This window comes from Mesorhizobium sp. M7A.F.Ca.MR.176.00.0.0, assembly GCF_004023165.1.
Taxonomy (GTDB): domain Bacteria; phylum Pseudomonadota; class Alphaproteobacteria; order Rhizobiales; family Rhizobiaceae; genus Mesorhizobium.
In genome coordinates, this window is sequence record NZ_RZTC01000005.1 from 19,940 (window position 1) to 74,705 (window position 54,766).

At 61.7% G+C, this 54,766-nt stretch carries 56 protein-coding genes and 1 pseudogene; 38 read left to right on the top strand and 19 right to left on the bottom strand.

The window, feature by feature from the left end; genetic code table 11:
• From EOB59_RS35900 to EOB59_RS03090, 7 genes are all read left to right on the top strand, one after another.
• Positions 1 to 690: ATP-binding cassette domain-containing protein (locus tag EOB59_RS35900; protein ID WP_245486516.1), on the top strand; the 690-nt coding region annotated here is incomplete at its 5' end.
• Positions 687 to 1,784 (top strand): ABC transporter permease, encoded by a 1,098-nt coding sequence (locus tag EOB59_RS03065; protein WP_127322563.1) that lies wholly within the window; start codon positions 687 to 689, stop codon positions 1,782 to 1,784. The genes EOB59_RS35900 and EOB59_RS03065, both read left to right, overlap by 4 nt.
• A gap of 3 nt (positions 1,785 to 1,787) precedes the next feature.
• Complete coding sequence (locus EOB59_RS03070) at positions 1,788 to 2,723, top strand: ABC transporter permease (protein ID WP_127267958.1); 936 nt, start codon at positions 1,788 to 1,790, stop codon at positions 2,721 to 2,723.
• A 48-nt stretch (positions 2,724 to 2,771) separates the two neighbouring features.
• Complete coding sequence (locus EOB59_RS03075) at positions 2,772 to 3,578, top strand: 4-pyridoxolactonase (RefSeq protein WP_127809463.1); 807 nt, start codon at positions 2,772 to 2,774, stop codon at positions 3,576 to 3,578.
• A 24-nt stretch (positions 3,579 to 3,602) separates the two neighbouring features.
• Entirely contained in the window at positions 3,603 to 4,781 is a 1,179-nt protein-coding gene (locus EOB59_RS03080) for an alanine--glyoxylate aminotransferase family protein (RefSeq protein WP_127809464.1), read from the top strand.
• Between the two features lie 33 nt (positions 4,782 to 4,814).
• Positions 4,815 to 5,561 (top strand): SDR family NAD(P)-dependent oxidoreductase, encoded by a 747-nt coding sequence (locus tag EOB59_RS03085; protein WP_127326725.1) that lies wholly within the window; start codon positions 4,815 to 4,817, stop codon positions 5,559 to 5,561.
• A gap of 123 nt (positions 5,562 to 5,684) precedes the next feature.
• Positions 5,685 to 6,521 carry a sulfite exporter TauE/SafE family protein gene (locus EOB59_RS03090; RefSeq protein WP_128287613.1) on the top strand — a complete coding sequence of 279 codons (837 nt, stop codon included), beginning with the start codon at positions 5,685 to 5,687 and terminating at the stop codon, positions 6,519 to 6,521.
• A gap of 21 nt (positions 6,522 to 6,542) precedes the next feature.
• On the opposite strand, the gene EOB59_RS03095 is transcribed toward EOB59_RS03090, so the two are convergent.
• The 10 genes from EOB59_RS03095 to EOB59_RS03140 form a co-directional block, all read right to left on the bottom strand.
• Positions 6,543 to 7,892, bottom strand: a complete 1,350-nt coding sequence (locus EOB59_RS03095) for an HlyD family type I secretion periplasmic adaptor subunit (RefSeq protein WP_128287614.1) — start codon at positions 7,890 to 7,892, stop codon at positions 6,543 to 6,545.
• Positions 7,889 to 9,655: a type I secretion system permease/ATPase gene (locus EOB59_RS03100; protein ID WP_128287615.1), complete on the bottom strand. Its 1,767-nt coding sequence runs from the start codon at positions 9,653 to 9,655 to the stop codon at positions 7,889 to 7,891. The genes EOB59_RS03095 and EOB59_RS03100 overlap by 4 nt, the downstream gene beginning before the upstream one ends.
• A 149-nt stretch (positions 9,656 to 9,804) precedes the next feature.
• Entirely contained in the window at positions 9,805 to 13,452 is a 3,648-nt protein-coding gene (locus EOB59_RS03105; protein ID WP_128287616.1) for a DUF5801 repeats-in-toxin domain-containing protein, read from the bottom strand.
• Positions 13,453 to 13,768: 316 nt separating this feature from the next.
• Positions 13,769 to 14,443 carry a response regulator transcription factor gene (locus EOB59_RS03110; protein WP_245482695.1) on the bottom strand — a complete coding sequence of 225 codons (675 nt, stop codon included), beginning with the start codon at positions 14,441 to 14,443 and terminating at the stop codon, positions 13,769 to 13,771.
• 149 nt (positions 14,444 to 14,592) lie between these two features.
• A complete protein-coding gene (locus EOB59_RS03115) occupies positions 14,593 to 14,955 on the bottom strand; it encodes an AraC family ligand binding domain-containing protein (RefSeq protein WP_164895564.1) in 363 nt (120 codons plus the stop codon).
• A gap of 2 nt (positions 14,956 to 14,957) precedes the next feature.
• The gene (locus EOB59_RS03120; RefSeq protein WP_128287618.1) at positions 14,958 to 16,391 is read right to left on the bottom strand and encodes an FAD-binding oxidoreductase; all 1,434 of its coding nucleotides are present in this window, start codon (positions 16,389 to 16,391) and stop codon (positions 14,958 to 14,960) included.
• Entirely contained in the window at positions 16,391 to 17,569 is a 1,179-nt protein-coding gene (locus EOB59_RS03125) for an amidohydrolase (protein WP_128287619.1), read from the bottom strand. Before EOB59_RS03125 ends, EOB59_RS03120 begins: the two co-directional genes overlap by 1 nt.
• Positions 17,566 to 18,375, bottom strand: coding sequence for an ABC transporter permease (locus tag EOB59_RS03130; RefSeq protein WP_127809474.1), 810 nt, complete (start codon positions 18,373 to 18,375; stop codon positions 17,566 to 17,568). The genes EOB59_RS03125 and EOB59_RS03130 overlap by 4 nt, the downstream gene beginning before the upstream one ends.
• Positions 18,372 to 19,571, bottom strand: a complete 1,200-nt coding sequence (locus EOB59_RS03135) for an ABC transporter permease (RefSeq protein ID WP_164873800.1) — start codon at positions 19,569 to 19,571, stop codon at positions 18,372 to 18,374. The genes EOB59_RS03130 and EOB59_RS03135 overlap by 4 nt, the downstream gene beginning before the upstream one ends.
• Positions 19,572 to 19,602: 31 nt before the next feature.
• Complete coding sequence (locus EOB59_RS03140) at positions 19,603 to 20,658, bottom strand: ABC transporter substrate-binding protein (RefSeq protein WP_128287620.1); 1,056 nt, start codon at positions 20,656 to 20,658, stop codon at positions 19,603 to 19,605.
• A gap of 121 nt (positions 20,659 to 20,779) precedes the next feature.
• Between EOB59_RS03140 and EOB59_RS03145 the strand changes: the two genes are divergently transcribed.
• The 7 genes from EOB59_RS03145 to EOB59_RS03175 all read left to right on the top strand — a co-directional run bounded on the left by EOB59_RS03145 (position 20,780) and on the right by EOB59_RS03175 (position 27,792).
• Positions 20,780 to 22,114 (top strand): aminotransferase class III-fold pyridoxal phosphate-dependent enzyme, encoded by a 1,335-nt coding sequence (locus tag EOB59_RS03145; protein ID WP_128287621.1) that lies wholly within the window; start codon positions 20,780 to 20,782, stop codon positions 22,112 to 22,114.
• Positions 22,114 to 22,851, top strand: coding sequence for a GntR family transcriptional regulator (locus EOB59_RS03150; protein WP_127321023.1), 738 nt, complete (start codon positions 22,114 to 22,116; stop codon positions 22,849 to 22,851). Before EOB59_RS03145 ends, EOB59_RS03150 begins: the two co-directional genes overlap by 1 nt.
• Entirely contained in the window at positions 22,851 to 23,957 is a 1,107-nt protein-coding gene (locus tag EOB59_RS03155) for an ABC transporter ATP-binding protein (protein WP_128287622.1), read from the top strand. Before EOB59_RS03150 ends, EOB59_RS03155 begins: the two co-directional genes overlap by 1 nt.
• 31 nt (positions 23,958 to 23,988) lie before the next feature.
• A complete protein-coding gene (locus tag EOB59_RS03160; protein WP_127317813.1) occupies positions 23,989 to 24,924 on the top strand; it encodes a 3-keto-5-aminohexanoate cleavage protein in 936 nt (311 codons plus the stop codon).
• Positions 24,921 to 25,349, top strand: coding sequence for an acyl-CoA thioesterase (locus EOB59_RS03165; protein ID WP_127399093.1), 429 nt, complete (start codon positions 24,921 to 24,923; stop codon positions 25,347 to 25,349). Before EOB59_RS03160 ends, EOB59_RS03165 begins: the two co-directional genes overlap by 4 nt.
• Before the next feature lie 662 nt (positions 25,350 to 26,011).
• Positions 26,012 to 26,680 (top strand): HemK/PrmC family methyltransferase, encoded by a 669-nt coding sequence (locus tag EOB59_RS03170; RefSeq protein WP_245481877.1) that lies wholly within the window; start codon positions 26,012 to 26,014, stop codon positions 26,678 to 26,680.
• Positions 26,677 to 27,792 (top strand): hypothetical protein, encoded by a 1,116-nt coding sequence (locus EOB59_RS03175; RefSeq protein ID WP_127809479.1) that lies wholly within the window; start codon positions 26,677 to 26,679, stop codon positions 27,790 to 27,792. Before EOB59_RS03170 ends, EOB59_RS03175 begins: the two co-directional genes overlap by 4 nt.
• A 49-nt stretch (positions 27,793 to 27,841) precedes the next feature.
• Here EOB59_RS03175 and nadE read toward each other — a convergent pair whose 3' ends face one another.
• The 7 genes and pseudogenes from nadE to EOB59_RS03210 all read right to left on the bottom strand — a co-directional run bounded on the left by nadE (position 27,842) and on the right by EOB59_RS03210 (position 35,272).
• Complete coding sequence (nadE, locus tag EOB59_RS03180) at positions 27,842 to 28,849, bottom strand: NAD(+) synthase (RefSeq protein ID WP_128287623.1); 1,008 nt, start codon at positions 28,847 to 28,849, stop codon at positions 27,842 to 27,844.
• Positions 28,846 to 30,391, bottom strand: a pseudogene (locus EOB59_RS03185) (class I adenylate-forming enzyme family protein). The gene nadE and the pseudogene EOB59_RS03185 overlap by 4 nt, the downstream one beginning before the upstream one ends.
• A 26-nt stretch (positions 30,392 to 30,417) precedes the next feature.
• Positions 30,418 to 30,684, bottom strand: coding sequence for an acyl carrier protein (locus EOB59_RS03190; protein WP_127381822.1), 267 nt, complete (start codon positions 30,682 to 30,684; stop codon positions 30,418 to 30,420).
• A gap of 23 nt (positions 30,685 to 30,707) precedes the next feature.
• Positions 30,708 to 32,645 carry an asparagine synthase (glutamine-hydrolyzing) gene (gene asnB / locus EOB59_RS03195; RefSeq protein ID WP_128287624.1) on the bottom strand — a complete coding sequence of 646 codons (1,938 nt, stop codon included), beginning with the start codon at positions 32,643 to 32,645 and terminating at the stop codon, positions 30,708 to 30,710.
• A 77-nt stretch (positions 32,646 to 32,722) separates the two neighbouring features.
• The gene (locus tag EOB59_RS03200) at positions 32,723 to 33,115 is read right to left on the bottom strand and encodes an autotransporter-associated beta strand repeat-containing protein (RefSeq protein WP_164873801.1); all 393 of its coding nucleotides are present in this window, start codon (positions 33,113 to 33,115) and stop codon (positions 32,723 to 32,725) included.
• A 349-nt stretch (positions 33,116 to 33,464) separates the two neighbouring features.
• A complete protein-coding gene (locus EOB59_RS03205) occupies positions 33,465 to 34,703 on the bottom strand; it encodes a site-specific integrase (protein ID WP_128287626.1) in 1,239 nt (412 codons plus the stop codon).
• On the bottom strand, positions 34,703 to 35,272 hold the full coding sequence (locus EOB59_RS03210; RefSeq protein WP_128287627.1) for an Arc family DNA-binding protein: 570 nt from the start codon (positions 35,270 to 35,272) through the stop codon (positions 34,703 to 34,705). Before EOB59_RS03210 ends, EOB59_RS03205 begins: the two co-directional genes overlap by 1 nt.
• 117 nt (positions 35,273 to 35,389) lie before the next feature.
• Here EOB59_RS03210 and EOB59_RS03215 point away from each other — a divergent pair, with 117 nt between their 5' ends.
• The 7 genes from EOB59_RS03215 (at position 35,390) to EOB59_RS03245 (ending at position 38,438) form a co-directional block, all read left to right on the top strand.
• On the top strand, positions 35,390 to 35,581 hold the full coding sequence (locus EOB59_RS03215; protein WP_128287628.1) for a DNA-binding protein: 192 nt from the start codon (positions 35,390 to 35,392) through the stop codon (positions 35,579 to 35,581).
• Positions 35,578 to 35,772, top strand: a complete 195-nt coding sequence (locus EOB59_RS03220; protein WP_128287629.1) for a hypothetical protein — start codon at positions 35,578 to 35,580, stop codon at positions 35,770 to 35,772. The genes EOB59_RS03215 and EOB59_RS03220 overlap by 4 nt, the downstream gene beginning before the upstream one ends.
• Positions 35,772 to 36,305, top strand: a complete 534-nt coding sequence (locus EOB59_RS03225; protein WP_128287630.1) for a hypothetical protein — start codon at positions 35,772 to 35,774, stop codon at positions 36,303 to 36,305. The genes EOB59_RS03220 and EOB59_RS03225 overlap by 1 nt, the downstream gene beginning before the upstream one ends.
• Before the next feature lie 114 nt (positions 36,306 to 36,419).
• Positions 36,420 to 36,713 carry a DUF6074 family protein gene (locus tag EOB59_RS03230; RefSeq protein ID WP_128287631.1) on the top strand — a complete coding sequence of 98 codons (294 nt, stop codon included), beginning with the start codon at positions 36,420 to 36,422 and terminating at the stop codon, positions 36,711 to 36,713.
• Positions 36,710 to 37,198 (top strand): hypothetical protein, encoded by a 489-nt coding sequence (locus tag EOB59_RS03235; RefSeq protein WP_128287632.1) that lies wholly within the window; start codon positions 36,710 to 36,712, stop codon positions 37,196 to 37,198. Before EOB59_RS03230 ends, EOB59_RS03235 begins: the two co-directional genes overlap by 4 nt.
• Entirely contained in the window at positions 37,195 to 37,833 is a 639-nt protein-coding gene (locus EOB59_RS03240; RefSeq protein ID WP_128287633.1) for a ribonuclease H, read from the top strand. The genes EOB59_RS03235 and EOB59_RS03240 overlap by 4 nt, the downstream gene beginning before the upstream one ends.
• The gene (locus EOB59_RS03245) at positions 37,833 to 38,438 is read left to right on the top strand and encodes a hypothetical protein (RefSeq protein WP_128287634.1); all 606 of its coding nucleotides are present in this window, start codon (positions 37,833 to 37,835) and stop codon (positions 38,436 to 38,438) included. The genes EOB59_RS03240 and EOB59_RS03245 overlap by 1 nt, the downstream gene beginning before the upstream one ends.
• A 235-nt stretch (positions 38,439 to 38,673) precedes the next feature.
• On the opposite strand, the gene EOB59_RS03250 is transcribed toward EOB59_RS03245, so the two are convergent.
• On the bottom strand, positions 38,674 to 38,865 hold the full coding sequence (locus tag EOB59_RS03250; protein ID WP_128287635.1) for a hypothetical protein: 192 nt from the start codon (positions 38,863 to 38,865) through the stop codon (positions 38,674 to 38,676).
• Positions 38,866 to 39,028: 163 nt separating this feature from the next.
• On the opposite strand from EOB59_RS03250, the gene EOB59_RS03255 reads away from it, so the two are divergent.
• From EOB59_RS03255 to EOB59_RS03290, 8 genes are read left to right on the top strand one after another with little or no spacing between them, the layout of a single operon-like run.
• A complete protein-coding gene (locus EOB59_RS03255; protein WP_128287636.1) occupies positions 39,029 to 39,586 on the top strand; it encodes a terminase small subunit in 558 nt (185 codons plus the stop codon).
• Positions 39,561 to 41,090 (top strand): terminase family protein, encoded by a 1,530-nt coding sequence (locus EOB59_RS03260; RefSeq protein WP_164895565.1) that lies wholly within the window; start codon positions 39,561 to 39,563, stop codon positions 41,088 to 41,090. Before EOB59_RS03255 ends, EOB59_RS03260 begins: the two co-directional genes overlap by 26 nt.
• A complete protein-coding gene (locus EOB59_RS03265; RefSeq protein ID WP_128287637.1) occupies positions 41,087 to 41,287 on the top strand; it encodes a hypothetical protein in 201 nt (66 codons plus the stop codon). Before EOB59_RS03260 ends, EOB59_RS03265 begins: the two co-directional genes overlap by 4 nt.
• Positions 41,284 to 43,653 carry a hypothetical protein gene (locus EOB59_RS03270; protein ID WP_128287638.1) on the top strand — a complete coding sequence of 790 codons (2,370 nt, stop codon included), beginning with the start codon at positions 41,284 to 41,286 and terminating at the stop codon, positions 43,651 to 43,653. Before EOB59_RS03265 ends, EOB59_RS03270 begins: the two co-directional genes overlap by 4 nt.
• The gene (locus EOB59_RS03275; RefSeq protein ID WP_128287639.1) at positions 43,653 to 43,937 is read left to right on the top strand and encodes a hypothetical protein; all 285 of its coding nucleotides are present in this window, start codon (positions 43,653 to 43,655) and stop codon (positions 43,935 to 43,937) included. Before EOB59_RS03270 ends, EOB59_RS03275 begins: the two co-directional genes overlap by 1 nt.
• Positions 43,937 to 44,665, top strand: coding sequence for a hypothetical protein (locus EOB59_RS03280; RefSeq protein ID WP_128287640.1), 729 nt, complete (start codon positions 43,937 to 43,939; stop codon positions 44,663 to 44,665). Before EOB59_RS03275 ends, EOB59_RS03280 begins: the two co-directional genes overlap by 1 nt.
• On the top strand, positions 44,662 to 45,852 hold the full coding sequence (locus tag EOB59_RS03285; RefSeq protein ID WP_128287641.1) for a hypothetical protein: 1,191 nt from the start codon (positions 44,662 to 44,664) through the stop codon (positions 45,850 to 45,852). The genes EOB59_RS03280 and EOB59_RS03285 overlap by 4 nt, the downstream gene beginning before the upstream one ends.
• 1 nt (position 45,853) lies before the next feature.
• Positions 45,854 to 46,222, top strand: a complete 369-nt coding sequence (locus EOB59_RS03290; RefSeq protein WP_128287642.1) for a hypothetical protein — start codon at positions 45,854 to 45,856, stop codon at positions 46,220 to 46,222.
• A gap of 41 nt (positions 46,223 to 46,263) precedes the next feature.
• Here the strand turns inward: EOB59_RS03290 and EOB59_RS03295 are convergent, their stop codons facing one another.
• The gene (locus EOB59_RS03295; protein ID WP_128287643.1) at positions 46,264 to 46,452 is read right to left on the bottom strand and encodes a hypothetical protein; all 189 of its coding nucleotides are present in this window, start codon (positions 46,450 to 46,452) and stop codon (positions 46,264 to 46,266) included.
• A 76-nt stretch (positions 46,453 to 46,528) separates the two neighbouring features.
• Here EOB59_RS03295 and EOB59_RS03300 point away from each other — a divergent pair, with 76 nt between their 5' ends.
• From EOB59_RS03300 to EOB59_RS03340, 9 genes are all read left to right on the top strand, one after another.
• Complete coding sequence (locus EOB59_RS03300; protein WP_128287644.1) at positions 46,529 to 46,855, top strand: hypothetical protein; 327 nt, start codon at positions 46,529 to 46,531, stop codon at positions 46,853 to 46,855.
• Between the two features lie 34 nt (positions 46,856 to 46,889).
• A complete protein-coding gene (locus EOB59_RS03305) occupies positions 46,890 to 48,053 on the top strand; it encodes a hypothetical protein (RefSeq protein ID WP_128287645.1) in 1,164 nt (387 codons plus the stop codon).
• Positions 48,054 to 48,073: 20 nt separating this feature from the next.
• The gene (locus tag EOB59_RS03310) at positions 48,074 to 49,090 is read left to right on the top strand and encodes a phage major capsid protein (protein WP_128287646.1); all 1,017 of its coding nucleotides are present in this window, start codon (positions 48,074 to 48,076) and stop codon (positions 49,088 to 49,090) included.
• Positions 49,091 to 49,102: 12 nt separating this feature from the next.
• On the top strand, positions 49,103 to 49,618 hold the full coding sequence (locus EOB59_RS03315) for a hypothetical protein (protein WP_128287647.1): 516 nt from the start codon (positions 49,103 to 49,105) through the stop codon (positions 49,616 to 49,618).
• A gap of 81 nt (positions 49,619 to 49,699) precedes the next feature.
• The gene (locus EOB59_RS03320) at positions 49,700 to 50,500 is read left to right on the top strand and encodes a hypothetical protein (RefSeq protein ID WP_128287648.1); all 801 of its coding nucleotides are present in this window, start codon (positions 49,700 to 49,702) and stop codon (positions 50,498 to 50,500) included.
• Between the two features lie 6 nt (positions 50,501 to 50,506).
• Entirely contained in the window at positions 50,507 to 51,208 is a 702-nt protein-coding gene (locus tag EOB59_RS03325; protein WP_128287649.1) for a hypothetical protein, read from the top strand.
• Complete coding sequence (locus EOB59_RS03330) at positions 51,205 to 52,791, top strand: hypothetical protein (RefSeq protein ID WP_128287650.1); 1,587 nt, start codon at positions 51,205 to 51,207, stop codon at positions 52,789 to 52,791. Before EOB59_RS03325 ends, EOB59_RS03330 begins: the two co-directional genes overlap by 4 nt.
• The gene (locus tag EOB59_RS03335; RefSeq protein ID WP_245486517.1) at positions 52,788 to 53,243 is read left to right on the top strand and encodes a GNAT family protein; all 456 of its coding nucleotides are present in this window, start codon (positions 52,788 to 52,790) and stop codon (positions 53,241 to 53,243) included. The genes EOB59_RS03330 and EOB59_RS03335 overlap by 4 nt, the downstream gene beginning before the upstream one ends.
• The gene (locus tag EOB59_RS03340; protein ID WP_128287651.1) at positions 53,221 to 54,234 is read left to right on the top strand and encodes a hypothetical protein; all 1,014 of its coding nucleotides are present in this window, start codon (positions 53,221 to 53,223) and stop codon (positions 54,232 to 54,234) included. Before EOB59_RS03335 ends, EOB59_RS03340 begins: the two co-directional genes overlap by 23 nt.
• Positions 54,235 to 54,766: the final 532 nt, after the last annotated feature.

The window sequence follows — 54,766 nt, forward strand, 5'->3', positions numbered from 1 at the left end:
TCGTCGATCTCCTTCGACATCCGCCCGGGCGAGATCCTGGGCATTGCCGGCATCGACGGCAACGGCCAGAAGCAACTGGCGGAAGCGCTGGCCGGCCAGCGTACAGCTGCCGGCGGCTCGATACGGCTGGACGGCGCCGCCATCGAGACGCTGAGCGTCGGCGAGCGCCGCCGGCGCGGCCTTCGCTACCTGACCGACGACCGGCTGGGCGAGGGCACTGTCGGAACCTTCCCGGTCTCGATCAACTTCTTCCTCAAGCAGGTCGGCGCGGCCCCGTTCTGGCGCAACGGCGTCGAGCAGCGCGCGGAGATCGACAAGCGCGCCGCGCAGCTCGTGCGCGAATACGACGTGCGTACGCCGAGCCTGAAGACGCCCGTCGCGCGGCTGTCCGGCGGCAACATCCAGAAGGTGCTTCTGGCACGGGAACTGGCTGAAGGCGCCAAGGTGGTGATCTTCAACAAGCCGACCTACGGGCTCGATCTCGCCAACACTTTGGCGTCGCGCCAGCGCATCCGCGACACGGCGGCGCGTGGCCTTGCGGTGCTGCTGATCTCCACCGACCTCGAGGAATTGCTTGGTCTGTGCGACCGCATCGCCGTCATCGCCGATGGCGCTTTGGTCGGCACCGTCGAGAACGTAGACGACGCCCGCACCAAGGTCGGTCGCCTGATGATCGGACTTGCCGCATGAGCATCGACACCGCACCCACGGTCAGTGCTACCGCACTCGATGCCACGAGCGGGGCAACGACGCGTCGCGACATCGCGCATCGGTTGCTGATGACGCTCGGCCCGATCCTCGTCGCTCTCGTCATAGCCGGCTGTATCCTGCTTGCGGTCGGCGTCGACCCGCTCGCCTACTACGGCTTCGTGCTGGAGAAAGGACTGTTCTCGCCGCTCGGCATCCAGCAGACGCTGACGCGCATGGCGCCGCTGCTGTTTCTTGCCGCCGGCCTGATCGTGGCCTTTCGCGCCGGCATGTGGAATCTCGGCGGCGACGGCCAGTTCCTGCTCGGCGCGGTGACGGCGGCGGCCAGCGCTCCTATGTTCGTGCAGGTCATGCCAGCCTGGCTGGCGCTGGTCTGCTCGTTCCTCATCGCCATGGTGGTGGCGATGATCTGGTCGCTGGTGCCGGCCCTGCTGCGTGCCTATCAGGGCGTCAACGAGATCATCACCACGCTGATGATGACGTTCCTCGGCACCTCGCTCGCCAATGTGCTGGTCAAGCTGGCGTTTCGCGACCCCAACACGACCGTGCCGCAGACCCGTACGCTGCCGGTGGAAGACCGGTTGCCGCGCCTGTTCGAAACGACCATCACCAGCGGCTTGCTGCTTGGGCTGGCGGCGATCGTCATCGTGCATCTGGTGATGACGCGCACGGCGTTCGGGCTGAAGCTGAGGATCGTCGGCGCCAATCCACGCGCGGCGGTTCACTCGGGACTCGGTGTCCCCGGCCTGACCGTCGCCGTCTTCGCCATTTCGGCCGGGCTGGCCGGGCTTGCCGGCGCCGTCGACATCATCGGCGTCCAGGGCAATGTCCGCGCCGACTGGAATCCCGCCTACGGGCTTGCGGTGATACCCGCCGTGTTTCTCGCCCGCATGAACGGCTTTGCAGCCATCGGCTTCGTGTTCCTGCTTTCGGTGCTTTCGATCGGCGGTGAGAGCGCGGCGCGCCGGCTCGGCGTGCCCAATCATTTCACTCTGGTGCTGGTTTCCATCGTGCTGATCGTGCTCGCGCTCGCCGAATATTTCGATCACCGATACAACCAGTCGCGGAGGGCCTAGGGCATGACCGGGCTGTTCAGCGAAGTCTTTCTCAGCGCGCTCCTGTTCGGCGCCGTCACCGCGGCGATCCCGCTGCTGCTTGCCGGGCTCGGCGAGCAGATCTCCGAGAAGGCGGGCGTGCTCAATATCGGCATCGAAGGCATGATGCTGGCCGGCGCCTATCTCGGCTTTGTCGGCGCTTTCTATTCCGGGTCGCTGTGGCTGGGCTTTCTCACCGGTGCCGCCGGGGGTGCTGCGGTGGCGCTTGTCATGGCGCTGCTTTGCGTGCGCATCGGGCTGAACCAGATCGTCATCGGCATCGCGCTGACCTTGGGGCTCGAGGGCCTGACGGCACTGCTCCACCATTTCCAGTTCTCACGCAGCTACCCGCGCCTGCCCGCGGCGGATGCTACCGTCATCCCGCTGCTTTCGGACATCCCGGTCATCGGGCCTGCATTCTTCAAGCATCATCTGATCGTCTATCTGGCGGTCGCGCTGGTTTTCGGCATGAGCTACCTCTATCGGCGCACGCAACTCGGCCTCAATTTGCAGGCGGCAGGCGACAAGCCGGCCGCGCTCGATGTCGCCGGCATCGATGTCGTGCGGACCCGCACCATCGCCGTGTTGACGACCGGAGCGCTGGCTGGGCTCGGCGGCGCCTATCTCGCCAATGTCGGGGCTGGGCTATTCATTCCGTTCATCACCAATGGCGCGGGCTTTCTCGGCATCGTGCTGGCCATGCTGGCGCGCGGTCGCCCGATCTGGGTGCTGTTCGGTGCGTTGCTGTTCGGTGTCTGCCTGTCGCTGACGACGGCCATGCAGGTGGCCGGCATCAACATACCGACCGACATCATCCAGATGCTGCCGTTCCTGGCGGTGATGATCATGCTGGTGCTGTTCGGCCGGCGCGCGAGCCTGCCGGCGGCGCTCGGCATTCCATACGAGCGCGGCGCGCGCTGAGGACAATTCATGCGCGGATGGGACCCGCGCCAATAAAGGAGGCAAAGAATGTCGGATACCAAGGTATACCTGCTCGACGGCGGCTCGCTCGTTCTCGACGGCTATCATGTGTTCTGGAATCGCGGCCCTGGCGGCGAAGTGCGCTTCCCGGTCTATTCGATCCTGATCGAACATGCCGAGGGCCGGTTCCTCATCGACACCGGCTACGACTACGATCATGTGATGAAGGTGCTGCCATTCGAAAAGCCGATCCAGGAAAAGCACCAGACCATCCCCGGCGCCCTGGCGCTGCTCGGCCTCGAACCGAAGGACATCGACGTCGTCGTCAATTCGCATTTCCACTTCGATCATTGCGGCGGCAACAAGTATTTTCCGCATGCCAAGAAGATCTGCCACCGGACCGAGGTGCCGCAGGCGTGCAATCCCCAGCCTTTCGAACATCTCGGCTATTCCGATCTGAGTTTTTCGGCGGAGGCTGCCGAAGCGCGTGGCGCGACCGGGCAATTGCTTGCGGGAACGACACGGGCGAACTCGAGCTTCGAAGGCGTCGATGGCGACGTCGACCTTGCCAGGGGCGTCCGGCTGATCTCGACGCCCGGCCATTCGATCGGCCATTACAGCCTGCTGGTCGAGTTCCCCAAGCGCAAGCCGATCATGTTCACGATCGATGCGGCCTATACGCAGAAGAGCCTTGAAACGCTCTGCCAGGCGGCCTTCCACATCGATCCGGTGGCGGGCGTCAATTCGATGCGCAAGGTGAAGAAACTCGCCGAGGACCACGGCGCCGAGCTGATGTACTCGCACGACATGGACAACTTCAAGACCTACAGGACCGGCACGCAATTCTACGGCTGACCGCAGTCAGGAGGAGACAAGACGATGCGTTATCTCGAACATGCCGATCCGGTCATCACCCTGACCGCGGGGCCGGTGAACGCCTATGCCGAAGTGCTGCGCGGCCTCGGGCGCACGGTGCTCTACGACTACGACCCGGCGTTCCAGCTTTTCTACGAAGGTGTGGTCGACAAGGCGCAAAAGGCGATGCGGCTGTCGAACAAGCCGGTCATCCTGCATGGCGAGCCCGTGCTTGGCCTGGAGGCCGCCGCGGCCTCGCTGATCACGCCGGACGATGTCGTGCTCAACCTTGCCTCAGGCGTTTACGGCAAGGGGTTCGGCTATTGGGCGAAGCGCTATTCGCCACATCTGCTCGAGATCGAGGTGCCCTATAACGAGGCGATCGATCCGCAGGAGGTCGAGGCAATGCTGAAGGCGCATCCGGAGATCACCGTCGTTTCCGTCTGCCACCACGACACGCCGTCCGGCACCATCAATCCGATCGACGCCATCGGTGCGCTGGTTTCAGCGCATGGCGGCTATCTCATCGTCGATGCCGTCTCGTCCTTTGGCGGCATGAAGACGCATCCCGAGGATTGCAAGGCCGATATCTATGTCACCGGCCCGAACAAATGCCTGGGCGCGCCTCCCGGCCTCACGATGATGGGTGTCAGCGAGCGGGCCTGGGCCAAGATGAAGGCCAATCCCCTGGCGCCGCGCGCGTCGATGCTGAGCATCGTCGACTGGGAGCATGCGTGGTCGCGGGACAAGCCGTTTCCATTCACGCCGTCGGTTTCGGAGATCAACGGGCTCGATGTCGCGCTCGACCTCTATCTCAATGAGGGACCGGAGGCAGTGTGGGCGCGCCATGCACTCACCGCCAAGGCCATGCGCGCCGGCGTCGCAGCGATGGGCCTGTCGATCTGGGCCGCCAGCGACAGCATCGCGTCGCCGACCACGACCGCTGTCCGCACGCCCGAAGGTGTCGACGAGAAAGCGCTTCGCCAGGCCGCGCGCGCCCGTTACGGCGTCGTCTTCTCATCGGGCCGCGGCGAGACATTGGGGAAGCTGACGCGCATCGGCCACATGGGTCCGACCGCCCAGCCGATCTATGCGATCGCGGCGCTGACGGCACTGGGCGGCGCCATGAATGCGGCCGGCCAGAAACTGGCGATCGGCAGGGGCATCGACGCCGCGCTGGCCGTGATCGACGCCGACGCCTGAACAGACATCACCACGGATTGAGGGAGCATTTTCATGACTGAACGGCTTGCGGGAAAGACGGCCCTGGTTACAGGCGCCGCGCAGGGTATCGGCAGGGCGATCGCAGCGCGGCTTGCCGCCGACGGTGCGACCGTCATCGTCAGCGACATCAATGCCGAAGGCGCCGGGGCGGCGGCCGCGGCGATAGGCGGAAAGGCGAGGGCGATCGCCGCCGACATTTCCGATCCGGCATCCGTCAAGGCACTCTTCGCCGAAATCCAGGCCCTGACCGGGGGCATCGACATCCTGGTCAACAATGCCAGCATCGTGCCGTTCGTCGCCTGGGACGATGTCGATCTCGACCATTGGCGCAAGATCATCGACGTCAATTTGACCGGCACTTTTATCGTCAGCCGTGCCGGTACGGACCAGATGCGTGCGGCGGGGAAGGCCGGACGGGTAATCAGCATCGCATCCAACACCTTCTTTGCCGGCACGCCGAACATGGCTGCCTATGTCGCGGCCAAGGGTGGCGTCATCGGCTTCACCAGGGCGCTCGCCACCGAGCTTGGCAAATACAACATCACCGCCAATGCGGTGACGCCCGGCCTGATCGAGAGCGACGGCGTCAAGGCGAGCCCGCACAACGAGGCGTTCGGCTTCGTCGAGATGCTTCAGGCGATGAAAGGCAAAGGGCAGCCGGAACATATCGCCGACGTGGTTTCGTTTCTGGCCTCCGACGATGCGCGCTGGATCACTGGCCAGACGCTCAATGTCGACGCCGGGATGGTGCGCCACTAGCCAAAGCGCATCCCAAAAACGCTACGACCCTTCCGGGCGACCTGCATTTTGGGTCGCAACAGCGGATGAGCGCGGCCGTGTCCGCAAGGCCGTGCCGCAAATGGCCATCAAGGAAAAATCATAGTGGACTTCGGATTCGACACGTCGGTTTTCGACGGGCTGACGATTGCAATGCTGATCGCCGGCCTAGCCATGACCGGAATTGCCTCCGGCGTGCTCGCCGGTCTGCTGGGAGTCGGAGGCGGCATCGTCATCGTTCCGGTGCTGTTCTGGGTGCTTAGCCTGTTCCACTTTTCGCCTGCTGTGATCAGCCATCTGGCGGTCGCGACATCGCTTGCGGTCATTATCCCCACCTCGATCTCGTCGATGCGGTCACACAACAGGCGCGGCAATGTCGACCGGGCACTGCTCAATCTGTGGGGACCGGCGATTTTCGTCAGTGCGCTGATCGGCGGCATCATGTCGAAATTCATCCCGGGCGCCGGCTTGCGGCTGGTCTTCGGCGTCGTCGGCCTGCTGGTGGCCGTCAACATGGCGTTGCCGAAGCACCTCGTGATCTCCGATCACCTGCCGAAAAGCGGCTGGATCAACCGTGCGATAGCTGCTGTGATCGGCTTTGTCTCTTCGCTCATGGGAATTGGTGGCGGCACACTGTCGGTGCCGACGCTTTCCAGCTTCTCCTTTCCGGTGCACCGGGCCGTCGGCACATCGTCGGCGCTTGGCCTGCTTATCGCGCTTCCAGCGGTGGCCGGCTTCATCTGGTCGGGTCTCGCAATTGCAGGCAGGCCTCCGCTCAGCCTGGGTTACGTCAGCCTGCCGGCGGTTGCCATCATAGCGCCCGTGAGCTTTCTGTTCGCACCTCTGGGCGCAAGGCTCGCCCACGCGCTCAACCCGCGCTACCTGAAACTTGCCTTTGCGTTCTTCCTGGCGATCACGGCCGGGCGAATGCTGCTTTCCTGAATCCGGTTCAGCGGCCTACCGCTATTTTTCCCGCATGGCCCGGCGGAAGTTCTGCGTGATCGGCTCGGCGAGATAAGAGAGAACGGTGCGAGCCCCCGTCCGGATCATCGTCTCGCTCGACATGCCGGGCAGCAGCTTGCGACCCTCCAGCTTGCCGAGTTCGCTTTTGTCGATCACAACCGTCGCGGCGAAATACGGTGCGCCGCTGCGTTCCTCAACCATGCGGTCAGCCGACACGATCTCCACGACACCCTCGAGCGGCGGCAGGTTGTAGCGGGCGAAGGCCGGGAAGCTGACGCGCGCGGGCTGTCCGGGTGCGATCGTCTCGACATCCTCCGGCTTGACCATAGCCTCGACCACGAGTTGTTGTCCGAGCGGTACGATCGTCATCAATGTCTCACCGGGTTTCACGACACCGCCCGCCGTGTGGACCTTCAGCTCCATGACGATGCCGTCAACGGGCGCGACGACGTTGGTACGGCTAAGCACGTCCCTGGCGGAACGCTCCTGCTGTCCGAGGTCAAACAACTCCGCCTCGACCTTGCTCAACTCGTCGACGGCCTCGTTCAGACGCACTGTGTTGAGGTTCAGGATCTGCATGTCGATCTCGGCCATTGCGCTTCCGGCACGGGCGATTGTCGCGACATTGGTGGCGCGCTCGCCCTCGATCTCCCGCTGTTGGCGTCTGAGCAACAGGTTCCGTTCGCGGGTGGTCAGCCCTTTCTTGAGCAGCCCCTCAAGGTCTTTGCTTTCACCCTCGATTGCCTCGATCTGTTTGTCTTCGGTGACGATAAGCTGCTCCAGTCCCGTTATCTCTTCCTCGACCTGGTGACGGCGCTGACCGAGAATTTCCTGCTCGTCCTTCAGATTGTGGTGCTTCGCTGTAAACACGTCACGCTGTGCTGCCACCGCGTCCTTCACGGCGATCGCGGGGTTTGCGAGCAACGCCGGATTGAACTCGATCTCGGTCTTGCCGTCACGCTCGGTCCTGAGACGCGCGGCCAGCGCCTCACGCGTTGCTATCCGGTTCTGGATCAGGTCGAGCTGCGCCTTTGCCTGTGTGTCGTCGAGCCGGATGAGGACCTTGCCCGCCTTGACGATATCCCCGTTGGCGGCGTTCAACTCCGCGATGATGCCGCCCTCGAGGTGCTGGATGAGCTTGCGGTCGCCGGCGACCTTGATCACGCCCGGCGCCACCGCGGCGCTGTCCAGCGGCGCCAGGGCCGCCCATCCCCCGGCCACGCCGAAGAACAGGAACATGATCGCGAATCCGGTGCAGGTTACGCCGGTGAGACGGAGGGGTTGCGGCTCCAGGAGAGAGGGCGGCGCGAGGGGCAGCGGCACGACCTTCAATTCGGGGGGGCGGCTCATGCTTCCTTGACCTCTTTGATTTCCTTCACCACTTCAAGGGCTGGCAACTGGGCCACCTTGGGCAGATGGGCCACCTTGCCGACACGGCTGGCGAGTTCGTTGAAGACATGATCGCGCGGCCCGAAGAGATCTTGAGCGCCGTGATTGAGGACCAACACCTTGTCGACTTTGTCCAGGATGCTTGGCCGGTGCGAGATCAGGATCAGGGTCGTACCTGCCTCCTTGAGCCCACCGATGACCGTGGCGAGCGCCTGCTCGCCCTCGTGGTCGAGATTGGAGTTAGGCTCGTCAAGGATAAGGAACGCCGGGTCGCCGTAAAGCGCCCGCGCCAGTCCGATGCGCTGGCGTTGCCCTCCGGACAGTGCCGCGCCACCTTGGCCGATCTCGGTGGCGTAGCCCTTCGGCAGCCCCTTGATCAGTTCATGGACTCCCGCCAATTGCGCGGCCTTGACCACGTTGTTGAAAGTTGCGGGATTGAGCGACGCAAAACGGGCGATATTCTCGGAGACGGTGCCGGCGAAGAGCTCGATGTCCTGCGGCAGGTAGCCGACATGTCGACCCCGGTCCTCGGCCGCCCATTCGACAACGTTCATTCCGTCAAGCAACGCGCGGCCACCGGTCGGCCGCCAAGTGCCGGCCAACACGCGCGCAAGGCTCGTCTTACCGGCTGCGCTCGGGCCGACCAGCGCCATCGCTTCACCGGGCTTGAGCTGGAAGCTGATTCCTCGCAGGATTGGTTCGCCGCCCTGTCTGGCGAGCATAATATTCTCGGCCACAAACTTGCCTTTCGGGCGCGGCAGTGGCAGGGCCGGCGTGGCCTCCGGTCGCTGACCGGCCATTGCAACCAGGCGCTTGTAAGCAGCCCGTGCCCCAATCGTCGCCTTCCATGTACCGATCGCTTGCTCGACCGGGGCCAAGGCGCGGCCCATCAGGATCGAGGCGGCGATCATGATGCCGGGCGAAGCCTCGTTCTTCAGGACCAGATAGGCGCCGAGGCCGAGCACTGCCATCTGCAGGGCCAGCCGGAAGGAGCGCGCGAGGGCCGAGATGACGCTGGATCGGTTACTGGCGCGAGATTGCGCATCATTTGCCTCGTCCTGTTGCGCCTTCCAGCTCTCAAGCAGGGGATTCAACATGCCCATGGCCTGGACGACTTCCGCGTTGCGGATCGTTTGCTCGGCCTGCATGTAGGCTCGCGTCTGGGCGATCGCGGCTTCCGCCAGTGGCTTGCGGGTCAGGTACTCGGTAAGCAACGCCAATGCGAACAGCGCGATACCGCCGCAGGTCGCCAGCCAGCCGAGCCAAGGGTGCATGAGGAAGATAGCGCCCAGGAAGATCGGCGCCCAAGGCGCGTCGAGGATCGGGTAGATACTCGGGCTGGTAAAAAAATTCCGCACCTGGTCGAGGTCACGCAGCGCCCGGGCGTTGATCTGACCGGGCGCCGAGGCGGCGTGTTCGACCGATACGGTCAGGAGAACCGGCGCCAATCGCGCGTTCAGCCACATGCCGACTTTAGCCAGAAGACGCGCGCGCACAACCTCCAGCGCTGCCATTGTGCCAAGCGCCGCCGCCGCCATCAACGACAGCATCATCAGCGTTTCCAAACTGTGGCTGCCCAACACGCGGTGATAGACCTGCAGCATGTAGAAGGCGCCGGTCAGCATCAATATGTTGATGCCGGCGCTGAACCAGATAAGTGGTCTGACAGCGCGCTTGGCCTCTTTCATCACCGCTTGCAGGGCAGAGGGATGCGGGTTTTTCATCGTTAATTATCCCTGGTGTGCGGTTATGTTGGTATATTGGTAAGCAGGTGATCATGTAAAAAGACCGGCCCCCGGCGGGTTAAGAGGGGGCCCGGTCAATCAATCTTGTCCTGTAAAGGGGCAGCGTTTAACTGCCCCTCTGGGCAAGTTTAGGCGACCACGTCCACTAGAATGTGGGCCGCCGGGGTCGGCGTTACGTCGCCGTCCGCGTCGGCAAGCTGAACGGCAAAGTCAAGGCTGGCGTTCAACGTACCGGAAGTGCTTTGCACAAACCCGATGTCCACGATCTTGAGGACGTCGTTGTCGGTCAGGTCGAGATTTTGCTGGGCACCCGCCAAGCTACCGCCGCCCGCGCCGGTCGTATTGACAAAGTTGATACCCGTGCCGGTCAGACCGTTCGCGGACTGCATGATCTGCACGCCCTGAATAAGGACGTTAGCATTGGTAGTGTAGTCGTTCTGCTCGATAATGATCAACGCGTCGTTGTTGGAACCCGAATACCCTGACAGGGAGAACTCGGCATCGTACGGGGCGGGTACAACAGCACCGCCCTTGAGGAAGTCCGAGTTCTGGATATTCAAGGCGACGGTAGTCTCGGTGTCGTCCGACGTGGAGGCCGTGCCCTTGGTGTCGACCAAGTCAAGGATCAAGACGAGGTCCTCGGCATTGCCGATGCCGTCGAACTTCAGCACGATACCGCTAGCTGTCGTTGTCGGCTCGGTCCGTTCGTGTTGGATGCCCGGTGTGACGGGATCAACATCGACGCCGGGGTTCGGGTCGTTGAGCACTGCCGGCTCTTTGAAGAACCGTATCGTCAACAGTTCGCCCTTCTGGATCGTATCACCGGCGACACCATTCTCGCCTTGGGTTGCAGAAACCCAAGTCGTGACGGCACTGGCGGCCATGTCGTGGTTGGCGCCGTCAAACGCGATGTCAGCGGTAGACCCTTCGCCGTTCTGCGAGAAGCTAAACGGCGAATTATTGGCCGTGAACTGCACGAGGAACGGGTTTGGATCACCATTCGGCGTCAACTGCGCCACGACGACTTCCGGGTGGCCCGAATTAGTGTTCGGGTTCCGAGCGAAGTCCTGACTGGTGTGGACGACATCAAAGGCGAACCCATCGATAACGTCGTTCAGGGCAATCGAGTAGGTGTCGTTGACCTTGTCAAAGATCAGCTGACCACCCGCCGTCGCGTCCTGAATACCAGCCGTGATCGGGTCCTTGTCGTAGTGGAACGTGAAGTTGAACGTCGCAGAGTTGGCGTCCTCCGACACGAGCGTAGCGTATGCCGGTGCGGCAGGCGCATTGTTAACGTTCGCAAAGATCGCGGTGCCGTTAGACCCCGTGATCGGCGGTGTCGCGCTACCGACAAAACCGGAGAGAGCAAGCTGCACCCCAGCCACGTTAAGATTACCGTCCACGAAGTCCGACTTGTCGTCGGAGTTGCCGGCGATGTTATCGGCACCGTCATAGTCCGGAATGTCGTTACCGATACTGTACCCGAAGACACCGGTAGCTGCGAGGGCCGGCGGGGACACCACGTTGTGCAACGTCTCGCGCTGGATGCCTGATGCCGGGTCACCGTCGAACGGTGCCGTGATCGTCGGGCCGTCGTCCGTGAAGGTAAGGTTCTGGCCGATGTTGACAAAAGCCGATGCCTGGTCGCCGTCCTTGTCGGTTATGGTGGCGGTGAGCTTGATAAGGTTGTCGGCGGTCAACGTTTCCGTATCGTTGGGTCCGCTGTTGGGATCGTGTATAATCGCCCGATCCTGGTTGAGCGTCACAACACCAAAGGCGTCCACGCTGGCCGTGAAGACCAGAAGATTACCGACTGCGGTGCGACCCTCGACAGCCCCACCGCTTACCGTCAAGTTGACAGCCTCACCGGAAAGTGTATCGACAAGACCGCTGTTGGCACCCGACACGCTCACACTGAGCGCGTAAGTTGTGGTCCCGGCCCCGTCAGCGCCGTAGAGACCCGTGAAGTTCGACGAGTAGTCGGCGGTCGAGTTGCCCGCGAGATTGGTCTCATCAACCGTGGCGCTGGCCTCTGCGCCCCCTGCGTTGATGCTCGGGCCGTCGTCCTTGAAGATGAGGTTCTGACCAATGTCCAGGGTGGCCGATTGATGGTCGCCGTCCTTGTCGGTGACGGTTGCGGTGAGCTTGACTAGGTTGTCGGCGGCCAGGGTTGTGCTCTCGTCGGGGTCGGCGGTCGGATGCACCACCGCCCGTATCTGGTCGAGCGTCACGCTGCCGGTACCGCTGACAGCGACCGTGAAGACGAGGTCGTTGCTGGTAACGGTGCGACCTTCGATGACGCCGCCATTGAGCGAGAGGACAACCGCTTGTCCGGTTAGGGTATCTACGATGCCAGTTACGCCTGCCGTGAAGCCGAGCGCGTAGGTCACCGTGCCGGCGCCGTCGGAGCCGAAAGCCGAGCTGAAGTTGACCGCAAAGCTCTGCACGTCGTTGGTCCCCAGCACCGTCTCGTCTACAGTCAGTGTAGGCTCCGTGCCGGTCGATGAAATGCTAGGCCCGTCGTCATCGAAGTTGATGAAGGAGCCGACCTCTTCGTTGTAGGCGTTGGCTACGTTGCCAGCAAAGTGGACTTCCTTGACATCGAAATAGTCTTTGTCGGTGTCGATATTCTTGATGGTGAAGCGATCAAAGGTTCCGCCAACCCCACCCGCGGTCGTGAAATCGACCGTCACGCCCTCGCCGACATCCTGTAGGATCGCTCCAGTGCTGGTAAGATCGACCGTGATGCCGAGTTGTGCGGCAGTCATCGTGACGCCGTTCAGTTTGAACGTCACGCCGGTGATATTGATCTCCGTACCGAGAGCATCACTGGGGAACGCGGCGCCCTCTTCGTTCCCGGCTTCGTTATAGGCGTGAATCTCGATGTCAGCCTTGGTATTGGTCGGCGTGGATTGCGAAATCGAAAAACCCGCACCGGAGACGGTCTCGATGTGGGTGTTGTAGTCAGGCGCCACGGTTGGCGTGTCGGTAAACGTCTTCCCCGCGCTCTGGGTGCCGCCATTGATCAGGTCGATCTGAAGTTCACGGCCAAAACGCACGTCTTGGGATGAGACACCCAGGCCTTGCGTGCTGACGTTGACTTCGGCCTGTACGCCATTGTCATGAGCCGTGACTAGGATCTTCTGCGGGCTCGCCGTATCGGCGTCGAGGATATACCATTTGTTGTGTCCGGGAGGGGCGTCACCAAGCGAGCTGAAATTGAGCACCGTGGTCCCGGTGACCGAGGCGAAAACCTTATTGGTCAGATCAATTTGGTCATCCGGGTTAGCCGCATTCGGATGCAACAACGACACGTACTGGACCAGGTAAAGGTCGGCAGTGGTGGCGCTTGTGGAATTCAGCCCGAACGAGAGGGCGAGAGGCCCGGTTGCAGCCGGTGCGGCGGACGGGTCAGAGGTACCAATGACGCCAATTACGACGTTTGGATGCGTTGGGTCCTGAAACAGCCACACATAGCTGCCATCAACTGTCTTGATAAAGCTGTTTACGCCAACGGTAGTGGAAAAAGCCGTGCCGGAGGAGTTCTGGGCCAGAATGATTGAGGTGATGGTTTCCCCTGCGTTCGCCGAGGCCACCACGAAGTTGGCCTGGAAGGCGACTTCCGGTGAGGTCAGTCCGCCCGCGCCGTCGAGGCCCAGGAGATATGTGAGCGTGGCGTTGGTGCTGTGCGGCGGAAGGGAGGAGTCAACATCATCGTCCTGAGGACCGGTGGTCTCGTCGATGATGATGTCTTGAGCTACGATGTCGAGTGCCATGGAGATTCTCCTTGGTTCAAAATGCTTTCTGGAAAAGGGATGCAGCCCCCAATGCCGGAAATGCACCTACCCCGGTGCAGCCGGTCGCATACTGAAATGCGCCCCTCCAATTTCATTGTGCCGCCGGCGCAGAGGGCGCGTCCATTCCCGGTTGGATAGTATTGCGGTCAATGTCCGCACCTGATCGAACGATATATATCCTTCGATAGATCAGGTTGGCGGGCGCTGCGGGAGGTCGCGCAGGCACGCGCCAGACGCCGTCAGACGGCTCTCCGGCCGTTGCCGTGCGTACAATGTCGGTGCGAGTGGAGAGTGTTCAGAGCAGGCCGGTTCGACCCATTCCCGGACGCTCGGCGGCTTTGCCGTGCGTCATCCAGGCCAGTTCCGCCCGGCCGCCGAGGTGCAACTTCTCGTAGACGTGATGCAGGTGCATCTTCACCGTGCCTTCGGATAAATGCAGCCGCTGCGCGATGGTTTTGTTGCGCAGCCCGCGCGAGACGAGATCGGCGATTTCGGTCTCCCGCCCGGTCAGCCTGGACATTGGCTGCGGCTGCGAGCCGGGCATCAGCAGCTGCTGGACGATCTTGTTGTCGATCCACTTCTTGCCCGCCGCCACCGCATTCACGCATTCGATGAGAAAGCGGTGGCTGATGCCGTCCAGAAACAGGCCATCGACGTCGAGCGTCTGTATTTCCCTGACATCGAGCCCGCCGGTTGGCTGCACGATGAAGATGATGCCGAGAGCGCTGCTGCAGGCCTTCAGCCGTGAGGAAAGACCTGATGTCTGCTGGTCCGCGAGATCCACGCCCACGATGACCATATCAGGCCGATGGCGCTCCACATGAGCGAGAACGTCCACAGGGCGGCGGCACTGGGCGACAACATCGTGTCCAGCCTTCTGCAACACCCATTCCAGACCAGCGAGATACACCCCCCGCGGGTCCGCGACAACTAACGTTGACATGCGAACACCGTCCGTAAAAAAACGCAACGAACTTGGTTAAACACCCGTTAAATCAGGAAACCAGAGCCTAGCCCTATTGTCAAGTAATAGCTAATATACATGTTGCTATAATAACGACCCGGGGCCGCGGGGCGGAACTGCGCCGTGAAAGGCCAACCTATGATATGCCTGTCACTTCAAGGTTCTAACGTCCCTTGCCGCGCGGCCCAGTCGTACGGGTACAGGCAGTAAAAATAGCCGGTGCGTTCGGTTGCGATGTATTTCAGATGCGTGCCATTGGGCAGCCAGACGATGTCGCCAGGGCGGCATTCGTGGCGGCCGTCATCCAGTTCGATCGTCAGCGTGCCTTCATGGATGAACAGCACCTCGTCATAGGTCACGGTCCAGTCGATCGAGGCGTTCTCCAGATACTCGATGCCACCGCCCATGGTCCGGCTGATCTCGGCATTGATCACGCGCGCGATCGACGACATTCCGGTCGGCGTGACTGATGGCTTCAGAGTCAACTCGCTGTGCTTGAAAATCCTGGCCTTGGACATTGTCATCCTTTCTTTGCGCGAAGATTGGCTTTGGAGGGAGTGACGCCGGACGGAGCCAGCCCGGCGAGCCATCTCGTCACCGGATCCAGCTTGCGCCCGGCATGTTCGAGATCGTCGCGCCGACGCACCGCGCCACGGACGAAATGCGCACCGACGAAGCGAAAGGGTTCGGGCGGGAAACCGCGCGCCACCGGACGCACCAGCGCCGAATGCGTCAGTTCCGATTCGCCGTCAGTCAGCAGGCCGGTGAGGATCTCGCCGCCGATATAAGCCATTGTCGTGCCATTGCCGGAAAAGCCGTAGCCGTAGACGACATCGCGATTAGCGGGCAAAGCGCCGAACAGCGGCACGCCGCTGACCGTCCGGTCGATCGGGCCGTTCCACGATGTTTCGAGCGGGAAATCGGCGAGCGCCGGGTGGCCATCCCGCAGCACGCGACGCATTTCAGCGACCCGTGGCGACAGGCCATGGAAACGCTGGTCGACGATGCCGCCGAAGCCAATGACGCCACCGCTGACGCCGACGGACAGCCGACCATCGCGCGTCGGAGACCAACCGCCAACGAAGACGCGGGAATCGATCATCAGCGGCGCCCGGCGGTAGCCGACCTTGTCGAGAAGGTCTGGAATGGGCTGTGACATGGCGTCGTCGCTGGAGATGTTGAAGATCGCAGGGGCCAGTTCCGGAATCGCGCCGGACCAGGCATTCATGGCAAGCACGACCTTGCCGCAGGACACAGTTCCTTTCGCCGTTTCCACCGTGAGCTTGCCACGTCGTGAAAACCGCTTCATCGGCGACTTTTCATAGATCCGAACGCCGCGGTTCAGCGCTGCACGACGCAGGCCGCGCACCAGGAACCCTGGATGCACAGTTGCCGACGAAGCGTCGAACGCACCGCCAAGGTGGCTCGTCGTACCGGCCATCGCCGCGATCTCCGGGCGCGAAACTCGCCGCGCCGGGACGTAGCCGTGCGCTGCCAGCTTGTTTAACGCGTCGTCCCAGGCGCCAAGCTGTGCTTCGCACGTAGCGCCCCAGATCCAGCCGATGCGATCGAACCAGGCGTCGATTGCCTCGGCCTTGCAGAAAGCCTCGATGCCGCCGATCGCGGCTTCGGATGCCTTGATGATCGAAAGCGCGTCGTTTCCGTCGCGCAGCGCGGCAAGCGCGCTGTATTTGGTCCATGCCGAAAGCACCATTCCGGAATTGCGGCCGCTCGGACCACCACCACAGATGTCGCGCTCTACAATGACAACATCGAAGCCTGGATTGTGCTGCTTGAGGCGAATGGCGGTCCACAGTCCGAGATACCCGCCGCCGACGATGCAGATGTCGGCCTGCGTTGTCTCTTCGAGCGGAGGCGCAAGGTCCGGGTCCTCGGGCAATGCCTGCCGCAGCCAATGGCTCCGCCAGCGGATGTCTTTTTCCGGCAACTGCATCACGATGCGCCTGCCGCGGACAGGCGGCGCTCCACCAGCCTGACCCAAAGACTGGCGCCCATCGGCAGGATAGCGTCGTTGAAATCGTAATTGGTGTCGTGCGCGGCGGCCTGGTGCGCGTCGTCCGCCTGGCCAAGCAAGAAATAGCAGCCCGGCCGCTGTTCCAACATGTAGCAGAAATCTTCAGAACCCATCTCGGGAGGCGGATCGACGACGAGACGTTCCGAGCCCATCACCTCGTTCGCAATCGCGATCATCGCGTCGGCTTGCGCCGGAGTGTTGATCGTCGGCGCGAAGGGCGTTTCGTAGCGAATATCGACACTGGCCCCAAAAGCTTCAGCCTCGTTTTTCGCGATGCGGCGGATTGCCATCTCCAGCGTCTTTTGAACCTGATGGTCGAAGGTGCGCACGGTGCCGGTCAGAAACGCCGCATCGGGGATGGTGTTGAAGGCTTCGCCGGCGCGCAGGCTGCCAACGGTGACGATTGCCGGAGAGTGCACATCGGTCAGGCGTCCGGGCAGGGCTTCTATCGCCAGCAGGATGCGCGCGGCGACGGGGAGTGGATTGATCGCAAGATGCGGCATCGCCGCATGGCCGCCCCTTCCATGCACGACGATCTCGAAGCGATCGGCCGCCGCTGCCACCGTCTCGTGGTGGACGGCGATCTCGCCCAGCGGCCGTTCGCAATTGTGCAGCGCGTAGACTTCATCGCAGGGGAAACGCTCGAAAAGGCCATCATTCAGCATGGCGAGTGCCCCACCTCGGCCCTCCTCGGCCGGCTGGAAAATGAAATGCACGGTGCCGGCGAAGTCGGGCGAGCGGGCAAGCGCCGAGGCTGCGCCGAGCAGCATCGTCGTGTGACCGTCATGGCCGCAGCCATGCATCCTCCCGGGAATGCGGGACGCATGCGGCAGCGCCCGCGCCTCGGTCATCGGCAGGGCGTCCATGTCGGCTCGGATGCCAAGCCCGCGACCAGCGCCGAGCCTGCCCCTGAGCGTGCCGACGACACCTGTCCGTCCGACGCCTTCGGTCGTCTCGATGCCCCACGAGCGCAGTTTGTCCGCCACGAAACGCGCCGTCTCGAACTCTTCGAAGCCGAGTTCTGGATTGGCATGCAGATGCCGCCGCCAGGCCTTCATCTCGGTCTCCAACTGCTGCACCGATGGAACCAGTCTCATGCCGATGCCCTTGCGCGGAGAGTTTGCGAGCGGCCCTGAAGGATGGCGATGACACCAAGCAGGGTCGCAGAGAATGCGATCAGCAGCACAGCGACGGCCGCGATGGCAGGGCTGATGGATTCGCGAACCCCGGAGAAGATCATGCGAGGCAAGGTTCGCTCGGCGCCTGTCGAGAGGAAACTTGCGACGACGACTTCGTCGAAAGAGATGATGAAGGCGATGATGGCCCCTGTAATGACGCCCGGCGCTATCAGCGGCAGCACTACCTTGAAGAATGTGCGGATGGTGCCGGCGCCGAGCGATGCGGCCGCGCGAACCAATGTCCGGTCGAAGGTCGAAAGGCTGGCGACGGCAGTCGTCAGCATCACAGGCACGGCCATCGCCGTATGCACCAGAATGATGGATAGCTTGTTGCCTACGAGTCCCAGTGTGGCGAAGAATGAAAAAGCCGCGACGCCGACGATGACAACCGGCGTCACTAAGGGCGCGGCGATGATCGCGTAGAGAATCCGTTTGCCGGCAAAATCGCCCCAGGCGAGTCCGATCGCCGCAGGTATGCCGAGCAGCAACGCCAGAACCGTGGTGGACAGCCCGATGACGACCGAGTTCCACAGTGCGTTCGGCCAACGCTGGTCGACCCACAGTTCGGCATACCAGCGCAGCGACCAGCCCGGCGTCGGAAATGCCAGCGAATTGCTCGAGGTCAGCGACATAGGGATCACGATCAGCAGGGGCAGGATGATGAACGCCAGCAACGTCGCCGCATAGGCATACATCAGCCACTTCCGGAAGCGGTCGGCGCTCATGCGACATGCGCCTTGCGGCGGAAGAGGACGGACGCCGTCCAGAACAGCAACGCAAACAACACGAGGATCATCAGCAGTTGCAGCGAAAGCGCTGCACCCATGCCCCAGTTCAGTGTGCTGTTCGTGTAGAAAGCTATGTAGCTGGAGATCATCTGGTCGGTCGGCCCGCCGACAAGCGTCGGGGTGATGTAGTAGCCAAGTGCGAAGACAAAAACGATCGCCCCGCCGGACAGGATCCCTGGCAGGATCAACGGTAACTGCACGCGGCGCCACGCCGTGAGCCACGGCGCACCCAGCGACAGTGCCGCGCGCATGTAGGTGGTCGGAACCCGCCGCATGACAGCGACGACGGAGAGCACCATCATAGGCAGCAGAACCTGAACCATCGCCAAATAGAGCGAAAAGCGGGTGTAGATGAGGTCGAGGGGTTCGCTGACGATACCCAATCCGAGCAGAGTGGAATTCACGGGGCCGTTCTTCTGCAGCACGATGATCCAGATGACGGTGCGCACCAGCAGCGACGTCCAGAGCGGAAACAGGATCAACGCGAACATCAGCTTCGACCACGCCGGGGGCGCGCTGACAATTGCCTGCGCCAGCGGCACGGCGAGCACCGCGCAGATGACGGTCACCACGATGCTGATCCAGATCGTACGCAGCAGCGCGTCGACGAAGATGGCGCGGTCGGCGGAAACGGCTTCGATCGAATTGTCCGCGCCTCGCTTCAGGTCCAGGCTCGCCAACAGATAATAGTCCGTTCGCGCGCTTTGCTGGCGCGCTATGACCTGCCAGAGATCGATGTTTTTCCAGCCGGCCTGTTTGGAGAGCACCTCGTCGCGCACGGGACGCATAGTGAGTTTGCCGTCGGCCGCATCCTTTGCCGTCTTGATGACGAGGAAACGGCTGCCGACGACGCGCTGGTTCACGAGTTGCGCCAGGACGCCTTCCTTCCCGGCGCGCCGCGCGTCGGCCAAATCCTCGACGAGTGCTGCAAAGACGGGTTCGCCAGGCAGGCCGCTATCCGCATTCCAGCCCGCCAGAGCGGCAATTGTGCGCGGCAGGTTGTTCGAGAAATCCGAGTTGTCGACGGCCAGAGCGAGGAAGCGCGCTACCGGCCACAGAAACAGAATGACGACGAACAGAATAAGCGGGGCCGTCAACAGGGCGAGCATGCCGCCCCGTTGGCGCCGCTTCATAGCCGGCTTTGTCCCGACCAACATGCCTGGGTTACTTCGCGAGCCAGGCCTTGAAGCGTTCTTCCAGTGCTTCCTTGTGCTCGGTCCAGAAGTCGTTGTCATAGGAGGCGCCGTACTGAAGGTGCTCCGGCGACGTCGGCAGGTTGGCCTTCCAATCCGCGGGAATGAGGTCGGCGGCTTCCTTGCGGCCGGTGCCATAGGCATAGAGTTTCGAGAAGCCGGCCTGGTTTTCAGGGATGGAGAACCACTTGAGGAGATCCAGCCCGGCCTGCTGGTGCGGCGCGCCCTTCACCACCGCCCAGTAGTCGGTGCCATAGAAGAAGCCAGCGTCCCATGCGATCGCATAGGGCTTCTTCTCGTTGATGGCTTCGTTGGTGATGCGCGCATTGAATCCGTCGCTGAGCGTGACTTCGCCGCTGTCGAGGTTCTGGATGCCCTGCGTTGTGGTGGACCACCAGACGACGTTCGGCTTGATCTTGTCGAGCATGGCGAAAGCCCGATCGACACCTTCCGGCGTGGCCAGCACCTTGTACATGTCCTCGCGCTTAACGCCGTCGGCCATCAGCGCATTTTCCAGCGTGAACTGTGCCTGCTGGTAAAGCCCGCGCTTTCCCGGAAATTTCTCGACGTTCCAGAAGTCCGCCCAGCTCTTCGGCGCGGCGTCACCTTTGTAGACCTTCGTGTTGTAGGCAAGGACCGTAGCCCAGGTGTCGGATGCGACGCCGCATTCGTGCAGGGTGCCTGGGAGATAATTCGCCGCGTCGCCGGTGATCTCGGGCGTCAGCGGGACGAACAGGCCTTCGGCGCAGCCGACTTCCATGGCGGGCGCTTCGACCGAGACGACGTCATAAGTGATGTTGCCTGCCTGCACCTGGGCACGCACCTTGGCGACCTCGCCGCCCCACTCTTCCATGACGATCGGGACCCCCGTCTGTTCGGTGTACTTGTCCCAGACTCCATCCTTGTAGGCCTTGTCCCATGTACCACCCCAGCCAACCACCGTGACGGGGTCGGCCGCGGACGCGGCCAAAGTCGAGGTCGCGAGGCAGATCGCGGCGGCAGATACGGCTTGCAGATAAGTCCTCATTGCAGTTCCCCTTTCTTATCGTTGTAGATTTGATCAAATTTCAAACGCAAAATGGATTGATTAGCAACAGGAATTTGCGATAGGGTGCAAAAAAGTTGAAAAGACGAGGGGATTTGATCGAATGCTGCAAGGCACTAGAGACCTGCGCGCCAATGTCAGTCTCGCTGCTGTTCTGGATGAGGCCCGACAGCGTTTCGCTGACGCCAACCCGAACAGCCTGGCGCGTCAGAACGAGGCCGCGGCATCGTTGCCGGGTGGCAATACGAGGGCTGTTCTATGGTATCCGCCGTTCCCCGTATCGTTTGTTTCCGGCGACGGCTGCAGGGTCACCGATCTCGACGGCCATACCTATGTCGACCTGGTCTCGGAATACAGCGCCGGTTTTTACGGCCATTCCGACAAGGCGATTTCGGCAGCCCTTGTGGACGTAATACAGGGCGGCATCATGCTGGGCGCCCCCAACCGCTACGAAGCGCGCCTTGCAGCGGCGGTAGTCGACCGTTTTCCAGCCATAGAGCGCGTGCGCTTCTGCAACTCGGGCACCGAGGCGAACATCATGGCGATTTCCGCCGCTCGCGCCATCACAAAGCGTTCGAAGATACTCGCGTTCCGCGAGGGCTATCACGGTGGCGTACTCACCTTTGCGCATGGCGGCTCGCCGCTCAATCTGCCGTTCCCCTTTGTCTTCGCCGACTACAACGATAGTGCAGGCGCCGTGGCGCTCATCAAGGAACAGGGCGACGAGCTTGCCGCGGTGATCGTCGAGCCGATGATGGGCGGCGGCGGCTGCATCCCGGCGACGCGTGAGTTCCTGGAAGCGCTGCGCGCGGCGACGAAGGAGACCGGCGCGCTGCTGATTTTCGACGAGGTCATGACTTCGCGCCTCGACTACCGCGCGCTCCACGGGGCGCATGGGATTTTTCCCGATTTCGTGACGCTCGGCAAGTATATCGGCGGCGGCGCCAGTTTTGGCGCATTCGGTGGACGCGCCGACCTCGTCGATCGCTTCGATCCGGCTTTGCCCGGTGCGTTCTCGCATGGCGGGACGTTCAACAACAATATTCTCAGCATGGCTGCTGGCTTCACCGGTCTGACCCAGGTGCTGACGCAAGAGGCGAGCCGCGCGGTCAATGCGCGCGGCGACCGCCTGCGCGAAGCGATGAACGTCTCCCTTGAAAGGCATGACGTCGAGGGCATCGTCATAGGGCGAGGGTCGTTGATGAACCTGCATTTCGTCAGGGGGCCGGTGGACACGCCGGCGCGGCTCGACGACGCCGATCCATCGGTGATTGCGCTTTGGCATATCGAAATGCTGTTGCGAGGGTACTACGTGACGCCGCGCGGCATGCTGGCGTTGTCACTGCCATTTGGCGACGCCGAACTCGACGGCTTCGCCGGCGCATTCGACGATTTCCTGTCGAGCAACCTCAAAATACTGCCGCGCCGGACAAACTGATGCTTGATCGCAAGGATGCCAGTGCCGGCTCGGCCGCGCAAAAGACAGCTCATGTTCGTGTCCATACGGGCTTGAAGGAAGCACTGATGAACGGTGACTTCCTGCCCGGCCAAAGACTGGTCGTGCGACAGCTTGCCGAACAGTACCGGACCAGCGCCATGCCGGTGCGCGAGGCCTTACGGCAACTCGTCAGCGACGAGGCGATGTTCGACCACCCAAATCGGGGCGTCATCGTCCCCGAGGCCACGGTGGCGCGTATTTCGGATCTGGTGCGTGTGCGCTGCAGCGTCGAAGGAACGGCGGCCGAGTGGGCCGCGACGACCATCACGCCCGAAGAACTCGATGAATTGGCGAAGCTGAACGGGCTGATGCGCGAATGCGTCGAGAGCAATGTCATGGCTAGCTATCTCGGCTTGAACAGGCGCTTCCATTTCACGATGTACCATGCCGCGCGGTCACCTCTCATCCAGCAAATCATCGAGAAATTGTGGCTGCAAGCAGGACCGTTCTTGAACATCGTCCGCTCGGACGTGACCTACGGCCTGGGCCTGGACCATCATGACGAAATGCTCGCGGCGCTGCGTCGCGCCGATGGCGCGGCTGCGCGCAAGGCGCTGGTGGCCGACCTGCGCGAGGCCGCCGACATCATTCTTCGCGCCGCCGCGGCGGCTGAGGCTCAACCTGCGCGCAAACGCCCGGCTTCGGCACGCCGTGATCCCAAGGCGCAGGCGCGGTGATGGGCGGATCCCCGCGTGGCCCGGTTCATGTCGAGTTTCGTGGCGTCAGCAAGCGCTACGGGCAGACGGTCCAGGCGGTGCGTCAGCTCGACCTGGAAATCATGCGCGGCGAATTCCTGACGCTGCTGGGGCCTTCCGGGTCTGGCAAGACGACGGCGTTGATGATGCTTGCGGGGTTCGAAGATACGACCGAGGGCGAAATCCTCATTGACGGTCAGCGCATCGACAACGTTCCCGCTAATCGTCGCCGCATCGGCATGGTGTTCCAGAACTACGCGCTTTTCCCGCACATGACGGTCGCCGAAAATCTGGCTTTCCCGCTCGAGGTCCGCAAACTTGGCCGCGACGAGGTGACGCGACGTGTCAGGAACGTTCTCGACATGGTCCAGTTGCCCGAATTCGGCAACCGGCGTCCGGCGCAGCTTTCGGGTGGGCAGCAACAACGCGTCGCGGTTGCCCGCGCCCTGATCTTCGAACCAAATCTTGTCCTGATGGACGAACCGCTCGGCGCCCTCGACAAGCAATTGCGCGAGCAGATGCAGTTTGAAATCAAGGATATCCATGCCCGGCTTGGCGTCACGTTCGTTTATGTGACACACGACCAGACCGAGGCGCTGACCATGTCGGACCGGATCGCGGTGTTCAGCGCCGGCCGCATCGAGCAGCTTTCGACACCACGCGAACTGTATGAGCGTCCGACGGGCAGCTTTGTGGCGAGCTTCATCGGCGAGAACAACCGCATGTCCGGCACCGTGCTTGCCGGCGGTGAAAACGGTGGCGTGGCCGTCCATCTCGACGATGGCGATCTGGTGTTGAACGCCATTTCCCCTCGCGCGACGCCCCCTGCGGGCGCCAAGGTGACGCTGTCGATCAGGCCCGAGCGCATGTCCTTATTGCACGATGGCTCCACCGCCCTCAACGTGATTGCGGCAACCGTCGTTCAGTCCGTCTATGTCGGGGATCACATCCGGCTCGTCGCTGTGACGGCGGGGGGCCTGAAATTCATTGTCAAGCTTGCCGCATCGTCGTCTCGGTCCGAACTCAATGCGGGCGAGGCGGTTCGATTGGGCTGTGGTCGTGAGGATTGCCTCGCGCTCGAGAGATAACAACAAAAGGCAGACAAGGGAGAGTTCAACAATGAAGAAATCGCCGAAAGTCGTCATCACCTGTGCGGTCACCGGCTCGATCCACACGCCGACGATGAGCCCGTATCTGCCGATAACGCCGTCCGAGATCGTCGACGCCGCCGTCGGAGCAGCCGAAGCCGGAGCGTCGGTGATCCATCTGCATGCCCGCGATCCGGAGACCGGCAAGCCTACCCCTGATCCAAAGCTGTTTATGGATTTCCTGCCGCGCATCAAGCAGCAGACCGACGCCGTGATGAACATTTCCACCGGCGGCGGGCTGAAGATGACCCTCGAAGAGCGCCTTGAAGCCGCCCACGCTTCGAAGCCGGAACTCTGCTCGCTCAATATGGGATCTATGAATTTCGCCCTGCACCACATCGCGCCGAAATACACCGACTGGAAGTACGACTGGGAGAAGGGCTACCTGGAAGACACAAAGAAGGGCATCGTCTCCAACACGTTCGAGCAGATCGAGCGCATCATCGTCGAAGTCGGCCAGGCTTATGGCACGAAATTCGAGTTCGAGTGCTACGATGTCAGTCACCTCTACACGCTTGCGCACTTTCTAGACCGCAAGCTGCTGAAGCCGCCGCTTTTCGTCCAGACGATCTTCGGGCTGCTGGGCGGAATCGGCGCCGACCCAGAAGACATGATGCACATGCGCAGGACGGCTGATCGGCTGTTCGGAGACGACTATCTCTGGTCGATCCTTGCCGCGGGCAAGCACCAGATAAATCTCTGCACGATGGGCGCGATCATGGGCGGCAATGTACGGGTCGGTTTGGAAGACAGCCTCTATGTCGGCAAGGGCACGCTCGCTAAGAGCAATGCCGAACAGGTTGCCAAGATAAAGCGCATTCTCAACGAGTTGTCGCTCGAAATCGCGACGCCCGACGAAGCCCGTCAACTGCTGGATCTCAAGGGCGCAAACGAGGTCGGGTTTTGACGCCCGGCATCGAAACCTATGTCGGCGTCGTGCATCCTTGGATGTGCGACGCGATGGGCCATCTCAACGTTCGTCATTATGTGGCGATGTTTGATGACGCCAGTTTCCAGTTGCTGGGCAGGATTGCCGATCCTCGTTTGACGCCGACCCTCGGCTGGGCGGATGTGAGGATGGAGATCGACTACGTGCATGAAACCGCGGCGGGAACTCTGGTCACCGTTCGCAGCGTTATAGAAAAGCTTGGGAAATCGTCGCTGACTTATCTGCATGAAATGCGCGGTACGCTGGACGGAGTCCTGCATGCGCGCATGCGCACCGTAACGGTGCGCTTCGATCTTCAAGCGCGGAGCAAGATCGAGATCGAAGGCGAAGCCCGGCAGGCGAGCGCGAAACTTCCGATGGGTGAAGCCGATACGCGTGGGTGACGGCGAGAATATCTGGTGACGGCATCGTTAGCCGCATTGGCGTCACTGAGCGAGATGCTGTAGGTCGCTGAAGGCTTCTACTCGCCCTAGGAAGGTCAGATATAGCCGCTATCGCACAGGACACCGCATGGGCAGCCCGCCACAATCGGCCATTGCGTACGATAGTGGCGTTTGAAGTGGTAGCGGGAGAGGGACTTTAATCGGCATAAAGTCAATGCGTTATATCGTCTTAGTCAAAATTTTGAAAAAAATGAATCCACAAACGGAATGGAAAACTTTCAATCTTCATTTGCTGAAAGCGGATACTTGAGGCGGAGAATCCGATCCAAGGTAACTGCCGCCTGACAGGATGAGTGGCGGGCTTAGCGTGTTAGGCGACGCGGCGACTTATGCGCCGGAGGCGAATGACAGCAATGCGCCCAAAGTCGGTCATTGAAGTTTACAGCTGGGTAGCTCTGATTGGAGCCACATCCCTTGGATGGGACGGCATCTATATGGCCGAGCTGGCGCGCTGCGAAGTATCGGCGGATATCTTTAGCAGCCGTTTACCGGAGCGCGATAGGTCATTGTGTATGCAATACCGTCGGATGACGTAAGGAACCGCCGTGCCGCACAGAGCAGCAGCCCTAGCCGGTCGTTCTACGCCCCGCCTGCATCGTTTCATGAGCGTGATGCTCGAACTGGCTCCGGGCGTTCTCGTGCCGCGTAAGGAAACAGAGTTGCTCGGACAGAGCGCGCTCGCGATTCTTCGCGATCGCGCGCCCGGCCCGATGGTGATCGACATGTGCTGCGGCTCCGGCAACCTTGCTCTGGCGATCGCGGCGGAAGTTCCGTCGGCCTGCGTCTGGGGGGTGGACGTGACTGACAGCACGGTCGCGCTCGCCCGTAGCAATGCCGAACGCTTGGCCCTTCAGGACCGGGTCGCCATCCGGAAAGGGGATCTGTTCGGTGCGCTGGAGGGCGATGGGCTTATCGGCGCGGCGGACATGATTGTCTGCAATCCGCCCTATATCTCGACCGCGCGCCTCGAAGGCGAGAGCGCGCATCTGCTTGAGGGCGAGCCGCGCGAGGCCTTCGACGGGGGGCCTTACGGCATCTCGATCCACCAGCGGCTGATCCGGGACGCAATCGATTTCCTCAAGCCTGGTGGCTGGCTGCTGTTCGAGTTCGGGCAGGGGCAGGACCGCCAGGTGGCTGCCCTGATAGCCAGAGCCAAGGCCTATGAACCCGTGACATTCGCCAAGGATGAGGTCGGAATGCCGCGTGTCGCACTCCTCCGCAAGCTGGAGAACGGTGCGCCCGCGATCTCATCCTCCGCAAGTTTGGCATGAGCCAGATTCGTCCCCTGCAGGCTGCGGATATTCCGGCCGTCGTCGGGCTCTTTCAAAGAACCTTCCGGGACGGTGGAAAGCCGCCGCCTCCGGCGCTTGAGACTTATCTGCGCTGGCACTATCTTGAAGGCCCGGTCTGCGATCCGGAGATCGCGTCTCTCGTCCATATTGCGAGCGAAGGCGACATTTCAGGCTTTGTCGGCGTGAATGTACTGCCGATGAGGCATGGCCAGCGCAAGCTGCGCGCCGCCATCTGTGGTTCGCTCATGGTCGAAACGCGGGCGAACGACCCGATGGCCGGCGCAAGGCTGCTCAGGACATTCCTGGCCGGGCCGCAGGACATCTCCTTCAGCGAAACCGCAAATGCCCTCTCGACGCAGATGTGGACGAAACTGCGCGGGGTCGCCCTGCCGCAATACAGCCTGGACTGGATCCGGGTAATCCGGCCTTCGGCCTTCCTGCTCGATCTAGCCTCGCGGCGAGCCGGCGCCGTGCGCTTGCTTGACCCGCTCGCGCGCGGACTCGATCGCTATCTTCGCGGACGGATGCAGGAGAACGAGATGCGCTGGTCCGGGGTCCCGGAACTCTGGAATCGCAAGGGCGGCCTCAAGGTTGCCGAAATCGATCATGCCGGTTTTGCGGCTCTTTTGGACCCGTTGATGCGCCAGTTCCCGCTCCGACCCGACTGGAGCGCGGAGCAGCTTGCGCATATCCTCGGGGAGGCTTCCCAGAAGCCGGACTATGGCGAGGCCGTGTTCGCGTCCGTCTCCTCCCCCAGCGGGGCGCTGGTCGGCGCCTTCCTCTATCACACCCGCCCGGGCAGGATGGCGCGCGTGCTGCAGGTTCTGGCCCTGCCGGGGCAAGCTGGTTCCGTCATCGACTGCTTGATTGGCGATGCAGCGCGGCGCGGCGCCGCCGGCCTGCGCGGCCGGACGCAACCCGCCCTGCTGGCAGCGATGCTGGGTCGACGGGTCGCCTTCACTCAACCGGCCTCGACCGTGGTGCATTCGCGCGACGAGGAACTGGTGAACGCGTTCCTGAGCTCGCAAGGCTTCTTCAACGGGCTGGCCGGCGAGCACTGGAATCGCCTGGCCGGGGAGCGGTTCGAATAGGCCATCATTGTGCGCGCGCGGCAACATAATCCCGATTGTCGCGCCGATCTCAGCAGGCGATTTCCTCGACGGGGCGGACGAGCTGCGGGCCAAGGTGCAGATAGCGCGTCGCCCGGCGCTTGGCGGCGATATCGGCCCAGACGCGTTCGACCTCGACCGTAGTCAGCTTCGCGGCGGTGCCGACCTCCACGGCTGAAAGGCCGTTATTCAGGCCGAAGAGGCAAATATCCATGCGGTCATAGGGCAGGGAGAAATAGAACTCTTCCTGCGTCTGCTCGAGGGAATAGGTGTCGGTCGTCGGCGCCCTGCGGCAGATTTCCTCGGGAATGCCGAGATGGGCGGCAAGCGCATAGACCTGGCTCTTGTAGAGATGGGCGATCGGTTTGACGTCAGCTGCGCCGTCGCCATTCTTCACGAAGAAGCCTTGGTCGTATTCGAGCCGGTTCGGCGTGCCGAGCACGGCGAAATTCAGCCGGTCGGCGTGATAGTACTCGATCTGTTTGCGCGTGCGCTGCTTCATGTTGGTGGCGGCGACGATGCCGAGATAGACCGCCGGCGACATGCGCAGCTTCGTCTGCCGGCCTTCGGGGCCCTGCACCACCAGCGAGGAGATGTTGTAGCCCTCGCCGGCGAGCGAATTGGCGATGACGATCTTTGAGGCCCAGCCCGGCCCGTATTCCGGCACCAGCTCGCGGATGAAGGCATCCCGCCGCTCATAACAACCCATCGCGTGCAGCGTCGGGCCGATATCCTCCACGATCGCTTCGACGCCGAAGGTTTCGGCGGCCAGCCGGCCGAGGCGGAGGCTGTCGGGATCGGAGTCGTTTTCCGGCATGAACAGGCAGAAGACGTTCTTCGCGCCGACGGCGCGGGCGGCGAGCGCGACCGAGACGCTGGAATCGATGCCGCCAGAGAGGCCGAGCACGAGCCCGCGCTTGCGCATGCCGCGTAGCTGCTCGCGCAACCCGGCGACGATGCGATCGGTTTCCGCAGCGTTGTCGAGCGTCAGCGCCTCGGCCGAGAAGGCGGGACGGCTCGGGGCGAGGGAGTGGTTCATTCTGCAGTCCCCAACGTTTCGGCCGCCAGTCTTCGGCTGACCTTTCCGGTATCAGTCTTCGGCAACTCGCGGCGGAACTCGATGAGCTTCGGCACCATGAAATCCTCGAGATGAACGGAGCAGTAGCGAATGATGTCCCGTTCGCTCAGGGTCTCGTCCGAGAGAACGACGAGGGCGGCAATGGCGTGGCCGAGCACCGGATCCGGCACGCCGGTCACCACGGCTTCCACGATGCCGGGATGGGCGTGCAGCACAGTTTCGACTTCCTTCGGGGCAACCTTTTCGCCGCGCGTCTTGATGATGTCGTCCTTACGGCCAACGAAATAGAGGAAGCCGTCCTCGTCCGTCCGAAACAGGTCGCCGGTGTGGAGCCGCTTTTCCCAGGGATGCGGCCCGGGACGCAGCATCTGCTCCGTGGCCACGTCGTTGCGCCAATAGCCCTGCATGACATGCGGGCCGCGGATGACCAACTCGCCCGCCACGCCCGGTGGCACGCGGTTGCCCTCATCGTCGACGACGATCGCTTCCGTGTTGGGAATAGCGATGCCGACGGAACCCGGCCGGCGGTCCAGCTCCTCCGGGGGCAGGTAGGTGCAGCGCTTGCACTCCGTCAGACCGTACATGGAATAGAGCTGCACGCCGGGGAACAGCTCGCGCAGCCGGGCGATATGCACCGGCGGCAGGGCGGCGGCGGTGTTCGAGATATAGCGCAGGCTCGGCAGGAAACCCGGCGCCAAATCGCGCATCTGCAGGATCAGCGCCGCCATCGTCGGCACCAGCGGGAAACCGGTGACCTTCTCGGCGCGGATGCGCTCGAAAATGGCCTGCGGAAAGGCGAAGGATTTTTCGAGGACGAGGGTCGCGCCGAGCTTCATCGCCATCAGCAGCTGATAGAGGCCGTAGTCGAAAGCCAGGGGCAGGACATTGAGGATGATGTCGTCAGGGGTGTTGCGCAGATAGGTCGTGATGGATTCGGCCGCGGCATCGATATTGCGATGCGTCATCATCACGCCCTTGGGGCGGCCGGTGGAGCCCGAGGTGTAGATCAGCATGGCGAGGTCGATGTCGATCCCGCCATGGCGAACGGGCACGGGCGCGACCTTGAGACAATCCTCGAAGGAGGCAGCGCCATCCGGTGTATGGCTGGATGGCGCTTGCGTCGACGCGACGAAGAGCGGTTGGTCCGACAGCGCACGCGCCTGGATCACGACAGGCATCAGCTTGGCCTGGGTCAGGATCGCCGCAGCCTCGCAATCGTCGATGACATAAGCGAGCTTGTCGGCCTTGGTGGAGGCGGTGATCGGGCTGAAGGTCGCGCCCGCCTTGAGAACCGCGAAGATCGAGACGGCGGCTTCCCAGCAATTGTCCATGAAGACGAGAACGCGGTCGCCGCGCTGCACGCCCGTTCGGGGCGAGGGCGGTCGCGAGCCGGTTCGACAGATCGTCGAGCTCGTCATAGCGCAACCGCTTCCGGTCGGTGACAAGCGCCGTCTTCGCGCCATGCGCGGCCGCGTTCGTGATGAGGAATTGCTCGACCCGCATGAGCTCGGGCCTTCCGCTGCCAGCCGTCACGCCGCGACGAGCGATGCGGTCTTCGCTGTGATGAAGGCCGTGATGCGCGCCAGTGAATCGAGGTTGGCCGGCACGATATCGGCGTCCGCAACTGTGATTCCGCAATGGTCCTCGATAAAGGCCACCAGTTCCAGAACGCCGGTCGAATCGATGATGCCGTTCTCGATCAGCGAGTCCGTATCGGCGAGGGTGTGGGTGGTGTCGCCGAACAGGAAGTTCTCGATGACAAAGGCCTTCACTGCGTCTCGGATCGTATCGGTCATGTCGTTCGCTTTCCTTGGTGGTGTCAGGCGGCCTTTGCGTTGCAAATGCCTGTGCCGGTGAAAGTCGTCAGCCACAGCTGCGTCGACAGGATGCCGACAAAGGCCGCGTTGTCGCGAAAGCCGGAGACCGGCTGGCGGCTGCATTTCTCATGTAGTTTTGCCACTGCCTTCGGATTGAAGAGCCCGCCGGCGCTGACTGCGGCGTCGCCCAGGGCCGACTGGACATAGTCCCTCGTGCCCGGCCCAACGAAGGACTGGCTGTCCGGTGCGCGATAGGGCTGTTTGGTCCGCCGGCCGATGGCGGCCGGCAGCAGGTCTTTGGTCGCCTCCCGGAGAATATGCTTCTCCACGAGCCCCTTCAGCTTCATCTCGGGAGGAAGGCCGGCGGCAAACTCGACCAGATGATGGTCGAGGAAGGGAAAGCGGCCCTCGATGCCGTGGGCCATCGCCATGCGGTCGCCCTGGCTGGACAGGATATAGCCGGGGAGAAGGAAGCGGGCTTCCAGATATTGCGCCTGATGCAAGGGATGCCAGCGGGCGAACGCCTCGGGCAGACGCGCGGCGAGTTCCTCGGCGGCGTCATATCCGGACAATGTGGCACGCAGATCGCCCGAGTAGAACAGCTTCGTCGCCGCCGTGCCGTCGAACCTCGGCCGATGGGAGAACAGCGGATCGTCGAGCGCCGCGCCGCTAGCCCCGAAGAAGGAGAACAGGTACTCGGCCGATTGCTGCCTCAGGCCCGGAAGATAGGGGTAGAGCTTGTGGAACAGATGCGGCCGGATGCGGGAGCTGGGCTGTCTCCCGCAAAAGCGCCGAACCCTAGCCTCCTTGAAAATATCGTAGCCGGCAAAGACTTCGTCGGCGCCTTCGCCCGTCAGCACCACTTTCAAGCCGGCCTCGCGCACGAGGCTCGAGAGCTTGTAGAGCGGGGCAGGGGCAGTGCGCAGGATCGGCCGCTCCGTGAAGCGGATAACGTCAGGGAAGACGGCGGCGATATCGCCTTCCCCGCAGGCGACGGCGCTGTGATGCGTGCCGAGCGCACGGGCCATCTCGAGCTGGAAGGGGCTCTCGTCATGTTCGGCGCTATCGAAGGTGACCGAGAAGGTCCTGAGGCCACCCGGCGCCATGCCCGCCGCCAGCGCCGATGTGATGGAGGAATCGAGGCCGCCAGAGAGATAGGCGCCGACTGGCACATCGGCGCGCATGCGGATGCGGGTCGCTTCCGTCAGGAGGGCGCGCAGTTCCTCGGCCGCGGCACGCTCGTCCCGGTGCCGGGGCGGCGCGTCCCGGTCGGGATACTCCAGACTCCAGTAGGGCCGCGTCGAGACGCTGCCTTCTTGCACGATCATCAGGCTTGCGGGTTCGAGTTCGTAGATATTGCGGAAGGCCGTGCGCGGCGCGATCGGGGCCCAGAGCGTGAAGATCTGGTCGAGTGCGACCGGATCAATCTCGGCCGCGACGTCCGGGGCCTGGAGGAGCGCCTTGATCTCCGAGGCGAAGTAAAGCCGTTCGCCCTGCCTTGTATAGAAGAGCGGCCGGACCCCCATGCGGTCGCGCGCCAGAACCATGCGGCGGCGGCGGCCGTCCCAGAGCGCAAAGGCGAAATCGCCATTGAGCGCGGAGACGCAATCCTCCCCCATCTCGTCATAGAGATGCAGGATCACTTCGGTGTCGCTGGCTGTCCGGAAATGGCGGCCTTTCGCGCGAAGCTGCTCGCGCAGTTCCACATAGTTGAAGATCTCGCCGTTGAAGGCGATCGTCAGATCGCCCGTCGCATCGGACATGGGCTGCTGGCCGTCCCCCAGGCCGACGATGGACAGCCGCGCATGGCCGAGGCCGGCCGCCTTTGTGGTGAAGAATCCCTGCTCATCGGGGCCGCGATGCGCAATGGCAGCCGTCATCCTTCCAAGGAGCGCCCTCCCATCCCGGACAGTGCCGAAATAACCGCTAAAACCGCACATGCCGAGATATTTCCAAGTCCACCAGCGCGGCTCGGACTATAGCCGCCAAAATACCGGTAGGTGTTAAACATCTGGGACTATTCATGAGAATGGTAAATTTTGAGCGGCCGCCGACGGCTGATTTCTTGCGTGAGCATTGGATCTGCCGCGAGATGAGGGCAATGACGCCCTTCGGCGACATAGTCGCCACTGACGGTCAGCTTGCTTCCGAGGCTGCCGGCGATGCCCACAGTCCCGGCATTGGTCAGCCCGACAATGGCTTGGGAAGTGCCGGCGAGATCGAGCGTCGCGCCCGCCGCGACCGAGAATTGCGAGGCGGAACTGAACGTGTTGGCCGCGCCTGCGGCGAGCGTGCCGCCATTGACCGAAGTGGCGCTGGCGAAAGCCGAGTTGTCCGAAGTCAGAACCACTGTCCCCAAGCCGTCCTTGACGAAATCGCCGGTACCCGAGAGCGCGCCGGCATAGCTCACATTAGCTGTCAGGTCGAAGGTGAACGAGGCGCCCGCACCGATCGAGACATCGCCGCCTAGCGCTCGGCCGCCGAGATGACGCCGCCTTGGTCGACGGTCCAGTCCAGCAGCGACGTGCCTGCAAGGTCAGCGTGCCGGCGCCATCCTTCACCATCGCAAATGACTCCACATCAAGGGATGCATTGGGACGCACCGGCATAGGCCCCATCGATTTTATTGATCTTTTTGCCGTCTTTAAGAGGGCTGGTAGCGGGAGAGGGACTTGAACCCCCGACCCCAGGATTATGATGCTTGGTGCGGCCGCTGATTTCGTGGACGAATTTGGCTCTTTGTCGCGTCTATGTCGCATCTATCCCAAAAGCGAGCGTTCGGCCGCTGCCATTTCATCGGCATCGTCACCACGCGGGAACAGGTGCCCGTAGACGTCCATCGTCATCATGATCGAGCTATGTCCGAGCCGTTCCTGAATGACCTTTGGAGGAAGGCCAAGTCCGCCGTCCTGCGGCCGATTGATCGACCACGATGCATAGAAATGGCGAAGGGCGTGCATGCCGCCATACTTGCCCACCATGATGACCTCGCCAGCGGCGTCTCGCTCATCGCTCGGCACGGTCACGCCAGCCGTGACCTGGGTCGGCAGGAAACCGCGCTTGGTCATGTTCGAGCGGCTTTCGATGTTGCCGCTTCCCGTCGGGAAAACGTAGTGAAGTTCCTTCACTGGATTGCCAGCGGCATCGACGTCGCCAGTCGGTCGATGAGGGCAGGCGAGCTTCCATTCCCGCAAAGCATTGACGACCATCGGCGGAACAGGAATCGTTCTTTCTCCCGCCTCAGACTTCGGCCGGCCGATCTCGCCATAGTCATCGGCGCGCTGGTGCACGCTGATCTGCGCACGTTCGAAATCGACATCCATCCAACGAAGGCCGCGCAACTCCGACGATCGCATGCCCGTGAAAATCGCGGTGATTAGAAGAGGGCGCCAGCGGCCCGTCGCCGCGCCGACGATAGCCTTGATCTCCTCACGCGTCGGGATGTCGATGCCGATCTTCAGCTTGCTTTTCTGACGCTTGTCGGCTTGGCGTTCCTTGCCCCTCCGTCTGGCGCCCCGGAGATCCTTAACCGGATTCCGGGTAGCAAGGCCCCGTTCCTGGGCGTCTGAGAAGATGGAGGCCAATGAACCCATGACCTTTCGAACCATGGCCGGCGAGCGACCGTTCTCTCGCAGTTTGTCGGCGAGCTCGCGAGCGCCAGGCACGGTGAAGTGCGACAGAAGCGTTTGCCCGACGAACGGCTCGATATGCAGTTGTAGGTGGCGCTTGCGCTGGTCAATCGAGGACCGTTCCAGCCCGTCCTGCTCGCCCGTGGCAATCCAGAACGTTCCGGCCGCCTTTACGGTGACACTTGCGCTGTCAGCGACGTGCGATCCTTCCCGAACTTCAACCTTGGCCGTGGCGGCGAACTGGTCGGCGTCCTTCTTTTTGGCGAACGTCTTCAGCCGGCGGGTGCCCTTCCCATCGGCGTAGTCGACCACCCAGGCGCCTTTTTCCTCTCCCTTCGCGGTGGTCCATGTGCGTTTGCGGATGGACACTATTCCTCTCCGGAGGTTTTAGCGCCCAATGGTTTCTCGATCTCAATCATCCTCCGCGCGTCCCCCTCACCGATCCAAACTTTCAGTCTCTCTTCACCGCTCGCAATGCGGTTGAGACTCATTTGGATCAGATCGCTTGCTACACTGTCGATCAATATATTTGGCAGGTCCAAGTCCGCCTGCAGCGCGACCATGCCCTCCAGAACGTCCCGGCGCAGTACCACCACAGGTGACTGCCGATCTTCACGGACGGTTTTCCAAAGGTCTTCGTTGGTTGCTTCAATACGCCCGAGAACCGTCATGAATTTATTGCTGCGCGAAACGTCCCCCGATGGCGACCGTGCCTTAATGTCTCGGAGCATCGCGATTGAGTAATCTAGTGCGTCCACCAGGTCCTCCAAACTTGGCTCCTCGGGGAATGCATCTCTAAGGGCATCCAAAATCTCGGAGTTCATCGACCTGCCGCTATCTTCAGCGGCCCGCTTTATCTGATCGCGCATGCCTGGTGGCAGCCGGATCTGAAAACGTTCGGCCAATTGGCTCGGGTATTTCTGTTCATCGTCATCCATTCTGTATGGATGCAACTTGCACCCAGAAAAGGCAAGGGTGCAACTTGCACCTATCGTAATTTGGTGTTAACTGATAGCTCTGATTGCAACTCGCACCCATGAACGAATGGAGATCAAATGTCTGACCGTGAGGTGGCCCCCCTCGACCTCGTATGGGGGATCGAGGGCATCGCAAAACTGATTGGACGGACGGAGCGGCAAGCTTACCACATGCTCACCACGGGCGCTCTACCGGCCAAGCAGGTCGGCAACCGCTGGGTCATTGAGAAATCGAAGTTGATCAAGTTCTTCATGGATGATGCCGCTTGAGCGCCACCGTCGATACTGCTCAACAGGTAGGGGACACCAATATCCAACGCGCCGCCAAGTGGCTTGCGCTGGGCTCGGCCGATCGGCGACACGCGGTCGTGCCCCAGCTTCAATCTGAATTTCATCTCACCGCCCTTCAAGCCGTTCAAGCGATCAGGGAAAGCCGGCTGATCCTGGCGAGGGCGCACTGATGGGGAAGGGCAAAGTAAGAAACCCACCGGGCGAGCACTTCACGAAGATTATCCGCCACACTATGGAAGAGCCCGCATGGCGCGCGCTCTCTTCTACAGCCCAGGCGCTTTACTCTTGGGTCAAGCTCGAATGGCGCGGCCCTGATGCCAACAACAATGGCAAGATAAGGTTGAGCGTGCGGCAGGCGGCGGCCTGTATGGGGTGTGCACCCGACACGGCCGCCGAAGGCTTCCGGGATCTCCAACGGAAGGGCTTTCTGTTTCAAACGGAAGCGGCCTGCTTAGGTGTGGAGGGCGCGGCAAAGTGCCCGTCCTACGAAATCACCGAAATCAAGATGCCTGGGACCGACAAGCAGCAGGACGGCAGGAAGCTGTACCGCGACTGGCGTCAAGACCAAGAGTTCCCCGTGAAAGGCCCGAGTGCCAACAATCCGACTGGGGCCAACGGCCAGCGACGGAAAACAAAATCCCGTCATGAAAACAATGACGACCCCGTCCTAACTTCCATGACGAACCGTAGGAGGGCGTCATGATTTCTAGGACGCGCTGTCATAAGAAGCATGACGAAAACTGGTTTTCTCCAGAGCAAACCGTCATGGTTTCTGTGACATCCTTATCCTACCAGACCGGTACGGCGGGAGGCGGGCATGCAGCCGACGCTGTTTGACTGGTCGCCGCCCTGCCGAGTGATCCTGTTCCCCATGCATAGGCGGGTCGGGCGCATTCGCTCGACTGCTGAGAAGATGCTGGCCAAGCCGACAGACCGGGCGGCCGAATCCTACCGGGACCAGGTGACAGACGGCCTGCTGCGGCAAATGGCAAAGGCCGGCATCCCCGACAGCACACAGGACGAACAGTTGGGGGCGTTCTGGTCGGCCGTGCAGGCCGAAACCATCAGGCTCACCTACCGAAACAACCGCCCCGGAGACAACGTCGCATGATCGATGATGGCGAAGAACTGACCGACGAACAGTTGGAGCGCGTGGCCGAAAAGCTGCTGGCGGGCTGGAAGCCGGTGTCGGCGCTCACCGGCCTGGACGCTCAAGAATTGCGGATGGCGCAAAGGCTGCTCGGCCGATCGAACAGCGAACGGCTGGCAACCACTGGCCGAACTGAGCGGTTCCGATATCGCCGACCGGTCCATATCATCGAATACTACCTGTCCGGCTGGGGGTGGCAGGTCGATCTACTGGAGAACGGGCGGCGCCAGACCTTCAAGGCTGAGCTGAATGATGGGCAGCTAAGGATTGTCCTATCGGCGATCCGCGCGAAGGGCGTGCCTGTCCGGCGCTTCGAAACTGAAGGCGAGAAACTTGACCGGCTTGAACGTGAGCGGCGCCTCGAAGCCAATCCGACCACGTTCAAGGAGAGGCCGAAAAGCGAGCGGTTCGACATACTCTACGAAGTGATGGATATCCGCCCATGAGCGACCGCAAATGGCGAAAGGGTCACGTGACCGCCAACGTGTCACGTGATGTAACGTTACCAGCCGTTACGAAACTTTCCGGCAAGGACATTAAGGTCCCCCTAGGATTGGTGATTTACGCTGACGGCTGCTGCGAACCGAATCCTGGTGCGGGTGGTTGGGGCTTCGTCGCCTATCGCGACGGGGTGGAGATCCATTCCGCAAGCGGGGGTGATCAGGACACCACAAATCAGCGGATGGAACTGACGGCTGCACTCGAGGCGCTGCGGTGGCTGTCTCACGACGTTGACGGCCAGGCTGCAAACGTTGGCGCCCGGCTGATCTCCGACAGCATGTACACCGTGACTGGTTGTAACGAATGGCGCCATGGGTGGAAACGAAATGGCTGGAGCCGCGGCGGACCGAACGCGAAGCCGGCGAACCGTGTCATCGCCAATCTCGACCTCTGGCAGATGTTGGATGGCACATTGATTGCTCATCCCATCGCGCTGGAATGGTGCAAAGGCCATGTCGGCATCATCGGCAATGAGCGGGCCGACGAGCTTTCCCTGATAGGTCGTGGAATGGTCGTCGAGCAATCGCCGACAGCACTCGATCTCATTCGCCAGCAGCTCGACTACTCGGCGAGGATTTAATGGAGCGAAAGAAAAAGCGTTTCGACGACGTCCCATTCAGCGAGAAGAGGCCAAAGCCGCAGTCTCGCCGCACGACGCAGGAAGAGTGGCAGAAGGGCAGGGCGAAGCAGCCGGCCGCTGTTGCCAAGCTTAGGCGGGCAGACGGTGGAAAGGACGGTGCCAAGGTCACAGCGGTTAAAATACGCATATCAGGCAGGCGTAGTGAGCTACAGGCGATTCGGTGTCGTCCAGGCACATTTGAATGGCGCTATGGTCGGAAGAAGCAAGACGCGCTTTTCTACGCCGGCAGCCATCTTGCGGTTTTATGGGAGCGCGCCGGGATCGCCGTGGCAAGTTCGGCGAATTTCTTGCGCGGGACAGGATCCGGTTACGCCACCGGAATATCAGATGGAAGGGTCGCAGCCATCGACAAGCTTAAGGGCTTTGTCATGGTCATGGGCCACGCTCCGTCTGAGCGGTTGATTGACTACTGCGTAACCGGATTGACCACAGCGCAGATCGCGATGAAGCATGGGGCAAATGAGCGAGAAATGGCCCCGGTGCTGCACCACGATCTGCGCGTTTGTGCACAGCATTTCAATTTTCTGACGGGTAATCGGCGTTGACTTTCAACGCGAAACCCCCTATTGGGAACGTCAGGTGTAGAGATGCGCCAATAACCCGCCCAAGTCAGGCGGGTTTTTGTTTGCAAAAGCCGCCTCGGGTCCAACCGGGCCGCTTTCGCTTTTAGATCAGATGGGCAATGAGCAGCAGCGCGTAAGCCACTGCGATAAGGACGTCTCTCATAGCGATTCTCCTTTCCACTTATGAGGTGGAGAAAGCGCTGTGAACGGTTGGCGCCTAAAATCGCGGGATAGCTCTACCGTCGGACTGATTGAGGTTGAGCCGGATGCTTTGACCGGCTGCGAAACTCCTGGCGAATTCCTCGTTGTCGAAAAGCTGTTGGGTGGTCACGCCATCCTCGACGATCTGTACTGCCCATTTGCCGTCTATGTGTTCAACGCGAACACCGTCCTTCTGATCGTCGCCCACGCCCGCACTCCCACACAACGATGTGGGAAAAAAATCATGCGATCGGCAATCCAGCAAGTCACAAAACCGTAAGAATCCGGCACTCGGTCGAATTGAGCAATTTTGTAAAAGCTCAGCAATTTTTCGCAACTGCCCGCACCCGCTCAGACCGGGGAGACCATTCATGTCCGCCAACGAGTTGACCCCGAAGCAAGCCCGCTTCGTCGACGAATTCATGATCGACCTGAACGCCACACAGGCGGCAATCCGGGCCGGTTACAGCGAATTGACCGCAGACGTGCAGGGTCCGCGCCTGTTAGGGAATGTTGGTGTTGCTGCTGCCATTGCAGCCAGGCAGGCGGCCATCGCTCATAAGCTCGGGGTCACCCAAGAACGCATCGTCGCCGAACTGGCCAAGATTGCCTTTGCCGACATCCGCAAGGCTGTTCGCTGGGGGAAGAGCCCGATCGACACGGAATCGGAAAGCGCCAGCCCGAATAGTCTCGGCATGTTCCCGGTTGAACTGATCCCGAGTGAGAAGATCGACGACGACACAGCCGCAGCGGTGTCTGAGGTGTCGCTTACCCAGACCGGCATCAAGATCAAGATGCACGACAAGAAATCGGCGCTGGTCGACCTGGGCAAGCATCTGGGCATGTTCAAGGAACGCATAGAGCATACTGGCAAGGATGGCGCGCCGCTCGTCCCCGTGATCAATGTCCGCCTCCGCAAGCGCAGCTGAAATCAATCTCGACCTGCACGACAAGCAGGCGCTGGCATTTGAGACCGACGCGACCGAGGCGCTTTATGGTGGCGCAGCGGGAGGCGGCAAATCGCATCTCATGCGCGCGGCCGCCATCACGTGGTGTTCCGAAATCCCCGGACTTCAGGTCTACCTCTTCCGACGGATTCGGGACGACCTGATCAAGAACCACATGGAAGGCCCGCAAGGGTTTCGCGCGCTGCTCGCCGGCTGGGTGGAATGTGGCTTCGTTACCATCGTCGAGGATGAAATTCGGTTCTGGAACGGATCGAGGATCTACCTCTGTCACTGCAAAGACGAAAAGGACCGGTTCAAATATCAGGGCGCTGAAATCCACGTGCTGCTGATCGACGAGCTTACCCATTTCACCGAAGTGATTTACCGGTTCCTCCGCAACCGTGTCCGCATGGTCGGGATCAAGGTTCCGCCACATTATGCAGGCCGGTTCCCGCGTATCCTCTGTGGTGCCAATCCGGGCGGCATCGGTCACCAGTTCGTCAAGGCGACATTCATTGATGGCGCGCTGCCGCTGGCGGTCTACAAGGCCGATGTCAGCGAAGGCGGCATGCAACGGCAGTTCATCCCGGCCCAGCTCGAAGACAACCCGAGCATGAACGACAACGACCCAGGCTATGAAAGCCGCCTCATGGGTCTGGGCTCGGAAAGCCTGGTGCGCGCAATGCGCTATGGCGATTGGGACGTGGTCGAGGGCGCCTATTTCGAAAACTTCGAACGCCGCCGGCATGTGGTGAAGCCCTTCCACATTCCGGACCACTGGACACGCTTCAGGGCGGGCGACTGGGGCAGCGCCAAGCCGTTCTCTTTCGGCTGGTATGCAGTGGCATCCGACGACACGATCGTCCCTTCTGGGGTGGCTGGCGCGCCCGGCATCGTCATCCCGCGCGGGGCACTGGTCAAATATCGGGAATGGTATGGCGTCAAGATCGACAAGTCGGGTCGCTATCTCCAAAATGTCGGCCTTAAGCTTCATGCTGAAGCCGTCGGCGCGGGTGTCCGTCAACGCGACTATGACGATACGATCAGTTACGGCGTGCTCGACCCTGCAGCCTTCAGTCAGGACGGCGGTCCCTCACTCGCCGAGCGTATGGCCAACGGGACGAACACGAACGGTGCGACCTTCAGGCGGGCAGACAACAAGCGAACTGCTGGACGCGGTGCCATGGGCGGCTGGGATCAGCTTCGCGGTCGACTGACAGGCGACGAAGACGGGCGGGCGATGCTGTTCTTCTTCGAAACCTGCATCCACACCATTCGAACCCTGCCGGCGCTTCAGCATGACGAGGCGAATCCGGAAGACCTGAACAGCGACCAGGAAGACCATGCCGCCGACGAGACGCGATATGCGTGCATGTCGAGGCCATGGGCGGCCAAGAGCAAGGTTCCTGATCCGACAGTGCCGCAAGGCCACGTCAAGCTGCCTCCCCCGCCTGACAGCGGTCGCGGCCGAAGGATTGCCATATGACCGACCGCGACCCGTACCTAAGCGCCGGCCATCGTTTCGAAGGCCCGGACGGCCAAGCTTACGAGCTGACCCGAGACGTTTTTCCGCATGAGCACATGAAGGCCGATCAGTTTCGAGCGCTCAACGGTGCGCCGGAGCCGGAAGAAGGCCGCTCGATGCCCGAGTGGCTGTCCAGGCAATTGAAGGCACTCGCATGATGGCGAATGACGACACCGACGATATCGACAGCGCTGCCGACGACGCGATCGACCCGTCGCTTAAGCCGAAGGCCTCCAAGGGATGGCTGAAGCTCATCACGGATTTCGAAAAGGCGGGCTTTGCCGACTATCAGACCCGGTGCACCAATATTCAGAAGCGGTATGCCGATCTGGAGCGTTTGGCCAATGCGACCCGCGACCGCGAGTTCCAAATCTTCTGGGCGAACATCGAGGTTCTGAAGCCGTCGATGTATTCCCGGCCTCCGGTGCCTGCTGTAGCGCCACGCTTTCAGGACAGGCGCCCACTCCAGCGCGCAGCCTCGGAGCTTCTGGAGCGCACCACATGTGTCACCTTCGACCGCGAAAACATTGATGGCGTGATGCGCCTGGTCCGCGATGACCTGGCCACGCTGGCACGCGGCTGCATGTGGATCCGGTACGAGACAAAGAGCAAGGAAAACGGGTACACGGAATCGGTCTGCATCGAGTTCAAGAACCGTCGCGACTTCGCGCACGACCCGGCCCGGAACTGGAAGGAAGTTGACTGGGTGGCCGGCGGCGCCTGGATGACCCGCAAAGAGATGCGCAAGCGTTTCGCAGCGACATCGGGCAAGGCGTATCAGAATGCCGATTTCGCCAAGCGCAAGGACGACAAGAACAACAGCGACGGCAAGCTGAAGGCTCGAGTTTGGGAACTGTGGTCGAAGTCCGAAAACAAGGTCGTGTGGATCTCGCCCGGTGTCGACGTGGTGCTGGACGAAGGCAAGCCGCACCTGAACCTTGAAGACTTCTTCCCGTGCCCTCAGCCGGCCTATGGCACGTTGCAGCCCGAGAGCCTGATCCCGGTCCCCGACTACGTCTTCTACAAAGACCAGATCGAGGAAATCAACGACATCACCAACCGCATTTCGGCGTTGACCGAAGCGCTTCAGGTTCGCGGCTTCTATCCGGCCGGCGCTGGTGAAATCGGCGATGCGATCGAGGCCGCGGTAAAGACCCGCGATCCGCGCCAGATCATGGTGCCGATCAGCAATTGGGCAGCATTCGGCAACGGGGCGGCCAAGGACACGATTGTCTGGCTTCCGATTGACATGGTGGCCTCGACCATCACTCAGTTGATTGCGCTTCGTAAGCAACTGATCGAAGACATTTACCAGATCAGCGGCCTGTCGGACATCATGCGGGGCGAGAGCAACCCGAACGAGACGCTGGGCGCGCAGCAGATCAAGACGCAATACGGGTCGGTTCGCATCCGTGACCGTCAGAACGAGCTCGTGCGCATCGCCCGTGACGCGGCGCGCATCGTCGCCGAAATCATGGCCGAGAATTTCCAGCAGGCAACGCTGGTCGACATGGCCCAGATGGAGTTGCCAACCGACGCCGATATCGCCAAGCAGGTCAAGCCGCTGGAGGCCCAGGCAAAGGCGATTGAGAAGGAACTGGCGCAGGCACAGCAAGACCCTGAAGTCGTCCAGATGGCCAAGCAGAACCCGGACGCTGCGCAGCAGATCATGCAGCAGGCACAGGGACAAATCGCGCAAATTGCCCAGCAGATCGGCGAACTGAAAAAGACCGTCACTATCGAACAGGTGATGGATTTCCTGCACGATCAGAAAATCCGGCCGTTCAGCCTCGACATCGAGACCGACAGCACGATCCAGCCCGACGAGAATGCCGAGAAGCAGCGCCGCAGCGAGTTCCTGACGGCATTGGGCGGCACGCTGGCCCAGCTTGCCCCGATGGTGCAGGAACGCCCGGAAACGGCTCCCTTTGCCGCCGAGTTGCTGAAGTTCGCAGTTGCCCCGTTCCGGCCAGGTCGCAGCATGGACGCGGCGATCGACGAGTTTGCCGAAAAGATGAAGCAGATGGGCGCCCAGCCGAAGCCGCAACAGTCCGATCCGGCAGCGTTGAAGGCCGAGGCCGACGCCAAGGCGCAGCAACAGAAGATGGAAGCCGACGCGGCAGACCGTCAGGCTGAAATGCAGATGAAAACCCAACTGCATGACATGACCATGAAGGAAAAGGCCGCCGACATCGAGGCCAAGCAGGTCGACGCAAGGGCAAAGCAGCGTTCGGAAGCCGCGAAGTACGCCGCAGAGGCCGCCGCGCGCCGCGATCAACGGTCGCTGGAGCGCATCAAGGTGGGTCTGCCTGATATCGAAGCGCCTGCCGCGCCTCCCTCTACCGATATCGACGTTGTTGCCGAAATCCAGCGCCAGAACGCCGCCATGATGGGGCAGATGGGTCAGTTCATGGCGATGGTCACCCAGGCCCTTACCGCTCCCAAGCGCATCGTGAAGGGGCCTGACGGCAAGGCCATTGGCGTCGAGACAGTGCAGCCTCAACAGCAACAGGGACTTCAGTAATGGCAACCACCAGTGAAATCCAAGTTGGCATGGCAGCAATCGCCGCGCGTCTCAGCGATCAGCGCCAGGTGATGATCAAGGCGAAAGCGAATGCCGGATCTGCTTCGGTGGCTCTAGCCGCGATCCCGAACGACTTTGCCGATGTCATCGCCACGGTGACCGCATACGGCACCAGCAACGCATATGAGGCCACCATCAAGGCGCAGCTCACCAAGATGACGGCGGAATTCAACGCGCTGAAGGCGAAGGCCGACGCGGTCGCTGCCGTGGATCTCAACAGCTAATGTTCGACCAGGGGCAGTTCTATCCCGGCCAGCCTATCCAGTTCATGGAGGGGCTGCTGAACCCGATCATCGGCGTGAACCAATACCTGACATTCTTCTCGGAATACACCGTGGGAGCGCAGCCGTCCGATTGGACGAGCAGATGGGTCGCGGGGGGATTTGCCGCTCTTGTCCAAACCGTTCCTGGTTCCCTTGGCGGCAAGGCTTTGCGCTGGACAAAGACAGCCGCCAATCGCCAAGCGCTCTCGTGGAACCGAGTGCCGAACACCGCCGACGTAGAGATCCTGACGCGCATGCGCGCGATCGAGGCGTGGGTAATCAACGACAATCTCATCGCTCCTTGGGCGAGAGGCGCGGGTGCTGCCGCATCGGAAGCAGGCTACCGCAGCGCTCCCGGTGGTCAAACTAGCGGCACACAGTATGTCACCCAGATGGGCAAGTATGTCGGCGGCACGTTCACCGCTCTGGGGGTCGCCTCGTTCGGACCGTCCCCCAATCTGGTGGTCAATGACTGGCTTTGGACACGATTCCGAGTGAACGGCACTTCATTGAGCCGGAAGACGTGGCACGACGGAGCCGCTGAACCTGGGGCTTACGACGAAACCGTAGTCGATGCTTCGGTGGCTGCTGCCGGTTGGGTTGGCCTTACTCAGGTCACGACCAATCCTGACGTCGAGATTGATTTCTTCAGCGTCGGCCTTAACGGCGAAGTGGCTCCAAGCCCATGAGAATTCCATCCGGCAAAGTCGACCAATACATCTACTTCGTCGCCGTCGACAGCGTTGACCTGAAGACGAAGAAGACTGGCCTCACGGGGTTCACCGTCGCGCGTTCACGTCAAGGCGTGCAAACATTTTACACCACCCCGACCATCGTGGAGTTGGATTCAGTCAACATGCCCGGCTGTTACAGGCTGCTGGTGGACGAAGACACCACCATCGCCTCCACGTCCGACAGTGAGGAACAACTCCTTTACATCAACGTCGCGGGCATGGCTCCGGTGATCCGCGTTATTGAGCTGTTCCGCCGCGACACGACGACCGGCCGAACCCAGATTGTTGATGCGAACGGCAGGGTTGACGTTTCTGCAATCGCTGGCACAGCGCAGACCGCGCGGGACATTGGCGCAAGCGTGCTTCTGTCGTCTGGCACTGGAACCGGCCAGGTCAGCCTTACTGCGGGCGTTGTCGCCGCGAACGCCACTCAAATTGCCGGCGCGGCGGTGAACACCGCAACAGCCCAGCTCGGCGTCAATGTCATCAGTGCGGCCGGGACGGCCTGGAATTCGGGATCGATCACTTCCAACACCTTTGCAGCCGGCGCTCTCACCGCTGCCAAGTTCGCCGCCAACGCGCTCGATGCCGTTTGGTCGACGGCGACACGTGTTCTGACTGCCGGCACAAACATCGTCCTGGCTAAGGGAACCGGTGTCACCGGCTTCAATGATCTAGATGGGCCAGGCGTGCGAACAGCGGTTGGCATGGCCTCGGCCAATCTCGACACTCAGCTTGCGGGCATCAGCACCAAGACGGCCAATCTGCCGCCTGATCCGGCGGATGCTTCCGACATCGTGGCGGCCTTCGGTACGGTCAACGCCAACGTTGGCACCGTGAACGGCGCGGTTAACGCCATCAAGGCCAAGACGGACAACATCCCGGCTGCACCGGCCGCCGTCGGCGACATTCCGACCGCAAATGCAAATGCCGACGCGCTGCTTGACCGCGCTGCTGGTGTGGAACCCGGAATGACGGTTCGGCAGGGCTTCCGGCTGTGGTCGGCTTCGCTGCTCGGCAAGGCGATCGGGATGACCACGTCCATCGCGACGTTCCGCGACACAAACGACACCAAGGATCGGATTATCGCAACGGTCGACGCGAGCGGCAACAGGTCATCGGTAACCCTGGACCCGAGCTAAAATGTTCGGCGATCGGTATTTCGGCGCCCGATATTTCGCCAATCGCTATTTCGGGCCAGGCGGTAACGCGCTTCCCGTCATCATCGACGACGGACACGACGGAAAGCCAAGTTCCGAGGCTTGGGAAGAGCACCGCCAGAAGGCGGAACGGCTCCGCGAAACGCTGGCGAAGGCCAGGCGGAAGGCGAACGGCGAAGTCGAGCCGGAGACCCCGGAGCAAGAGCCGGAAGCGCCTCTTGATGAGCCGGTGCTGGCACCAAAAGACTATGCCGCCCTCGTGGCCGCTTTGGTCGCGAATTCGATGCCTCGGCCGGTCGTCGAGGCCGACGATGAAGACGAGATGTTGGCAATCCTGCTGTTGGCGGCATGAGGCAAAACACGCCTTCCTAATTCGGGCATGCACCTGAAGACCTACTTATCGTCAGAGGCTCTCGCCTGCTGGCAAATTTCATTGAGTTGCTTGCGGAGCATCCCGCCCTCCAACTGGGCGAGATCATAGCGTTCAGCGCGCAGTTTCGCCTTTATCTGCGCGAAGTCAGCGCAATCTCCTGATCTGGCGAGTTCGAAAGCACGCTCAAGCGTCGTCTTGTTAGGTTCCATTGCCCGTCCGCCCACAATTGCAGCGGATCAACGAACGACCGTCCCCCCCGTTCCACTCCGAACAAAGTGAGACCTCATGCTGGGCTATTCATGGATCGATATCGGCCCCGGCCGGCAGGTTTTCCGCAAGATCGAGACTGCCAAGCCGAAGCGTTCGGCGCTACCGGCACCGATGATCAATTCGGACACCATGTCCGAAGTCCGGTCGATGCACGACGGGAAATTCTACACCTCGAAATCGGCTCTGCGCGCCACCTATCGCGCCGCTGGGCTGGAGGAAGTCGGGAACGATCCGGCAAGGCTTCGCCCGCGCAAGCGTCCGAAGATCGATCGCCAGGCGATCAGAACCACCATCGAGAAGGCCACGGCTCGAGTTAACCGCGGCGAGCGTTCCACCCCTTAGCAATCCCTCAGACGGAGCAATCCACATGGAAGACTTGAACGGAGGCGCCTCGGCGCCCGCCGATACCTCTGCTGTTGCCGCCGATGACGTGTCGACGACGCCAAACCCAATCAGCACCGATCCCAAGACGGTCGAGGCCAAGCCCGAGCCGGAGGCGAAGAAGACGCCGACCGCTCGTGAAGCACTGAAGGCAGCGGCCGACAAGGTGGCCGAAAAGGAGAAGGCCGGCGAGGCCGATCCCGACAAGAAAGCCGCGCCGGTCCAGAGCCAGCCCAAGCCGGGCGAGAAGCTCACTGATAAGGCAGCGGCCGATAAAACGCTTCCCGATCCCAAGCCGGCCAAGGACGCGACACAGCAGCCCGCCAAGCCCGCAGAGACCGTAAAGGCGGAGCCGGGCAAGCCCGCTGCCCAAGGCCACCACGAAGCACCGGCACGCTTCAAGAGCGATGTCGCAGCGATGGCCGAATGGGAGAAGGCACCCGAACCGGTCAAGGCAGCGGTTCACCGGTCGTTCCGCGAATTGGAAGCCGGCATCGAAAAACATCGCGTGTCGGCCGAGGAGTTCGAAAAGGTCCGTGACTTTGACGAACTGGCAAAGCGCAACAATACCTCGCTGCGCGATGCAATGACCCGCTACACCAACCTGGAGCGGACGCTGATTTCCGATCCGATTAAAGGCATTCAGCAAGTTTGCGACTATGCGGGGATCTCGCTTCGCCAATTGGCCGCCCATGTGGCCGGGCAACGGCCCGATGAGGTCCAAGGGCAGAACGACGCCACGATCCGCGAGCTTCGCCAGCAGGTCACACAGCTTCAGCAGAGCATCGGCGGCGTCACCACGACGATTCAGAACCAGCACGTCGCCGGCATTGAGGCCCAAGTCGAGAAATTCAAGGCCGATCACCCTCGGTTCGACGATCTGGCGGAAGACATCGCGTTCTTCCTCAAATCGGGCAAGACCACCGATCTGGCCGAAGCCTATGCACTGGCAGAACGGCTCAACCCGGACCCGGCAGGCTCGACCACAACAGTTTCAGCAGCGCCTCAGACGCGCACCGCTCCCGACCCCCAGGCTCAGACCCTGAAGGGCCAGAAATCCGTATCAGGCGCGCCCTCGGCTGGCTCAGACCCAGCGACGAAGCGAGCTTCAACCTCAATCAAGGATTCGCTCCGGCGGGCTGTAGCTCAGGCCGGATGATCCGAACATAGGAGGGCCACATGGCTCTTACTTCCGTAGAAAAGAACCAGGAGATTCTGTCCCTGGCCCTTGAGGATCGCTCTCAGGGCTACCAGGACCTTGTCTCCAATTCCAACGCCTTGCTCAACGTGCTCAAGCGCAAGGGCAAGTTCAAGGAGTATTCCGGCCCGAAAATCCGCGAACGGCTCCTGTACGCCAAGACCGGATCGGCGGTCTGGTATAACGGCTTCGACTTCCTGAACCCGGTTCCGGCCGAACTGTTCAACGACGCCGAATACTCCCCGAAAATGGTGGCAGTCGCCGTCACTCTCGCCAATGAGGACATCCTCAACAACGACGGCGAAAACCAGCTCATGGATATTCTGGAGTCGCATATCGCGGCTGCGGAAGGCGAACTTGAAGACGAGTTCGACATTTCGCTGCACGGCAACGGCACCCGCTTCGGCGGCAAGGAACTGGGTGGCATGCAGCTGGCCGTTCCGACCGTGGTCAACTCCGGCACCTATGCCGGTATCGATCGCGGCCTTAACCCGATCTGGCGCACTTCGGTGTTCGATGCGAATTCTGCCTTCCCGGCCATCGGAACGCAGGTCACCGCGACCACCATCCGCCCGATGCTCAACTCGATCATGACGCAGCGTTCACGCGGCACCAAAGCCGCCGACCTTCTGCTCATGTCGCCGGAGCATTACGCGGCCTATGACGCGGCCACCGTGGCAATCCAGCGCGTCAACGATACCTCCAGCCTGGGCAAGCTCGGCTTCACGTCGCTGAAGTATTTCGGCGCCGGTCGCTCGGCTGAAATCGTTCAGGAGGGCGGCATCGGTTCCAACATGCCGGTGAACACCACGTATGGCCTGGACACGGACAACCTGTGGGTCCGTTACCACCCGGAACGCAACTTCAACAAGATCGGCAAGACGCTCATGCCGATCAATCAGGACGCGAATGTCCAGTACATCGGCTTCATGGGCGAACTGACGATGACCAATCCGCTGTTCCAGTGGAAGCTCATCGACAGCAACCCGGCTGCGTAAGGAGGACAGAAAATGGCTTACGTTCCTCACACTCCGAACCTCGGCTTCCCGCCGATCGCTGCAACGCTTCCGGCCTCGAATGCGGCCGGGCGTTCTACTCCCGGCCCTTGGCTCGGCGACGTCATCCGGGCGCAGGATCCCGTCTATGGCGTCGGCGAGTTCATCTATCTGGCAGGTGTTGCCAGCACCGCCGTCGGTTCGTGGGTGGTTTACAACCCCGACGACTGGTCCACGGTGCTGCTCGGCCCCGACATGATCGGCTCTGTTGCCGTCGCAATGTCCGCGAATATCAACGGGCAATTCGGCTGGTACCAGATCAAGGGCAAGGCCATCGGCAAGGCTCTGGCCGGCTTCCTCGACAATGCCAACGTCTACGCCACGGTCACACCCGGCAGCGTTGACGATGCCGTTGTTGCAGGCGACCGCGTCAAGAATGCCAAGGGCGCGTCTGCGGTCGGTGTGCCGGCCGCCGGTCTCGCCGAGTTCGAGATCGATCGTCCGTTCGCCGACGACGGTCTGGCCGCGTAACCAGGCCACACACGACGACATTGAAACGGGGGCTTCGGCTCCCGTTTTTCTTTGCACCCTCTCAGACAGGAGTTTCCGCCGATGAGCGCGAACCAGAACACCGTCAACGTCACATTCCGCAACCACGTGATCCCCGACGAAAATGCCAGCCGCAAAGCCGGCCGGCCGATCTTCCACGACATGGAAGTCTGTGACCTATCGTTCCCGGCGAACCGCCAGACGAAGGCGACCTATCCGGCGCACGATGCCGAGCCCAACGCCACCCGCGAGAGCATTGCAGCGGGCGGCAGTGTCGTCACCTATGCGCAGCTCTACAACAAGCAGTATCTGGCCTTCAAAGATGGCAATGCGCAGCCGCTGTCAGGCACGCCGCTTTCCGAAGCGCCTTTCCTGAAGGAAGGCAAGCGCCGCGAACTGAAGGCCCTTGGCGTGCACACCGTCGAGCAGCTGGCATCGCTCGATGGCACCCCGCTGAAGCAACTCGGCATGGGCGGCCGCGAACTGAAGAACCAGGCACAGGCCTATCTCGACAATGCGGCCGGCAGCGCCGACGTGACGAACCTTGCGGCCCAGGTCGCGGCTCTCACTCAGCAGTTGAACGAAGAACGCCGGCTGCGCGAAGAGTTCATGCAGAACGGCAAGCCCGTGAAGGGTGCCGCCGCGCCTGCCGATGAACCCGGACAGCAGGACGACGAGCAGCCCAGCCCCGACGAAGAGGAGGAGCAGGATCACGGCATCCCGCCGACGGTCGAAGAGATCGAGGCGATGGATGAAGAGGCCCTGAAGGTCTACATCGCCAAGGAGACCGGCAGTCGTCCGCGCGGCAATCCGAACCGCGATACCTTGGTCGCTGCGGCCAAGGAACTGGCGATGGTGGACTGATCCATCATGGCGATCCTCGATGTCATTCAGGATGCTTGCACGGTCATTGGGTTGACCGTGCCGACATCTGTCTTTTCTCAGAGCGACCGGGAATTGGTCGAACTGAAGTCGCTCGCCAACGAGATGGCGCAGAGGATCGCTTTCGACGGCCGGGACTGGACCAAGTTGAAGGTGCTCGGCACCCTGACCGGCGACGGCACGGCCCAAAGCTTCGATCTTCCCGGCGACTACAAGCGTATGCTGAAAAAGGCCGCGCTATGGCCGTCCGCAAGCCCTTACGCGCCGTTCACGCATTACCCCGACAGTGACCAGTGGCTTGGCATCACGGTGCAGAATTTCCAGAACCTTGTCGGCGCCTGGACGATGATCGGCGAGCAAGTGCTGATCAAGCCGGCGATTCCCAGCCTCGCCACCGCGCAATTCTACTACCTTACGAACAAGATCATCAGGGACAAGGATGGGGTCGCGAAGGTCGCGTTCACCGCTGACGATGACGTTTTCCGCCTCGATGAACGCGTGCTGAAGCTCGGCATGATCTGGCAGTGGAAGGCCAACAAGGGTCGCGCCTATGCCGAAGACATGGCGACCTATGAGGATGCGCTGGCGGTGTCTGCCGGCGCTGACAAGGGTTCCAATATCCTCGCTGTCGGTCGCCGCCGCTCGTCGATCGATGCCAATATTGCCTATCCTGGGGTGATCGTTCCATGAGGGCCGGTTTCCGGCGCGTGCCCGTCGCGGCTGGTGCACAGCAGCACCACAGCACGACGACGTTCCCGGCGCCGATCCGGGGCAGGATTTCGAATGAGAACCTTGCGGCAGCCAAGCCGCAGGGTGCCAAGGTGCTTGAAAACTGGTTCGTCACCAGCACCGGCATCCGGTTGCGTGGCGGCAGCAAGAAACAGGCGACGATCGGCACAATCCCGGTTGTCAGCATGCTGACCTATGACGCGTCGGCCGGGAAATTCATGTTCGCCTGCGACGGCTCGAAAATCTTCGATGTCACCGCGCCGGCAAGCCCGACCATTCCGCCCGCTCCGGTGGTGTCGGGCCTCACCAGCGGATATTTTTCCTATGTCCAATACGAGACGGCCGGCGGCGACTTTCTGACAGCCGTCAATGGCACCGACAGCATGCGCCAGTTCGATGGCACTGCATGGACGACGGTGGCCAACCTCGGCGTTGGCATCCTCACCAATAAATTGTCGTTCGTCTGGACCTATCGAAACCGCGAATTCTTCGTCCAGAAGGGCACGATGGTCGCCTGGTATCTTCCCGTCGACACCATCGCTGGCACCGCGGCTGATTTCTCCCTTGCCGGTGTTTTCCAGAAAGGTGGCTCGCTTCTGTTCGGTGGCACCTGGTCGCTCGATGCCGGCGATGGCGTCGACGACAAATGCGTCTTCTTCTCGGATCGCGGCGAGGTCGCGGTGTATGAGGGATCAGACCCCGGCGACCCGAATAACTGGTCGCTCGTCGGTCGCTATGACATGTCGCCGCCGCGTGGGCCGCGCGCCACGATGCAGGCCGGTGGCGAATTGCTCATTGCCATGGACGACGGGATCATCCCGATATCGCAGGCGATCCAGAAGGACCGCGCCGCGCTGGCGCTGATCAGCGTATCGCGCAACATCGAACCGGATTGGAGGGCTGAAGCGGCTTCGCGCACGCAACTGCCGTGGGAGTTCCTGAAATGGCCATTGTTCAACATGGGGATTGTCTCACTTCCGGCTGACAGCGGTCAGGACAAGAAATGCTTCGTGGTCAACCTCCAGACCGGCGCTTGGTCCGACTACACCGGATGGGATACCCGCTGCCTGGCCCTGCACGACGGCCGCGCCTATTTCGGCACGTCGGACGGCAAGATCATGCAATGCGAGGTCGGCGGCAATGATGACGGCATGCCGTACACCGCCACCGCCGTCGGCCTGTTCGATCACCTGAAGGCGCCGGCCCGAGACAAGATCATCCACATGGCTCGGACGGTCTTCCTGGCCAGTCGCAAATTCCTCGCCAAGCTGTCCGTTTCGACGAACTATCAGGTGTCGTTGCCGTCGCCTCCGGCATCCGTCGCCGACGATGTCACCCTCGACGAATGGGACACGGGTCTTTGGGATGTCGCGCTATGGGATGCCGGCACCACCAAGACGGTTTCGACAAAGTGGACTTCCGTCGGGCAATCCGGCTTTTCCATTGCCTGGCAGCTTCAGGTCACGTGCGGCGTGACGCCGACGCCCGATGCCGAACTGGTCGCGATCGACATGACCTATGAAGTCGGGGATGTCGTCGTTTGAGACTGCTTTTCGGGCATGACGAGGCGGTGGCGCAATTCGTCGTCGATCTTACGCCAGGCTGTGAAGCAGGATTCGGGAAGTGCAAGGCGATCGGCGTCCTTGATGATGATGACAAGCTGGTCGCCGGCATGGTGTTTCACGACTGGCAACCGGGACCGGGCCTGATCCAGATTTCGAGCGCGTCAACCACGGCGCGATGGCTGGCGGCCAACGTCCGTCACATGATGTTTTCCTATCCGTTCGACCAGATCGGTTGCCAGATGGTCGTTCTTCAGGTGTCGGCCAAGAACGAGCGCATGGTGCGGATCGCGAAGGCCTTCGGCTTTACTCCTTACCTCATCAAACGCATGCGCGGCCGGGACGAAGACGGGTTCGTTTTCACCCTGACTGACGACGACTGGCGAAACAGCAAGTTCACGAGGAAAATTTATGGGCAAACCCTCAGCACCTGAACCGCCAGATCCCAAGGAAACCTCGGCGGCCTCGACATCCACCAATGTCGGCACGGCCATCGCCAATTCCTATCTGAACAACGCAAATCAGGTCACGCCTGACGGGACGATCAACTATGATCGAACCGGCAGCTATACGTGGAAAGACCCCTATACGGGGCAGTCCTACGATATCCCGCGCTTCACCGCGACGACGACGCTTTCCGACGCCCAGAAGGCCATCAAGAGCCAGACCGACGCCGCCCAGCTGAACCTCGGCACGCTGGCCAATACACAGTCGTCGTTCCTCAACGACTATATGGCCAAGCCCTTCGACGGCTCGAATGATGCGACCGAATCCCGGTTGCTGCAGCTCGGCCGCGAACGCCTCGACCCGATCCTTGCCCAGCAGTCCGACGCTCTGTCGACCAGGCTGGCCAACCAGGGCATCAAGCAGGGCTCGTCGGCCTATGATCGCGCCATGACCCAGCAAGGCCAGAACGCGAACGACGCTCTCAACCAACTGATCTTGACTGGGCATGGGCAGGCATTCTCGGAAGCCCAGGCGATCCGAAACCAGCCGATCAACGAAATCACGGCGCTGCTGTCGGGCTCTCAGGTGTCCAATCCGCAGGCGGCTGGGTACAATCAGAGCAACATTCCGACCACGGATGTCGCCGGCCTGATCAACACGAACTATCAGCAGAAAATGAACAACTACAATCAGGAAGCGGCTCAGTCCAACAGCCTGATTGGTGGTCTGTTCGGCCTCGGCAGCAAGCTGATCGGCCTGTCCGACGACGATGCCAAAAAGGACAAGGAACGCCTTGCCGACATCACGCCGGAAATGGGCCTGTGGAAATTCCACTACAAGGGTGAGGCGAAAGACGCGCCGATGCGTCTCGGCCTCATGGCTAGCGAAGTCGAACAGGTCCGCCCGGATGCCGTCTCGCGCCGACCTGACGGCTATCGCCAGGTCGATTACGGCAAAGCATTGTCGCTGGGAGCCTGATCAATGGCCTTGTCCTTCATCTTCGATGCCAGCAAGGAAACGCCGGCATCTGTCGCCAAGCAGCGCGCCGTTGTCGAAGCGCTCATGTCTTCGTCGCGCACCCCGCGCAACCTCGGCGAGGGTCTGAACGCGCTTGGCGACGGCATCGTCATGAACGTTCTCAACCGGCGCGCTGATACGGCAGAGCAGGCCGGCCAGGCAGGGGCGAAATCGACGTTTGGCGATCTGCTCAATGCCGGTTCCTTCCCGGCGGCACCCTCGGCGACCGGAAGCGATGCTGCTGCTTCAGCCTCAGCCGGCGCTGCCGCCGACTATGGCGGTGATCAGCTCGCGTGGACCGATGCGACGCCCTATCAGAAGGCATTGCTCAACACGATTTCCGGACCCGAAAGCGGGGGCCGGTATGACGTCATCTATGGAGGCGGGAAGTTCGATGATTTCTCCCGCCATCCCAATCAGGCGGTGCGCATCCAAACCGGGCCGAATGCCGGGCGCACTTCGTCGGCGGCGGGCAAATACCAATTTCTTGGCT

Bases quoted from the DNA above. Each gene is read 5' to 3' on its own strand.
- EOB59_RS03065 (WP_127322563.1), top strand. From the start codon at position 687: ATGAGCATCGACACCGCACCCACGGTCAGTGCTACCGCACTCGATGCC.
- EOB59_RS03070 (WP_127267958.1), top strand. From the start codon at position 1,788: ATGACCGGGCTGTTCAGCGAAGTCTTTCTCAGCGCGCTCCTGTTCGGC.
- EOB59_RS03075 (WP_127809463.1), top strand. From the start codon at position 2,772: ATGTCGGATACCAAGGTATACCTGCTCGACGGCGGCTCGCTCGTTCTC.
- EOB59_RS03080 (WP_127809464.1), top strand. From the start codon at position 3,603: ATGCGTTATCTCGAACATGCCGATCCGGTCATCACCCTGACCGCGGGG.
- EOB59_RS03085 (WP_127326725.1), top strand. From the start codon at position 4,815: ATGACTGAACGGCTTGCGGGAAAGACGGCCCTGGTTACAGGCGCCGCG.
- EOB59_RS03095 (WP_128287614.1), bottom strand. From the start codon at position 7,892: ATGAGCCGCCCCCCCGAATTGAAGGTCGTGCCGCTGCCCCTCGCGCCG.
- EOB59_RS03100 (WP_128287615.1), bottom strand. From the start codon at position 9,655: ATGAAAAACCCGCATCCCTCTGCCCTGCAAGCGGTGATGAAAGAGGCC.
- EOB59_RS03105 (WP_128287616.1), bottom strand. From the start codon at position 13,452: ATGGCACTCGACATCGTAGCTCAAGACATCATCATCGACGAGACCACC.
- EOB59_RS03115 (WP_164895564.1), bottom strand. From the start codon at position 14,955: ATGTCCAAGGCCAGGATTTTCAAGCACAGCGAGTTGACTCTGAAGCCA.
- EOB59_RS03120 (WP_128287618.1), bottom strand. From the start codon at position 16,391: ATGCAGTTGCCGGAAAAAGACATCCGCTGGCGGAGCCATTGGCTGCGG.
- EOB59_RS03125 (WP_128287619.1), bottom strand. From the start codon at position 17,569: ATGAGACTGGTTCCATCGGTGCAGCAGTTGGAGACCGAGATGAAGGCC.
- EOB59_RS03130 (WP_127809474.1), bottom strand. From the start codon at position 18,375: ATGAGCGCCGACCGCTTCCGGAAGTGGCTGATGTATGCCTATGCGGCG.
- EOB59_RS03135 (WP_164873800.1), bottom strand. From the start codon at position 19,571: ATGAAGCGGCGCCAACGGGGCGGCATGCTCGCCCTGTTGACGGCCCCG.
- EOB59_RS03140 (WP_128287620.1), bottom strand. From the start codon at position 20,658: ATGAGGACTTATCTGCAAGCCGTATCTGCCGCCGCGATCTGCCTCGCG.
- EOB59_RS03145 (WP_128287621.1), top strand. From the start codon at position 20,780: ATGCTGCAAGGCACTAGAGACCTGCGCGCCAATGTCAGTCTCGCTGCT.
- EOB59_RS03150 (WP_127321023.1), top strand. From the start codon at position 22,114: ATGCTTGATCGCAAGGATGCCAGTGCCGGCTCGGCCGCGCAAAAGACA.
- EOB59_RS03155 (WP_128287622.1), top strand. From the start codon at position 22,851: ATGGGCGGATCCCCGCGTGGCCCGGTTCATGTCGAGTTTCGTGGCGTC.
- EOB59_RS03160 (WP_127317813.1), top strand. From the start codon at position 23,989: ATGAAGAAATCGCCGAAAGTCGTCATCACCTGTGCGGTCACCGGCTCG.
- EOB59_RS03170 (WP_245481877.1), top strand. From the start codon at position 26,012: ATGAGCGTGATGCTCGAACTGGCTCCGGGCGTTCTCGTGCCGCGTAAG.
- EOB59_RS03175 (WP_127809479.1), top strand. From the start codon at position 26,677: ATGAGCCAGATTCGTCCCCTGCAGGCTGCGGATATTCCGGCCGTCGTC.
- nadE (WP_128287623.1), bottom strand. From the start codon at position 28,849: ATGAACCACTCCCTCGCCCCGAGCCGTCCCGCCTTCTCGGCCGAGGCG.
- EOB59_RS03190 (WP_127381822.1), bottom strand. From the start codon at position 30,684: ATGACCGATACGATCCGAGACGCAGTGAAGGCCTTTGTCATCGAGAAC.
- asnB (WP_128287624.1), bottom strand. From the start codon at position 32,645: ATGTGCGGTTTTAGCGGTTATTTCGGCACTGTCCGGGATGGGAGGGCG.
- EOB59_RS03210 (WP_128287627.1), bottom strand. From the start codon at position 35,272: ATGGATGACGATGAACAGAAATACCCGAGCCAATTGGCCGAACGTTTT.
- EOB59_RS03215 (WP_128287628.1), top strand. From the start codon at position 35,390: ATGTCTGACCGTGAGGTGGCCCCCCTCGACCTCGTATGGGGGATCGAG.
- EOB59_RS03225 (WP_128287630.1), top strand. From the start codon at position 35,772: ATGGGGAAGGGCAAAGTAAGAAACCCACCGGGCGAGCACTTCACGAAG.
- EOB59_RS03230 (WP_128287631.1), top strand. From the start codon at position 36,420: ATGCAGCCGACGCTGTTTGACTGGTCGCCGCCCTGCCGAGTGATCCTG.
- EOB59_RS03235 (WP_128287632.1), top strand. From the start codon at position 36,710: ATGATCGATGATGGCGAAGAACTGACCGACGAACAGTTGGAGCGCGTG.
- EOB59_RS03240 (WP_128287633.1), top strand. From the start codon at position 37,195: ATGAGCGACCGCAAATGGCGAAAGGGTCACGTGACCGCCAACGTGTCA.
- EOB59_RS03245 (WP_128287634.1), top strand. From the start codon at position 37,833: ATGGAGCGAAAGAAAAAGCGTTTCGACGACGTCCCATTCAGCGAGAAG.
- EOB59_RS03255 (WP_128287636.1), top strand. From the start codon at position 39,029: ATGTCCGCCAACGAGTTGACCCCGAAGCAAGCCCGCTTCGTCGACGAA.
- EOB59_RS03260 (WP_164895565.1), top strand. From the start codon at position 39,561: ATGTCCGCCTCCGCAAGCGCAGCTGAAATCAATCTCGACCTGCACGAC.
- EOB59_RS03265 (WP_128287637.1), top strand. From the start codon at position 41,087: ATGACCGACCGCGACCCGTACCTAAGCGCCGGCCATCGTTTCGAAGGC.
- EOB59_RS03270 (WP_128287638.1), top strand. From the start codon at position 41,284: ATGATGGCGAATGACGACACCGACGATATCGACAGCGCTGCCGACGAC.
- EOB59_RS03275 (WP_128287639.1), top strand. From the start codon at position 43,653: ATGGCAACCACCAGTGAAATCCAAGTTGGCATGGCAGCAATCGCCGCG.
- EOB59_RS03280 (WP_128287640.1), top strand. From the start codon at position 43,937: ATGTTCGACCAGGGGCAGTTCTATCCCGGCCAGCCTATCCAGTTCATG.
- EOB59_RS03285 (WP_128287641.1), top strand. From the start codon at position 44,662: ATGAGAATTCCATCCGGCAAAGTCGACCAATACATCTACTTCGTCGCC.
- EOB59_RS03290 (WP_128287642.1), top strand. From the start codon at position 45,854: ATGTTCGGCGATCGGTATTTCGGCGCCCGATATTTCGCCAATCGCTAT.
- EOB59_RS03295 (WP_128287643.1), bottom strand. From the start codon at position 46,452: ATGGAACCTAACAAGACGACGCTTGAGCGTGCTTTCGAACTCGCCAGA.
- EOB59_RS03300 (WP_128287644.1), top strand. From the start codon at position 46,529: ATGCTGGGCTATTCATGGATCGATATCGGCCCCGGCCGGCAGGTTTTC.
- EOB59_RS03310 (WP_128287646.1), top strand. From the start codon at position 48,074: ATGGCTCTTACTTCCGTAGAAAAGAACCAGGAGATTCTGTCCCTGGCC.
- EOB59_RS03315 (WP_128287647.1), top strand. From the start codon at position 49,103: ATGGCTTACGTTCCTCACACTCCGAACCTCGGCTTCCCGCCGATCGCT.
- EOB59_RS03320 (WP_128287648.1), top strand. From the start codon at position 49,700: ATGAGCGCGAACCAGAACACCGTCAACGTCACATTCCGCAACCACGTG.
- EOB59_RS03325 (WP_128287649.1), top strand. From the start codon at position 50,507: ATGGCGATCCTCGATGTCATTCAGGATGCTTGCACGGTCATTGGGTTG.
- EOB59_RS03330 (WP_128287650.1), top strand. From the start codon at position 51,205: ATGAGGGCCGGTTTCCGGCGCGTGCCCGTCGCGGCTGGTGCACAGCAG.
- EOB59_RS03340 (WP_128287651.1), top strand. From the start codon at position 53,221: ATGGGCAAACCCTCAGCACCTGAACCGCCAGATCCCAAGGAAACCTCG.